Source organism: Kribbella hippodromi (assembly GCF_039531045.1).
Taxonomy (GTDB): Bacteria; Actinomycetota; Actinomycetes; order Propionibacteriales; family Kribbellaceae; genus Kribbella; species Kribbella hippodromi.
Window position 1 is genome coordinate 283,596 of record NZ_BAAAPH010000007.1, and the last position, 48,380, is coordinate 331,975.

51 protein-coding genes, 1 tRNA gene and 2 pseudogenes (1 of these 54 only partly in view) are annotated in these 48,380 nt (G+C 67.8%); 26 read left to right on the forward strand and 28 right to left on the reverse strand.

The features are described 5' to 3' along the window. On the reverse strand, window positions 1–383 hold the 5' portion of the coding sequence (locus ABD260_RS13665) for a WhiB family transcriptional regulator (RefSeq protein WP_344233838.1). Its footprint begins 172 nt before the window's first position; only the first 383 of its 555 coding nucleotides appear in the window; its start codon is at window positions 381–383; the stop codon falls past the left edge of the window. 580 nt (window positions 384–963) lie between these two features. Between ABD260_RS13665 and ABD260_RS13670 the strand changes: the two genes are divergently transcribed. Continuing rightward, on the forward strand, window positions 964–1,773 hold the full coding sequence (locus tag ABD260_RS13670) for an HAD family hydrolase (RefSeq protein ID WP_344233839.1): 810 nt from the start codon (window positions 964–966) through the stop codon (window positions 1,771–1,773). Between the two features lie 4 nt (window positions 1,774–1,777). Here the strand turns inward: ABD260_RS13670 and ABD260_RS13675 are convergent, their stop codons facing one another. The 6 genes from ABD260_RS13675 to ABD260_RS13700 all read right to left on the reverse strand — a co-directional run bounded on the left by ABD260_RS13675 (window position 1,778) and on the right by ABD260_RS13700 (window position 7,789). Beyond that, window positions 1,778–2,383, reverse strand: a complete 606-nt coding sequence (locus tag ABD260_RS13675; protein ID WP_344233840.1) for a bacterial proteasome activator family protein — start codon at window positions 2,381–2,383, stop codon at window positions 1,778–1,780. 119 nt (window positions 2,384–2,502) lie between these two features. Next, the gene (locus ABD260_RS13680; protein ID WP_344233841.1) at window positions 2,503–3,033 is read right to left on the reverse strand and encodes a CGNR zinc finger domain-containing protein; all 531 of its coding nucleotides are present in this window, start codon (window positions 3,031–3,033) and stop codon (window positions 2,503–2,505) included. A 169-nt stretch (window positions 3,034–3,202) separates the two neighbouring features. After that, the gene (locus ABD260_RS13685; RefSeq protein ID WP_344233842.1) at window positions 3,203–5,827 is read right to left on the reverse strand and encodes an FtsX-like permease family protein; all 2,625 of its coding nucleotides are present in this window, start codon (window positions 5,825–5,827) and stop codon (window positions 3,203–3,205) included. Next, complete coding sequence (locus ABD260_RS13690) at window positions 5,827–6,549, reverse strand: ABC transporter ATP-binding protein (protein ID WP_344233843.1); 723 nt, start codon at window positions 6,547–6,549, stop codon at window positions 5,827–5,829. The genes ABD260_RS13685 and ABD260_RS13690 overlap by 1 nt, the downstream gene beginning before the upstream one ends. Further along, a complete protein-coding gene (locus ABD260_RS13695) occupies window positions 6,546–7,172 on the reverse strand; it encodes a helix-turn-helix transcriptional regulator (protein WP_344233844.1) in 627 nt (208 codons plus the stop codon). Before ABD260_RS13695 ends, ABD260_RS13690 begins: the two co-directional genes overlap by 4 nt. Window positions 7,173–7,216: 44 nt before the next feature. After that, on the reverse strand, window positions 7,217–7,789 hold the full coding sequence (locus ABD260_RS13700; protein WP_344233845.1) for a TetR/AcrR family transcriptional regulator: 573 nt from the start codon (window positions 7,787–7,789) through the stop codon (window positions 7,217–7,219). A gap of 73 nt (window positions 7,790–7,862) precedes the next feature. Between ABD260_RS13700 and ABD260_RS13705 the strand changes: the two genes are divergently transcribed. After that, complete coding sequence (locus ABD260_RS13705; RefSeq protein ID WP_344233846.1) at window positions 7,863–8,276, forward strand: VOC family protein; 414 nt, start codon at window positions 7,863–7,865, stop codon at window positions 8,274–8,276. Here ABD260_RS13705 and ABD260_RS13710 read toward each other — a convergent pair. The 4 genes from ABD260_RS13710 to ABD260_RS13725 form a co-directional block, all read right to left on the reverse strand. Then, window positions 8,265–9,242 (reverse strand): NAD(P)H-quinone oxidoreductase, encoded by a 978-nt coding sequence (locus ABD260_RS13710; RefSeq protein WP_344233847.1) that lies wholly within the window; start codon window positions 9,240–9,242, stop codon window positions 8,265–8,267. The two genes, ABD260_RS13705 and ABD260_RS13710, sit on opposite strands and share 12 nt — an antisense overlap. A 17-nt stretch (window positions 9,243–9,259) precedes the next feature. Further along, window positions 9,260–10,120 (reverse strand): aminoglycoside phosphotransferase family protein, encoded by an 861-nt coding sequence (locus ABD260_RS13715; protein WP_344233848.1) that lies wholly within the window; start codon window positions 10,118–10,120, stop codon window positions 9,260–9,262. Window positions 10,121–10,150: 30 nt separating this feature from the next. Beyond that, a complete protein-coding gene (gene mobA, locus ABD260_RS13720; protein WP_344233849.1) occupies window positions 10,151–10,702 on the reverse strand; it encodes a molybdenum cofactor guanylyltransferase in 552 nt (183 codons plus the stop codon). A gap of 355 nt (window positions 10,703–11,057) precedes the next feature. Then, window positions 11,058–11,642: a MerR family transcriptional regulator gene (locus ABD260_RS13725; RefSeq protein ID WP_344233850.1), complete on the reverse strand. Its 585-nt coding sequence runs from the start codon at window positions 11,640–11,642 to the stop codon at window positions 11,058–11,060. Between the two features lie 66 nt (window positions 11,643–11,708). On the opposite strand from ABD260_RS13725, the gene ABD260_RS13730 reads away from it, so the two are divergent. From ABD260_RS13730 to ABD260_RS13750, 5 genes are all read left to right on the forward strand, one after another. After that, window positions 11,709–12,500 (forward strand): carbon-nitrogen hydrolase family protein, encoded by a 792-nt coding sequence (locus tag ABD260_RS13730; RefSeq protein ID WP_344233851.1) that lies wholly within the window; start codon window positions 11,709–11,711, stop codon window positions 12,498–12,500. Between the two features lie 56 nt (window positions 12,501–12,556). Further along, window positions 12,557–13,585, forward strand: coding sequence for an Rv2231c family histidinol phosphate aminotransferase CobC (gene cobC / locus ABD260_RS13735; RefSeq protein ID WP_344233852.1), 1,029 nt, complete (start codon window positions 12,557–12,559; stop codon window positions 13,583–13,585). A gap of 249 nt (window positions 13,586–13,834) precedes the next feature. Further along, the gene (locus ABD260_RS13740) at window positions 13,835–14,329 is read left to right on the forward strand and encodes a hypothetical protein (RefSeq protein WP_344233853.1); all 495 of its coding nucleotides are present in this window, start codon (window positions 13,835–13,837) and stop codon (window positions 14,327–14,329) included. 138 nt (window positions 14,330–14,467) lie between these two features. After that, window positions 14,468–15,685, forward strand: coding sequence for a cupin domain-containing protein (locus ABD260_RS13745; protein ID WP_344233854.1), 1,218 nt, complete (start codon window positions 14,468–14,470; stop codon window positions 15,683–15,685). A 119-nt stretch (window positions 15,686–15,804) separates the two neighbouring features. After that, window positions 15,805–16,695, forward strand: a complete 891-nt coding sequence (locus ABD260_RS13750) for a sucrase ferredoxin (protein WP_344233856.1) — start codon at window positions 15,805–15,807, stop codon at window positions 16,693–16,695. 64 nt (window positions 16,696–16,759) lie between these two features. Here the strand turns inward: ABD260_RS13750 and ABD260_RS13755 are convergent, their stop codons facing one another. The 3 genes from ABD260_RS13755 to ABD260_RS13765 form a co-directional block, all read right to left on the reverse strand. Next, complete coding sequence (locus ABD260_RS13755; RefSeq protein ID WP_344233857.1) at window positions 16,760–17,362, reverse strand: gamma carbonic anhydrase family protein; 603 nt, start codon at window positions 17,360–17,362, stop codon at window positions 16,760–16,762. A 270-nt stretch (window positions 17,363–17,632) separates the two neighbouring features. Further along, window positions 17,633–18,850, reverse strand: coding sequence for an MFS transporter (locus tag ABD260_RS13760; RefSeq protein ID WP_344233858.1), 1,218 nt, complete (start codon window positions 18,848–18,850; stop codon window positions 17,633–17,635). Between the two features lie 74 nt (window positions 18,851–18,924). Further along, window positions 18,925–20,163 carry an MFS transporter gene (locus tag ABD260_RS13765; protein WP_344233859.1) on the reverse strand — a complete coding sequence of 413 codons (1,239 nt, stop codon included), beginning with the start codon at window positions 20,161–20,163 and terminating at the stop codon, window positions 18,925–18,927. A 257-nt stretch (window positions 20,164–20,420) separates the two neighbouring features. Between ABD260_RS13765 and ABD260_RS13770 the strand changes: the two genes are divergently transcribed. Continuing rightward, window positions 20,421–20,509: transfer RNA gene (locus ABD260_RS13770), tRNA-Ser, on the forward strand. A 101-nt stretch (window positions 20,510–20,610) separates the two neighbouring features. On the opposite strand, the gene ABD260_RS13775 is transcribed toward ABD260_RS13770, so the two are convergent. Then, on the reverse strand, window positions 20,611–21,471 hold the full coding sequence (locus ABD260_RS13775; RefSeq protein ID WP_344233860.1) for a LysR family transcriptional regulator: 861 nt from the start codon (window positions 21,469–21,471) through the stop codon (window positions 20,611–20,613). A 116-nt stretch (window positions 21,472–21,587) separates the two neighbouring features. Here ABD260_RS13775 and ABD260_RS13780 point away from each other — a divergent pair, with 116 nt between their 5' ends. Beyond that, window positions 21,588–22,160 (forward strand): dihydrofolate reductase family protein, encoded by a 573-nt coding sequence (locus ABD260_RS13780; protein ID WP_344233861.1) that lies wholly within the window; start codon window positions 21,588–21,590, stop codon window positions 22,158–22,160. Between the two features lie 79 nt (window positions 22,161–22,239). Further along, entirely contained in the window at window positions 22,240–22,596 is a 357-nt protein-coding gene (locus ABD260_RS13785) for a YciI family protein (protein ID WP_344233862.1), read from the forward strand. A 46-nt stretch (window positions 22,597–22,642) separates the two neighbouring features. Here the strand turns inward: ABD260_RS13785 and ABD260_RS13790 are convergent, their stop codons facing one another. Further along, on the reverse strand, window positions 22,643–23,380 hold the full coding sequence (locus ABD260_RS13790) for a DinB family protein (RefSeq protein WP_344233863.1): 738 nt from the start codon (window positions 23,378–23,380) through the stop codon (window positions 22,643–22,645). Window positions 23,381–23,579: 199 nt separating this feature from the next. On the opposite strand from ABD260_RS13790, the pseudogene ABD260_RS37570 reads away from it, so the two are divergent. The 4 genes and pseudogenes from ABD260_RS37570 to ABD260_RS13805 form a co-directional block, all read left to right on the forward strand. Then, a pseudogene (locus ABD260_RS37570) lies at window positions 23,580–23,759 on the forward strand (acyltransferase domain-containing protein); the annotation flags it as partial. Window positions 23,760–23,848: 89 nt separating this feature from the next. Beyond that, window positions 23,849–23,932, forward strand: a pseudogene (locus ABD260_RS37575) (hypothetical protein); the annotation flags it as partial. A 51-nt stretch (window positions 23,933–23,983) separates the two neighbouring features. Then, window positions 23,984–24,505 (forward strand): hypothetical protein, encoded by a 522-nt coding sequence (locus tag ABD260_RS13800; RefSeq protein ID WP_344233865.1) that lies wholly within the window; start codon window positions 23,984–23,986, stop codon window positions 24,503–24,505. Further along, on the forward strand, window positions 24,496–25,020 hold the full coding sequence (locus ABD260_RS13805) for an alpha/beta fold hydrolase (RefSeq protein WP_344233866.1): 525 nt from the start codon (window positions 24,496–24,498) through the stop codon (window positions 25,018–25,020). The genes ABD260_RS13800 and ABD260_RS13805 overlap by 10 nt, the downstream gene beginning before the upstream one ends. Here the strand turns inward: ABD260_RS13805 and ABD260_RS13810 are convergent. From ABD260_RS13810 to trpD, 3 genes are read right to left on the reverse strand one after another with little or no spacing between them, the layout of a single operon-like run. Then, entirely contained in the window at window positions 25,005–25,775 is a 771-nt protein-coding gene (locus ABD260_RS13810; RefSeq protein ID WP_344233868.1) for an SgcJ/EcaC family oxidoreductase, read from the reverse strand. The two genes, ABD260_RS13805 and ABD260_RS13810, sit on opposite strands and share 16 nt — an antisense overlap. 55 nt (window positions 25,776–25,830) lie before the next feature. Further along, window positions 25,831–26,754 carry a sigma-70 family RNA polymerase sigma factor gene (locus ABD260_RS13815; protein WP_344233869.1) on the reverse strand — a complete coding sequence of 308 codons (924 nt, stop codon included), beginning with the start codon at window positions 26,752–26,754 and terminating at the stop codon, window positions 25,831–25,833. Next, window positions 26,754–27,794 (reverse strand): anthranilate phosphoribosyltransferase, encoded by a 1,041-nt coding sequence (trpD, locus tag ABD260_RS13820; protein ID WP_344233870.1) that lies wholly within the window; start codon window positions 27,792–27,794, stop codon window positions 26,754–26,756. The genes ABD260_RS13815 and trpD overlap by 1 nt, the downstream gene beginning before the upstream one ends. Before the next feature lie 249 nt (window positions 27,795–28,043). Between trpD and sigJ the strand changes: the two genes are divergently transcribed. Further along, the gene (sigJ, locus tag ABD260_RS13825) at window positions 28,044–28,934 is read left to right on the forward strand and encodes an RNA polymerase sigma factor SigJ (RefSeq protein WP_344233871.1); all 891 of its coding nucleotides are present in this window, start codon (window positions 28,044–28,046) and stop codon (window positions 28,932–28,934) included. Here sigJ and ABD260_RS13830 read toward each other — a convergent pair. Beyond that, on the reverse strand, window positions 28,915–29,658 hold the full coding sequence (locus ABD260_RS13830) for an aminoglycoside phosphotransferase family protein (RefSeq protein WP_344233872.1): 744 nt from the start codon (window positions 29,656–29,658) through the stop codon (window positions 28,915–28,917). The two genes, sigJ and ABD260_RS13830, sit on opposite strands and share 20 nt — an antisense overlap. 86 nt (window positions 29,659–29,744) lie before the next feature. Between ABD260_RS13830 and ABD260_RS13835 the strand changes: the two genes are divergently transcribed. Beyond that, a complete protein-coding gene (locus ABD260_RS13835) occupies window positions 29,745–31,013 on the forward strand; it encodes an FAD-binding oxidoreductase (RefSeq protein ID WP_344233873.1) in 1,269 nt (422 codons plus the stop codon). 90 nt (window positions 31,014–31,103) lie between these two features. Here the strand turns inward: ABD260_RS13835 and ABD260_RS13840 are convergent, their stop codons facing one another. The 4 genes from ABD260_RS13840 to ABD260_RS13855 form a co-directional block, all read right to left on the reverse strand. Further along, window positions 31,104–32,081 (reverse strand): VldE C-terminal domain-containing protein, encoded by a 978-nt coding sequence (locus tag ABD260_RS13840; protein ID WP_344233874.1) that lies wholly within the window; start codon window positions 32,079–32,081, stop codon window positions 31,104–31,106. Window positions 32,082–32,336: 255 nt separating this feature from the next. Further along, window positions 32,337–32,669 (reverse strand): YciI family protein, encoded by a 333-nt coding sequence (locus tag ABD260_RS13845; RefSeq protein WP_344233875.1) that lies wholly within the window; start codon window positions 32,667–32,669, stop codon window positions 32,337–32,339. 108 nt (window positions 32,670–32,777) lie between these two features. Next, on the reverse strand, window positions 32,778–32,933 hold the full coding sequence (locus tag ABD260_RS13850; RefSeq protein WP_344233876.1) for a hypothetical protein: 156 nt from the start codon (window positions 32,931–32,933) through the stop codon (window positions 32,778–32,780). Between the two features lie 12 nt (window positions 32,934–32,945). Continuing rightward, window positions 32,946–34,379: an MFS transporter gene (locus ABD260_RS13855; protein WP_344233877.1), complete on the reverse strand. Its 1,434-nt coding sequence runs from the start codon at window positions 34,377–34,379 to the stop codon at window positions 32,946–32,948. A gap of 181 nt (window positions 34,380–34,560) precedes the next feature. On the opposite strand from ABD260_RS13855, the gene ABD260_RS13860 reads away from it, so the two are divergent. Genes ABD260_RS13860 through ABD260_RS13870 form a run of 3 tightly spaced genes read left to right on the forward strand, consistent with a single transcriptional unit; the run spans window position 34,561 to window position 36,843 of the window. Then, complete coding sequence (locus ABD260_RS13860) at window positions 34,561–34,914, forward strand: YciI family protein (protein ID WP_344233896.1); 354 nt, start codon at window positions 34,561–34,563, stop codon at window positions 34,912–34,914. Next, on the forward strand, window positions 34,911–36,143 hold the full coding sequence (locus ABD260_RS13865) for an RNA polymerase sigma factor (RefSeq protein ID WP_344233878.1): 1,233 nt from the start codon (window positions 34,911–34,913) through the stop codon (window positions 36,141–36,143). The genes ABD260_RS13860 and ABD260_RS13865 overlap by 4 nt, the downstream gene beginning before the upstream one ends. A 37-nt stretch (window positions 36,144–36,180) precedes the next feature. Continuing rightward, window positions 36,181–36,843: a hypothetical protein gene (locus ABD260_RS13870; protein WP_344233879.1), complete on the forward strand. Its 663-nt coding sequence runs from the start codon at window positions 36,181–36,183 to the stop codon at window positions 36,841–36,843. Here ABD260_RS13870 and ABD260_RS13875 read toward each other — a convergent pair. The 3 genes from ABD260_RS13875 to ABD260_RS13885 are packed head-to-tail and all read right to left on the reverse strand — an operon-like array spanning window position 36,840 to window position 39,199. Next, window positions 36,840–37,388 carry a DUF4240 domain-containing protein gene (locus ABD260_RS13875; protein WP_344233880.1) on the reverse strand — a complete coding sequence of 183 codons (549 nt, stop codon included), beginning with the start codon at window positions 37,386–37,388 and terminating at the stop codon, window positions 36,840–36,842. The genes ABD260_RS13870 and ABD260_RS13875 overlap by 4 nt on opposite strands. A 30-nt stretch (window positions 37,389–37,418) precedes the next feature. Next, window positions 37,419–38,363: an aldo/keto reductase gene (locus tag ABD260_RS13880; RefSeq protein ID WP_344233881.1), complete on the reverse strand. Its 945-nt coding sequence runs from the start codon at window positions 38,361–38,363 to the stop codon at window positions 37,419–37,421. 29 nt (window positions 38,364–38,392) lie between these two features. Continuing rightward, the gene (locus ABD260_RS13885; protein WP_344233882.1) at window positions 38,393–39,199 is read right to left on the reverse strand and encodes an alpha/beta fold hydrolase; all 807 of its coding nucleotides are present in this window, start codon (window positions 39,197–39,199) and stop codon (window positions 38,393–38,395) included. 76 nt (window positions 39,200–39,275) lie between these two features. Between ABD260_RS13885 and ABD260_RS13890 the strand changes: the two genes are divergently transcribed. Further along, complete coding sequence (locus tag ABD260_RS13890; RefSeq protein ID WP_344233883.1) at window positions 39,276–39,953, forward strand: TetR/AcrR family transcriptional regulator; 678 nt, start codon at window positions 39,276–39,278, stop codon at window positions 39,951–39,953. Here the strand turns inward: ABD260_RS13890 and ABD260_RS13895 are convergent. Then, the gene (locus ABD260_RS13895) at window positions 39,933–41,003 is read right to left on the reverse strand and encodes a LacI family DNA-binding transcriptional regulator (RefSeq protein ID WP_344233884.1); all 1,071 of its coding nucleotides are present in this window, start codon (window positions 41,001–41,003) and stop codon (window positions 39,933–39,935) included. The two genes, ABD260_RS13890 and ABD260_RS13895, sit on opposite strands and share 21 nt — an antisense overlap. A 222-nt stretch (window positions 41,004–41,225) precedes the next feature. Between ABD260_RS13895 and ABD260_RS13900 the strand changes: the two genes are divergently transcribed. From ABD260_RS13900 to ABD260_RS13925, 6 genes are read left to right on the forward strand one after another with little or no spacing between them, the layout of a single operon-like run. Next, window positions 41,226–41,552: an L-rhamnose mutarotase gene (locus ABD260_RS13900; protein WP_344233885.1), complete on the forward strand. Its 327-nt coding sequence runs from the start codon at window positions 41,226–41,228 to the stop codon at window positions 41,550–41,552. A 3-nt stretch (window positions 41,553–41,555) separates the two neighbouring features. Beyond that, window positions 41,556–42,719: an L-rhamnose isomerase gene (gene rhaI, locus ABD260_RS13905; RefSeq protein ID WP_344233886.1), complete on the forward strand. Its 1,164-nt coding sequence runs from the start codon at window positions 41,556–41,558 to the stop codon at window positions 42,717–42,719. Next, a complete protein-coding gene (locus tag ABD260_RS13910) occupies window positions 42,716–44,755 on the forward strand; it encodes a bifunctional aldolase/short-chain dehydrogenase (RefSeq protein WP_344233887.1) in 2,040 nt (679 codons plus the stop codon). Before rhaI ends, ABD260_RS13910 begins: the two co-directional genes overlap by 4 nt. A gap of 8 nt (window positions 44,756–44,763) precedes the next feature. After that, window positions 44,764–46,224: an L-fucose/L-arabinose isomerase family protein gene (locus tag ABD260_RS13915; protein WP_344233888.1), complete on the forward strand. Its 1,461-nt coding sequence runs from the start codon at window positions 44,764–44,766 to the stop codon at window positions 46,222–46,224. Beyond that, window positions 46,221–47,645 carry a rhamnulokinase gene (locus ABD260_RS13920; protein ID WP_344233889.1) on the forward strand — a complete coding sequence of 475 codons (1,425 nt, stop codon included), beginning with the start codon at window positions 46,221–46,223 and terminating at the stop codon, window positions 47,643–47,645. Before ABD260_RS13915 ends, ABD260_RS13920 begins: the two co-directional genes overlap by 4 nt. Before the next feature lie 5 nt (window positions 47,646–47,650). Continuing rightward, window positions 47,651–48,058, forward strand: coding sequence for a LuxR C-terminal-related transcriptional regulator (locus tag ABD260_RS13925; RefSeq protein WP_344233890.1), 408 nt, complete (start codon window positions 47,651–47,653; stop codon window positions 48,056–48,058). Window positions 48,059–48,380: the final 322 nt, after the last annotated feature.

Below are 48,380 nucleotides of genomic sequence, written 5' to 3' on the forward strand. Positions count from 1 at the left end.
CCCAGCCGCATGGCCAGCGACTCCAGGCTGTCGTTCGGGTACTGGGTGCGCAGCCGCAGGACTTCCTCGTGGCTCACCGGCCGGCGCGTCCCCCGCGCGCCGGCGAGCTGGTCGAAGTCGTCCGCCTGCACCTCGACATCGAGCAGGTTGCGGATCGAACGCCGTTGCGCGGCAGTGGTTCCGGCCACGAAGCCGCTCACGTCGTGCTCGGCGACCGCGCTGTACAGGCAGTCGGTGAACAGCGGGCACGAAGCGCACAGTGCCTTCGCGTCGCGGACCAGCTGCTCGTACCGCTCGCGGGTACGGCGGGTCGCGGACGCCGGCGGCGGCTCCTCCATCAGGCGGTGCTGATAGATGTCCGAACGAGCGATGCAGCCGGTCATGGCCCCCTCCCGGTTGGAAGATGTGTCGACAGCCGCTCGAGAGCTACTGCCCCCCGGCTCCGCTAGATTGGCGCTGTTGACGGTCATCAAGGCTCCCCAAGTATCAAGACCCGAATGAACGAACGGTGAACGACGTTCGTTCGCACGAGTCCGGTAACTGATGGACCCGCGTACTGGTTGCCGGCCCACCATGTCGTCCCGGGCGTCGGGACGCACCGATCCATAAACTCTTGACGCCACTGCTTCGGTTTTGGTTGCAGCCAATTCCGCAACAGTTGTTCGGCGTTTGTGTGTGCTTCCGGAGGTGGGGCGGCATCAGTCGCGCTGATCCAGAACACGCCTACGACGCGGCCGAACAGCCCCCGGTTCCCCACCAGACCTCCGCATGAAATCATGCGTCCCCGCGGCGGTGCAGGGGAACTTGCTGCCTTTGCAGCATCCTGCCGTAACGGTCTGATGACGTTGTCAAAAGCTCAATCAGATAAGTCAAAACCGCCTGAAACCGATGTCCAACAGCTTGCGCGCGGGGTGCTCGGAGGAGTAATGCGGCACCGGCCCGAACGGCGATACGGTTGGCCTCGTGACGGCTTCGTACTACCCCCGCCTGATAGCCACCGATCTCGACGGAACGCTCGTCCGCAGTGACGGAACGGTGTCCGCCCGGACCCGCGCCGCGGTGCTCGCGGCCCAGCGCGCCGGAAGTGTTTTCGTAATGGTCACTGCCCGGCCACCTCGGTGGCTGCACGACCTGTCTTATCTGGTCGGCGACCACGGCGTCGCGATTGTTGCCAACGGCGCCATTCTGTACAACGTGGTGGACCGCACCCCGATCCGGACCCGGCTGATCGATCCGGCCGTGGGGCTCGAGGTCGCGTACGCGATCCGCGCCGAGCTGCCGGACGTACAGTTCGCGATCGAGCGACCGGACCGCTACGGACAGGAACCGGTCTACCTGAACCGCTGGCCGAAACCCGACGACACCTTGATCGCCGCAGTCGACGTCCTGCTGGCGGAGCCGGCCGCGAAGCTGCTGGTGCGGCATCCGAGCCTGCAGTCCGACGAGCTGCTCGCCCGGGTGACACCGTTGGTCGGCCAACGAGTGACGGCCAGCCACAGCGGAGGTCACGGTTTGGTGGAGATCTCCGCGTCCGGGGTCTCGAAGGCGGCGATGCTCGCCGATTTCGCTGCCACCCAAGGGATCTCAGCTGCTGAGACGATCGCCTTCGGTGACTCGATCAACGATCTGCCGATGCTCGCCTGGGCCGGCCGCTCGTACGGGATGGCGAACGCGCACCCCGAAGTTCTCGCCCTGGTTGACGAAACGGCCCCGGCAAACGACGAGGACGGCGTCGCCGCCGTCCTCGAGGAGTTGTTCCAGCCAGTGAAATAAGGGTTTACAGATACATCCCCGCGCTGCCCGGGCCGTCGGTGGTGCCGGCCTGCGGCGCGCCGGGGAAGCCGGGCTGGGCGTCCGGCGGCAGCTGCTGGCCGCCGGGCAATGCACGGCGCATCTGCTCCAGCTGCTGCCGCGCGGCCATCTGCTGCGCGAACAGCGCCGTCTGGATGCCGTGGAACAGACCCTCCAGCCAGCCGACCAGCTGGGCCTGCGCGATGCGCAGCTCGGCGTCGGTCGGCGTGCTGTCGTCGGTGAAGTCGAGGCTGAGCCGCTCGAGCTCTTCGACCAGCTCCGGCGCCAGGCCGCTCTCCAGCTCCTTGATCGACGCCTCGTGGATCGACCGCAGTCGCGCGCGGGACGCCTCGTCGAGGGGCGCGGACTTCACCTCGTCGAGCAACTGGCGAATCATGTTCGCGACCCGCATCACCTTGGCCGGCTGCTCGACCAGCTCGGTCACCGAACGCGGTTCGTCGTCGCGATCGTCGTCCGAGCGCGGCGGGCCCTCGACGGCCATACCGTCCGGCCCGACGATCAGCACCTTGCCGTCCTCGGTCTGCGCCCCCGCCATCGGGACTCCCTGCCCCTCGCCGCTGCTCTCACTCATCCCCCCATCCTAGTTCGCCCCCACTTTGCGAACCCACCGCGTAGAAACTCACCGCGAAAACGCGCGGTGGCTTCTCAAAGTGCGGGTTGCGGCGGGGCAAGCAGCGACGGGCGTGCGGGTCAGGAGGTGCGGGCGCGGTGGCGGCGGACGGCGTCGCGGTTGGCGCAGGCGGGGCTGCAGTAGCGCTGGCGGCCGGTGCGGGAGAGGTCCGCGTACACGGCGCTGCAGCCGTCGGCGGCGCAGCGGCCGAGGCGGGTGATGCCGCGACCGGCCAAGTGCAGTGCGGTACCCGTACTGATCAGCGTCGCGACCAGCCGCCCGACGGACACGTTCTCCGGCCGGTAGTGCATGTGCCAGCCGTCGCCGGCGTGATTGGTGAGCCGCGGATGCTCGGTGTACTTCGCCAGCATCGCGTTCATCAGGTCGACGCGCGTCTGCTCGTCCGGCGCGTCGACCACCCGCAGCCACTCGTCGAGCGCGGTGCGTACGGCGCTGAGGTCCGCCGCGGTCACCCGGTGTTCGCGGACCAGCCGGCTTTCGACGCCGCTCTCCTCGCACCGCTGGGCCAGCTCCTCGGGCGTGTTCGCCGGCCGGGTGACCAGGTTCACCGCGAGCAGCACCGCGTCGGCGCCGTAAGGGTTGAGATGCATAATGCCATTACATCACGATGGATGCATGACAGACATTCACCGCCACCGCTGGACCGTGGAGTCCAGTCATCAGGTCAGCGAAGGGCTGGTCGTGTACCAGCGGTGTGCTTGTGGCAACTGGCGTGTCACAAGCACACCGCCGTACCCGGTGGCCTATCCGGAGGTCGCGCTAGTCGATGCGGCTGACCATCGGTAGCCGGGAGCGCGTGAGCAGCCAGGCGAGCAGTCCCGCGAAGAGCGGTACGACGATGACGATGCCGGCGATCTCCGCCCACGGGATCGTGAAGTGCGGTGAACCGAACGCGGCATGCGCCGTGTAGCCGTACATGGCGCCGACGCCGACCCCCAGTACACAGCCCAGCTGTCCGAGTACCCACGCCTGAGCCGCCGCCAGCGAGCGCCGACGTCGCGGTGGCGCACCGATCGCGGCCAGGGTGGCGAGATCGGCCCGGCCTTCGGCCGCCGACAGTGACACCGAGATCGCGACGCCGAGCAGCGTGACCACGGTGGCCGCGCCGAGAATGCCGATCAGGAACCAGCGGGCGGGACTCTGGTAGCCCTTCTCCACCTGCACCATGTCGTCCCGGCCGAGCAAGCGCGAGACCGCGGCCAGCTCGTCCGCGGACGGTTCGCGGGTCAGCTCGTAGTGGACATCGCCGATGTGGACCGTACCCAGCGCGCGGGCCATTTCCGGCGTGATCAGGGCGAAGTCGCGCAGAAACCCGACCCGTGGCGGGTCGCCGAACGACGCTGCCGGAAGGCTGCCGACAGAACCGGTCTCCATGTCGTCGTTGCGCAGGGCAACCTTCTGCCCGGGCTTCAGCGTGACCTCCGGAACCACCATCCGGCCCGATCGGAGTGCGGCCGCGGCCTGCTTGCCGTACTCGCCGAATCGTGCCACCAACGCCGGATCGACCGTCCGCAAGGGAAAGCCGGTCACCCCGTCCGGATTCTTCGGACCGGCGGCCATCAGGCTCGGGACATAGCCGTAGTCGTTGGCCTTCGCGTTGCGCTGCTGCACGGAACCGAGCTCGTACTGGTGCCGGACCGGCAGCAGGTCCGCGACCTCGGTGGCGAGCTGCGGTGAGTACGGACGACGGCCGTCTTCGACAAAGGAGGAGAAACCCATCACCGCGTCGCCCTGCCGGCCGACCGCGACATATTCGGCGGCGCTGGCCGCGATCGAGTTCGAGGCAGCGAACGCGACCGCCGCGGTACCGGCGACAGCCATCATGATCGCGGCGGTCGCCGGGCCGGTGCGATGCCGGTGCCGGGCCGCGTCACGCATCGCCATCCGGCCGCTGAGCGGCAGCCCGCGGGCCAGGCCGGCCACCTTGGCGACCAGGCTCGGCAGCATCCAGACCAGCGCGATGATGGTCGCGGTGATGCCCAGCAGGACCAAGGCGATCGGCCCGGTGGGCGTGACCGTTGCCTGGTAGCGGCCGTTGACCGTCGCCCTGGCCGTCTCCAGCGCGGACGCGATCATGCCGCTGCCGGCGAACACGCAGATCAGCCCGCCGACCAGCAGAACCACCGTGACGATCCGGATCCGGACCGCCTTCGTGGTCACCGCGAACTGCCCGGCCAGCGCGGTCATCGGTGCCTGCCGCCCGGCGTTGATCGCCGGAATCGCCGCGGCCGCGAGGCCCGCGCCGAGCCCGAGGACGGCGATCGCGATGATCATCGCCCACGGAATCTGCCAGCCGGCGAGGATCGAGTCCGTCATCCGCTCCCAGAGCGGTCTGCCGGCGAAGACAGCGAGGCCCGCAAGCACCAGCCCGCCGAGTACGCCGACCAGGCCCGCGAAGAGGCCTTGCATGGCGACGATCCGGCGTACGTCCCGGGGTGTGCCGCCGGCTGCCATCACCAGGCCGAGCTCCCTGGTCTGGCGCCGCGCACCGACCGCGAACGCGGTGCCGGCGAGCAGCACGATCTCGAGGATGCCGAAGCCGATCACCAGCGCCATCGCGGCGTACGCGCCGGCGTCCCCGGAGGTGCTGTACGTCTGCGGCGGATCGACGATGATTGCCCGCGGCAAGAGATTGAGGCCCTGGTCGTTCAGGGCGTCGCCGAGCCGGGAGGCGTCGACCGAGTCCGGCAGATCGACCAGGTACTGCACGGTGCGGCCGGGCTCCGGCTCCTTCAAGGTGGTGTCCGGGGTCGCGAAGATCGCCCGCATACTCTGCGCGGCCGGCATCCGGGCCAGTCCGACGACGGCGTACTGCTTGCCGGTCGAGCTCACCACGGTGCCGGACGCACCGCGCAGGCCGAGTTTGGACGCCAGCGACGGCGAGATCGCGATCTCTTCGGACGTGGTCGGGAAGCGGCCCTGATCGAGGTGCACGGTGCCGTTCGTCAGCGGATTCGCGCCGTCACCGGTGATCAGCGTGACGGCGGTCTTCACCCCCGCGTTCTGGATCTCGACCGGGCCGGCCTCGGTGAACGCGCGCGCCACCGTGGATCCGGACGGGAGCAGCGTCAGCGGGTCGAAGGTCGCGGGCGTCCGTACCGGCTTCTCGTAGCCCTTCGCGGGCCCTGGTTCGTTGTAGAGGACGGGCGGTCCCTGCCGCGGCATGAGCTTGCCGTACTGGGTGACGTTGAGCTGTGCGTCCGCCCGGCCGATCGTCTGGGTCGCGAACGCCTCGCCCTGTGTGTCACCGGACTTCATGATCACGCCGATCCAGGTCGCCGCCATCACCGGCAGCCCGATCAGCGCCGCCACCAGCAAGGTGCGTCCGAGCGATTTCCGCGTGGTCCGGCGGGCGATCCGCAGCGGCGGACCCCAGTTGCCCATCAGAGCGTCTCCTGCAGCAGCGCGTCGGCCCCGGGCAGCGGTCCGGACTGGCCGACCATGACGCCGTCGCGCAGGTACACGACGCGGTCCGCCCAGGCGGCGTGCCGGGCGTCGTGCGTGACCAGGACGCCGGCGATCCCGTGCTGGTCACAGCGATCGCGGAGCAGTTGGAGTACGGCCTCGCCGGTTTCGGAGTCGAGTGCACCGGTCGGTTCGTCGGCGAGCAGCAGCCGGCGTTCGCCGACGATCGCGCGGGCGATCGCCACTCGTTGCCGCTGGCCACCGGACATGTCGTCCGGGAACCGGTCCGCGAGGTCGTCGATCCCTACCTCCAGCAGGGCGGCGACGGCGAACTTGCGCGCGGTCCGCGTCCGCGTGCCGTCGAGCTCCAGCGGCAAGGCGACGTTCTCCGCGGCGGTCAGCGCCGGGATCAGGTTGAAGTCCTGGAACACGTACCCGATCCGGCGGCGGCGCAGCGCGGCCACGGCATTCCGGTCGAGGGTGGCCAGATCGTTGCCGTCGACAAGTACCTCGCCGCCGGACGGCCGGTCGAGGCCGCCGGCGCAGGTCAGCAGCGTCGACTTGCCGGAGCCGGACGGCCCCATCACGGCGACGAGTTCACCGGAGGCCACGCTCAGATCGACCCCTCGCAACGCGTGTACGGCCTGCTCGCCCGCGCCGTGCGTCCTGGTCAGGGCACGGATGTCCAGAATCGTGCTCATGATCGCGCCTCTTCCTGGTCCGGCACGTCGTACGTCTGCGGCGTCTGCGGCGTCTGCGGCGTCTGCGGCGTCTGCGGTACGGACGGCCGTGGTTTGCGGCGGTGCCGTAACAGCATCGCTTCGCAATGATCCAGCCAGCGGATCTCGGCCTCGGCGCCGAAGATCATCGACTCGATCACCAGCTGCCAGGAGATCTCGCCGTCGGCGCTGTTCCGCTTCAGCCGGGTCAGCTCCTGCAGCGACTGCATGGTCGCCATCCGCTGCCGCTGGACGACCGCGCTCACGTCGACCCCGGGCACGGCGAGCGCCAGGGCGAGTTTGATCGCCAGTTCGTCCCGCGGGCGGGACTCGCGGGTGACCGGCGTCTCGAACCATTTCGCCAGCTCGGTGCGGCCGGCGTCGGTGATCTCGTACATCGATCGGCCGTCGCCCTCGGTCGTCGCGGTCCGGGTTTCGGACGGCTGCACCAGTCCGTCGCGTTCCAGCCGGGTCAGCGTCGTGTAGACCTGCCCGATGTTCAGCGGCCAGGTTGCACCAGTGGCCGCCTCGAACTCACCGCGCAGTTGATAGCCGTACTTCGGCTCGTCCTGGAGCAGCGCCAGCAATCCATGCTTGATCGACATAGATACCGAGTATGCATACTCGGTATTCTCCCGTCAATCCTCGGTCAGTCCTCCCGGACCAGCCGGCGGACCAGCCGGGCGGTGATCGTGTCGACGTCGTACGGCCTGCCGGTACCGGGCGTGAGTTGATCGAGGACGAGCCCGTCGATGGCGAAATGCAGCAACCGGATCTCCTCGGCGCCGCCCGGGAGGCCGGCGTTGGCGTTGTAGGCGACGTCCAGGTCGAAGCCCTGCCGGAGCGTGCGGGAGAGGATCTCGTGCAGACCGGGGCGCCGGACTGCCTCCAGGCGCAGCTCGAGCAGCGCGAGGGAAAGTTCGGGGCGGTTGAGTAGCCGCTCGACGATGTAGCGGACGTAATCGATCATCAGCTCGATCCCTGGCTCGCGCTTGGCCAGCGGCTCGATCACTGCCTCGTCCGGCGCGAGACGCTCGAAGATGCGCTCACCCAGTGCGCCGAGGAGGGCGTCGCGGGTCTTGAAGTAGTTGGAGGCCGTACCGGCCGGGAGTCCGGCGGCGGCATCGACGGCGCGATGCGTCAGGCCGCGGGCGCCCGCCTCCGCAAGGACGGTGAGACCGGCGTCGGCGAGCTGCGTACGGCGTTCCGGGTTCCGGGGCATGTTGACAGGCTAGCAGAGCATGCACTACAACTGTCGTACACAACAACAACAGCTGTAGTAGTCAGGAGAATGTATGCAACCCGCGGTATTCGGCGCGACCATCGTCACCGATCGGCCTGCGGAGGTCGCCGCCTTCTACACGCAGTACCTGGACCTGCAGGTCGGGATCGACCTCGGCTGGTTCATCACGGTCCGGCGCGGTACGGCCGACTGGGAGCTCGCGGTGTGCGAGCGCGGTCATCCGACCGTCCCCGCGGCGGTGTCGGCGCTGACCGAGAGCACGAACGTCTTCGGCTTCGTCGTCGAGGACGTGGACAAGATCGCCGACGCATTGCGTGCCGGCGGCGTACAGCTGGAGAGCGACCCGGTCACCGAACCGTTCGGGCAGCGGCACTTCTTCGTCCGCGACCCGGCTGGGACCTGGCTCGACGTGATCCAGCTGGTCGAGCCGGACCCGGAATGGGTGGCGGCGAATCTACAGAGTTAGCAGGACCTTGCCCAGCTGGGTGGACTGTTCGAGGGTCTCGTGCGCCGCCGCCACCTCGGCGAGTGGGAAGGTCGAGTGCACGATCGGGCGGACCTTCTTCGCCTCGACCAGCGGCCAGACGTGGCCGACGACCTCGGCGATGATCCGGCCCTTGTCCTCGACCGAGCGGAACCGCAGACCGGTCGCGATCACCGAACCACGACGGCTGAGCAGCCGGCCGAGATCCAGCTCGCCCTTCGCCCCGCCCTGCATCCCGATCACGACCAGGCGGCCGTCGTACGCCAGCGACTTCACGTTGTCGGGGAGGTACTTGGCGCCGATGATGTCCAGGATCACGTCCGCGCCCGCGCCATGCGTCGCCTCGTTCACCACGGACGCCCACTCCGCGTCCTTGTAGTTGATCGCGACATCCGCGCCGAGCCGCGTACAGAACTCCATCTTCTCCGCGCTGCCGACGGTCGTCAGGACCCGGGCGCCGTGCGCGACGCCGAGCTGGATCGCCATGGTGCCGATCCCGGACGAGCCGCCGTGGACGAGCAGCGTCTCGCCTTCCTTGAGATGCGCGGACATGAACACGTTCGACCACACGGTCGCGACCACCTCGGGAAGGGCGGCGGCACTGACCAGATCGACACCGTCCGGTACGGGCATCACCTGCGGCGCCGGGACCGCGACCTTCTCGGCGTACCCGCCGCCGGCCAGCAGGGCGCAGCACTCGTCGCCGACCGACCAGCCCTCGACCTCGGCGCCGACGGCGGCGATCCGGCCGGACACCTCGAGGCCGATCGTGCCGGGAGCGCCTGGTGGCGGGGGATAGGAGCCTTGCCGTTGCAGCAGGTCGGCACGGTTCACGCCGGCGGCGACCACGTCGATGATGACCTCGTCGACGGCTGGTTGCGGGTCCGGGATCTCGCCGATCCCGAGCACGTCGATCCCGCCGGCTCCTGCACACACGACAGCTCGCATGCTGCCCAACCTACCCCTCAGCGCGCGACCAGGTCGGACATGTCCTTCGCGATGCTGTCCAGGTGAGTGGTTTCGCCTATCGAGCTGAACCAGTCCCATAGTTCAAGGGAGTGGTAGAGCCGGTACAGGTCGATTCGGTCGGTTGGCGTGGGGCCGTAGCCGTCGGTGAGCCCATCGAGTTTGGCCGGGTTGCCGCGGATCGAGTACTGGATGGTTTTGGCGAGATCGATCAGTGGGTCGGCGGCGATGGCGTTCTCTACGTCGATGAAGCCGGTGACGCGCCAGGTTTGTGGGTCGACGAGGATGTTGCCTTCGTGGAAATCGTTGTGGCACAGGGATGGTGCGGTGTTGTCCGCGAAGATGTGCTGGTGGTCGTCAACGTGTTGTGCGATTTTGATGCTGAGGGTTTTGTCGCCGCCTAGCTGGTCGAACTCGGCTAGTTTCTTGGTGAATTGACGCTGCATGTACTGGGTGTTGGTCGGCAGCGGGTCGAGGATCCGGTCGGTGAGGTAGCCGTACTCGGGTTGTTCGATGGTGTGGATGCGCTGGAGCAGGGCGCCGAGTTGTGCGTACATGGCTCGCCAGTCGGGTGGGTCGAGCTCGGAGAGGGGTACGCCGTCGAGTTTCGTGAGAATGGTGATTCCGTCGGCTACATGTACGACCTTGGGGATTGCTTCTTGTAGGTGATGGGCGAGCAGGTCGTACACATGCACTTCTTTGGACTGTTTCCATCGCCAGTCCGGGGCGTACACCTTGACGATCAGGGGGGCGGCGGAGGTGGTCACTTCGTACACGGAGCTCAGTTGGCCGCCGGTGCGCTCCTTTACCGCGGCGACGTCGAGCCCGGTCACGTCACGTACGAGTTGTGCAACGTCCATGGGTTGAACGTAGGCGGGTCGTCCAGCGATTTACGGTGCGTCGAGGTCTGCCCAGGTGTCGACGTCGTTGCCGGCTTGGGTGGGCGCGGTCCAGGCGAGCTCGAGACCGGCGAGCGTACGCCGCACCGACTTGTCCCGCGGATCACCCACCCGCCGAATCGCTTCGGTGAGCGAGGCCCGCCGATAAGCAGCCGCCAACCACTGCTCCCGCCCACCAGCATCACGCAACCCATAACCATCCACCCGGTCAGCCTGGCTCAGGGCTTCGACGAGTGTGGTCACATCAGTGCGGGTGATCCATGGCAGATCGCAGCTCACGACCACGACCACCGGCGCCACCCCGTACGCCAACCCAGCCGCCAACCCCGCGACCGGCCCACCTGCAGGCGGTTCCTCCACCGTCCACGCAACCTCGCGGTACGTCGTCCGCACCGCCCCCACCACCACCGTCGACACCGCATCAGCCGTCGCCGTCAACACCCGATCCAGCAACGACACCCCCTCCAGCACCACCATCGCCTTGTCCACCCCACCAAACCGCACCGACCCACCCCCGGCCAGCACCACCGCATCAAACTCCACCCCTGCAGTCTGTCACTGGCTTGCCCCCTGAGCTGACGGGTTGCCCCCTGAAAATTCCAGGGCCAACCCGCCATCTCAGGGGACAACCTGCCGTGTGACTGAGTGGCGCGTCGCCCGGCGGTTCTGTCCACGGTTGGCAAGTGCCCTCGGTCGGGGTTGTTGCTGGGGGTGGTGATGTGCGGGTCGACAGGAGGTGTGGGTTGAGTGGTAGTGCACTTGAGCGTGGTGGGGTCGGGGTGTACGGCGTCTCGGAGGTGCACTACCTGTCGAGCTGCCGTTTGTTCGAGACGAGCGCGGCTGATGACCACCACTCCCGGTCGCGCACATCAATCAAACCCCGCAGATGCCCTGGGGGTCAGTCCTTTGGGATCAGGGATTGGCGTACGGCGTGCAGGCGGTCCCGTTCTTTCGGGCTGAGTGCTTCCGTCGCCTGCCGGCGTTGGGACTGCATGGCATCAAGCTCCTCAGCGGTGAGGGACTCGGTCAGCTGTCGTCGTCGTTCGGACATCTCCTGGAACTCCTCGTGGGTCAGCGTGCGGTTCATGGCGTTCGTCACCTCGATCAGTTGAATGAGTGTTTGGGTGGACGGTTCCTGCGCGCGATCCAGCCCGTCCAGGACACCGAGCAGCTGCTGCCTGAGTCGGCCCGCCGCGGCGAGCTGTTCTTCGACAACCTCGAGCTGCGTACGGACGAGCCCCCGCGCATCAGCCAGTTCTCCGTCGAGCACCTGGCCGATCTCCGCGAGCGTCAGCCCGAACCCACGGAGCGCGACAACCCGGTGCAGCCGGCGTACGTCGGCCGCGTCGTACTGCCGATGCCCCGAACCGCTGCGCCCGCTCGGCCGGAGCAGCCCGATGTCGTCGTAGTGGTGCAGCGTCCGGACGCTGACCCCGGTGGCTTCGGCGAGTTCGCCGACCCGCCAGGTCCTGTTGGTGTCCATGCGTTCGACGGTAGGTCCTGACGCCGGGTGAGGCTCAAGCCGCGACTTCTGCGGCACCATGGGGAGATGAGGATCGCCGTGGTGCAGACCGCCAGTAGCTATGACAAGGCCGCCAACCGGGACCTGGTCACCCGCCTGGTCGCCGACGCCGCCAAAGGGCAGCCCGATCTCGTCGTACTCCCCGAGGCGATGATGGCGGATTTCGCCGTCGAAGGTGAGTCGGTGGCGGAGGCGGCGGAGCCGTTGGACGGTGAGTTCGTGGCGACGCTCCGGAAGGCGGCGATCGAGCATGGCGTGGCGATTGTCGCCGGCATGTTCGAGCGCAGTTGCGACGAGCACCGGCCGTACAACACGCTGCTCGCTGTTGGCGCGGACGGCACGCTGCTCGGTGCGTACCGCAAGATCCACCTGTACGACGCGTTCGGTTACAAGGAGTCCGACCAGCTCACACCGGGAGATGTGGCGCCCGTAGTGATCCAGGTAGGTGACCACTCGCTCGGACTGATGACCTGCTACGACCTGCGCTTCCCGGAGCTGTCCCGGGCACTGATCGACGCTGGAGCCGAGGTACTCGTCGTCCCGGCCGCCTGGGTACGTGGACCGCTCAAGGAGCACCACTGGAGCACGCTGCTCACCGCCCGTGCAGTGGAGAACACCTGCTACGTCGCCGCGGCCGCACAGAACGGTAAGAAGTACTGCGGTCTCAGTCAGGTCATCGACCCGCAGGGCATTGCGGTGGCGGCAGCAGGTGAGTCGGACGGACATGCGTACGCGGATGTGTCGGCTGAGCGGTTGGCGGACGTACGCAAGCGCAACCCGTCTCTGCAGAACCGCCGGTACTCCGTCACGCCCCGCTGACCATTACGCGGACCGGCTGGTCCCGAAAGACTCCCTGAGCAGTTAGCCTCCTCAGCGTGGTAGATGGGTTTGATCTGGAGCATCACGGTGACCTCGAGGTCGGCGACGGGCTGATCGACCTCGCGGTCAACGTCCGCGCGGGTACGCCACCCGCGTGGCTGCTCGACGCGATCACAGCGAGCCTGACGGACCTGGCGGCATACCCGCGCCAGGACGCTGCTTTGGCTGCGGTCGCACGGCGGCACGGCGTCGCACCGGAGCGGGTACTGCTGACCGCCGGCGCCGCGGAGGCTTTCGTGCTGATCGCGCGGGCGTTCCGGCCGCGGCATCCGGTCGTGGTGCATCCGCAGTTCACGGAGCCCGAGGCAGCGCTGCGCTCGGCGGGACATCTGGTCGACCGGGTGCTGCTGCGACCGGACAACGGTTTCGTACTGGACCCGGCCGCCGTCCCGTCCGACGCGGACCTGGTGGTGATCGGCAACCCGACCAACCCCACTTCGGTACTGCACCCGGCCGACGTGCTCCGCGAACTCGCTCGCCCGGATCGCATCCTGGTTGTCGACGAGGCGTTCATGGACGCCGTACCGGGTGAACCCGAGTCGCTTGTCGGCGGATCGATTCCCGGGCTGGTCGTCGTCCGCAGCCTGACCAAGACGTGGGGCCTCGCCGGGTTGCGCGTCGGGTACGTGGTCGCGGGCGCGGGTCTGATCGAACAGCTGGCCGCCGTCCAGCCGCACTGGCCGGTGTCCACTCCTGCTCTCGCGGCGGCAATTGCCTGCAGCAACGAGCGTGCGCTCGCGGAATCGGCGCAGGCCGCGCTGGACATCGACCGGCAGCGTGCCCATTTGATTGACAGATTGGGTACGACGGGTGGACTGTCGATGTACGGCGTGCCGCGGGCGCCGTTCGTACTAGTGCATGTCGCCGAGGCGTTACGGTTGCGGGAATCCCTTCGTACTCAGGGGTTTGCGGTGCGGCGGGGTGACACGTTCCCGGGGTTGGGGGCGGAGTGGCTGCGGATCGCCGTGCGTCCGGAAGACGTCACCGATGGGTTCGTGAAGGTGCTGGCGGATCTCGTGCGGTGAGTAATTGCGGTCGTTTCTTCGATGCGGCTGGATTGAGTTGGCGCTGTAACGCTTCGAGGGTTTAGCGAACGTCCACTTTGCGTACTGGATGACCAGGGTGCCTGATGTCTTTGTCCTGGCGTCTAACCGGCATCTTCCTGGCCGTTCGCGAAGGGAGCAGCACCATGGGTTTGAACGATGACGACATGAACACCTCCTCATCAGGTACCGAGGGTCCGGCTGACGGGGGCGCGAATCCTGGCGGGACCGATGGCGGCGCAGACGGCGGCGTGGGTCGCGGCGGCGGTGCTGGTGGCGCTGGTGGTGGCGGCAACACGTCCGGCGGTTACGGCGATCCTTCCGGCTCGGACCAGGGCGCCGACGGCGGTGCGGACGGTGGCGCAGGCGGCGGCTCGCGCGGCGGCGGGAGTGAAGGCCCGGCCGACGGCGGCGCTTCCCAGGGCACTCAGGATGGTGGCGCCGACGGTGGAGCTGGCGGAGGGGGCTCCGGTGAAGGCGGCTATGGCGGTGGCTCGGGCTCGGGCTCGGGCTCGGGTGAGTCCGGCGGTCGCGGCGGTGAAGGGCCGGCTGATGGTGGGGCTTCCCAGGGCACTCAGGATGGTGGCGCCGATGGTGGAGCTGGCGGAGGGGGCTCCGGTGAAGGCGGCTACGGCGGTGGCTCGGGTGGTTCGGGTGAGTCCGGCGGTGGTTCCGGCGGTGGCGGTAACTCCGGAAGCTGGTGAGCAGAGTGCCGGACGAGCCTGAGTCCCGCCGCACCACGACCCCGGCCCTCCGGCACCCCACCACCCCAACCCGAACGCACTTCACCAAACCAAGCGGCTTGAGTCGAGAGGGCCGTGGGCACGTCATCGAACCGAGCGCGGGTGTGGGGTGGGTGGTGTGGTGAAGGATCAGCCGGCGCTTCGGCGGTGTGTGGCTGGGGAGCTGGGAGAGTTCGCGAACAGGTACTGGGGCCGGCGGGCGCTCTTGTCTCGAGCGGCTGGTCTCCCCGCGCCGTACGACGACCTGTTCAGCCTCGACGCGGTAGACGAACTCCTATCACGCCGCGGCCTACGCACGCCCTTTCTGCGCATCGCCAAGAACGGAGCGGTTGTCGGCGACAGTCAGTTCACCGGATCCGCTGGTGTGGGAGCTGAGGTTGCCGACCAGGTCCGCGACGACAAGGTGGCGGCGCTGTTCGCCAGCGGTCACACGGTAGTACTCCAAGCGCTGCACCGGACCTGGCCCGCACTAGTCGACTTCGCCACCCAGCTGTCGACCGACGCGGCGCATCCAGTACAGATCAACGCGTACATCACTCCACCAGAATCACAAGGCTTCGCAGCGCACTACGACGTACACGACGTCTTCGTCCTACAAGTAGCGGGCGAGAAGCACTGGACCGTCCACGAGCCGGTTCACGTCGACCCATTGCGTACCCAGCCGTGGACCGACCACGCGCAAGCAGTCGCGGCGGCAGCGCGTGATCAGCCGCCGGTGGTTGACGACGTACTGCGGCCGGGCGATGCGCTGTACGTACCACGCGGTTTTCTGCACTCAGCCAAAGCACTCGGCGGAGTCAGCGCGCACCTGACCGTTGGGCTGCACACGCTGACCCGGTACCTGCTCGTGCAGGAGCTCGCTGCGCTTGCCGCCAACCAACCTGCACTTCGTACCGCGCTGCCGCTCGGTTTCGACCCGGGTGATCCGGAGCAGCTGGCGCAGGTACTCCCGGAGGTGATCGAGCTGCTCACCCAGGAGATCCAGTCCGCTTCGCCCGATGCGCTGGCCGCACGCCTCCGCGTACGCACCTGGACCGGCAACCGCCCAGCCCCACTCCGCCCGCTGGCACACGCCGCATCGATCGCATCCCTAGCGGTTGGTACGACAGTCCGCCTACGGCCCGGACTCCGCTGGCGGCTGGTCGCGGGCGACCCGTACGTCCTGCAGCTCCCGGACCGCACCATCACGTTCCCGCCGTCAACCGCAGTCGCGCTAGAAGCTCTGACCTCCGGCACCGACTACAAGGTCGGTGACCTGCCCGGGCTGGACGAGGCGGACCAACTAGTCCTGGTACGTCGCCTACTAACCGAAGCAGTCCTTGTAACCACAGACCAATGAGCACTGCAAGGTACTGATGGTCGGTGACCAGGTTGTGAGGTGGCGTGGAGGCTAGCGAAGGGCGGTACCGAGTCGAGACGGGCTGCGCGGCTCGGGCCCTGGTACGACGGGACTCACTGGTGGCGACTGCTCCGCCGGCGCCACGGTGGTTGCTGATCGAGAATCGGGCGGGCTGGCCGCGGCAGGCGCTCTCGTCACTCCAGTCAGCAACTGGGATGGAGCGGGCGCTGGGCGATGAGGTTGGACGCGCCTGCCGGGAGCTCGGCATCCGGCCGGTGCTCATCCGGCGCTACGGACGCTACGCGCGAGCTGACCTTCCACCAGCCGAGCCGGGCGTCCAGGGCCCTGACGAGCAGAGCGGACAGCTGGGGCGGCGGTGGGGGTTGGTGGATTGTCGTGTGGGGCAGCGGGTGGTGCGCTGGGGGCAGCTGGCAGCGGACGAGCAACTGCTGGATGTGCTTGCTGGGCGGGAAGTGGGGACCGTCAGCAGCGAGCCCGTCTATCTCGTGTGTACGCATGGGCGCCACGACGCCTGTTGCGCGGTGTGGGGGCGACCGGTGGCGGCGGCACTTGCCGCCGCGTACCCGGAACGGACTTGGGAATGCAGCCACATCGGGGGTGATCGGTTCGCGGCGAACGTGGTCACGTTGCCGAACGGCCTGTTCTATGGGCAGGTTTCACCCGATCGGGTCGTCGAGCTGGTCGAGCAGGATGCGGCGGGGGTTGTCGTACCTGATCTCCTCCGTGGATCAGGAGTGTTCATCCCGCCCGTACAGGCTGCTCAGCACTTCGCCCGTGCCGCCGGTCATGCACCGTCTGTCGACAATCTCCTTCCGCGTACCGTCGAGGAACTTCCGGGCAACCGTTGGCGAATCCTCCTCGCATCCACCACCGGCCCGATCACGATCGAACTGTCGGCGCACTTCGACACCGTCAACGCCCGGCTGACCTGCGCAGGCTCCTCTCCCACCCAAATCCGCCGCTTCGAACTCCACCACCTGACCAACTGACCAACTGACCAACTGACCAACTGACCAGAAGCATCCCGGCCCACGTCAACGCGCCCAACCCGGCTCAGCTCGGGTCATCCAGCACGCGGTCGTCCTGGTGCGTGCCGTAGAAGCTTGATTGTCGTGCCATCACCTCGCGCTGGGCCGTACCGCGTGGCACGCCGTACACCGTCCCGGGGAAGTCCAGCTCGCGTTGGATCTGCCACAGCTCCTCGTGCCGGTCCGGAGCGAAGAGCCGCGCGGGGTTGCCGACGGCGATCCATCCGATCGGGAGGACCGTGCCTGCTTCCAGGTGCGAGTTGACGTGCAGCACGCTGTTGATCCGGAGCTCGGCGCCTGCGCCGGCGACCGAACCGGGGAACAACGCGGCGCCCGTGGCGATGAAGACTTCGTCCTCGACCGTGGCGCCGTTCACGTGTGCATGGGGACCTACCAGGACCGCGTCGCCGATCAGCGCCGGATGGCCGGATCGCCCGCGTACCAGGGCGTTCTCCATCACCACACTGTTCTCGCCGAGTCTCACCTCGCCGTCCTCCGCGGTCAGCACCGCCCCGTGCAGGACTCTGCTGCCTTCGCCGAGGACGACGGCACCGCAGAGCACGGCGGATGGGGCAACGGACGCGGATTCGGGCACGACCGGCTGGCGGCCGCGGTGTTCCAGCAGCATTGTCGGTGTCCTCTCGTAGCCTGATCACCTCGCTCCAGCTTGTACCCAACGGTGTTTGCGGACTCTCCACGATGCGAACTCTGATAGCGCGAACTCTCCACTGCCCGGGTCCTCACAAACCCGGGCGGCGGTGTCCTCCGGGCCGTCCACATCACAGGTGGGAGGCTCGGTCCGGCGGACCATCCGGGGTGGAGAACCGCGAACTGGGAGCAACATTAGAACAGATGTTCGATCAGGCGCAACGCATCCTGACAGGTCAGGAAAATCGGATCAGATCCGCTCGGTGCTGAACCGCGGCGAGACCCGGGCCAGGACGTAGATCGTCACGCTCGCGACCAGTGCGAGCAGCGCGAGAACGAGCCACGGCAGCTCGTGGTGCACCTCGAAGAGCTGTGCGAAGAACCCCGGCGCCAGCACGCTCGCGAACGTGAACGAGTACTGCCAGTACGACAAGTACTTCCCCCGCCCGACCTCCGGTGCAACAGCGGCTGACAGCGCGTTGTTCGTCGCCGCATGCAGTACGTCGGCGAACGCGTAACACGCAGTCGCCAGCACCAGCGCCGGTACGACCAGCGCCGCGGCGATGTGCAGTTGCAGCGCCATCAGGACCGCCCACGCCGCGTACGTGATGCCCGCGACGACCATGACGTTCGTACGCCGACGCTGTTCGGTGTGCCGTACGACAAGCGTCTGTCCCGTTGCCAGCACCACCGACGTGGCGGCGATCAGTACGCCGACCAACCACTTCGGCACCGTCAACGCTTCGGTCACGTACACCGGTACGCCGACGCCGAGCATCATCGTGCAGAGCGCCAGCAACGTGTTGGCACCGATCAGTGCCAGGAATGGCCTGTCCTTGCGCAGTTGCGGCGCCGCACCGCCGTCCGGCTTGGTCCGCTCGTGGTGCGACGGGTGCAGCCGCAGGAGCAGCAGGCCGGCGAGGTAGAACGTCACCGCGTTTGCGGCCATCGCGACCAGGAACGGCGTATTGCCGCCGACCGCGAGCAGCCAACCCGCAACCAGCGCGCCGATCGCGAAGCCGCCGGCCTGCATCATGCCGCCCAGCCCGAACCACTTGTCTCGATCTCCCTCGTCCGCCACGTCCGCGAGCAAGCTGAAGATCGCCGACCAGAACACCCGCTGCCCAGTGGTCATCACCAGTGAGCACAGGAACAACAGCCAGACCGACCGGCCGAAGAAGAAGCCGGTGAAGGCCAGTCCCTGAGCGAACTGGGCAGCCACGACAAGGCTGCGCGGTCCTACACGGTCGATCACCAGGCCGACAACAGCCGGTGCGGCGACGGAGAACAGCGTGGCGACAGTCAGCACCACACCAGCCGTACCGAGGGGGATGCCGGCGACCTTGGTGAAGTACAGGAGCAGGAGCGGCGCCGCACAGCCGCCGCCGAACGAGTCGATCGCCAGGCCGGCCAGCAGCGGTACTCGGCCGCGTACGTTCGGTAGGCCGAGTGAGGTGGCTGCAGGCATGGCGAAGCGCTCCGAATCGGTGGTTGGGGGCTGGCGAACCCTAGCAAGCGCTCGCCAGACCATTCCATCCGATTTCAGTCCACAGCCGGCTCCGGTCGTACCGAGACGTTCCGGAGCGGCCGCCAGGCGATCACAGTCATCAGCACCATCGCGACGCAGGAGATCGCGAAGGGCGCTGCCAGACCGAAGCGTTGCGCCAGTACGCCACCCAGCGCGGAGCCGATCGCTGCGCCGCCTACTGCGGCCAACAGGTACGTGCTGTTCACCCGACCCATCAGCTGCTCCGGTGTAGCCAGTTGACGCGCTGTGGTCGACACGATGCCCCACACCACAGCGTGCACGCCGAAGATGGCCATAGTCGCTCCGGCGACCCACGGGTTCCGGGTCAGCGCCAGTACGAGGTGGACCGCCGTCTCGATCACCAGACCGGCGCGGAGCAGTGTCAGTGAGCCAACGCGCGGCTCCAGGAAGTGGTAGACCGGCATACCGAGTACGCCGCCGATCGCACCGACTGAGATCAGCAGACCGAACTGTGTGTCGCTCAGCCCGAGCCGCTCACGGGCAAACAGCACCCAGGTCGCGAACGCGGCGCAGAAGGTGATGTTCATGACCAGAATGGACAGAGCGAGCGTACGTACACCTGAATGCTGCCAGAGCCAGCGCACGCCCTCCCGGACCTCGTCCAAGAGCGCAGTACGAGTGGACTGAGCTGGTAGCGGCGGACGTACGGTGACGCGGGCGATGAGCGCAGCAGCGGCCGCAAACGTGATGGCGTCGAACACCAGCGGTACACCGGCACCTGCAGCGAACAGGAGAGCACCTAGCGGCGGTCCACCGAGTTGTTGGAGCACTGTGCTGCTGGCGAAGAGACGAGAGTTCGCCTTGCCGAGGTGAGCTTTCGGTACGGCGCTGACGAGCAATGCGCCCGATGCGTTGTCTGCAAGGGTTTCTGCGGTACCGAGCAAGAACAGCGCGGTGTAGACAGCCCAGAGCGGTGCGGTGCCGACTAGTACGGCGACACCAAGTGCAACCAGTACACCAGCACGAAAGAGGTCAGCGGCAACGATCATCAGCCGCCGGTCGAGGCGGTCGACCAGTGCGCCGCTGAACAGGGCGAACAGCAACCAGGGCAGCTGCTGCACGAACGCCGCCGCGCCGACCGCAGCCGGCGCAGTGGTGATGGAGGCGACCAGCAACGGGCCTGCGGCGAGCAGGGCGCCGTCGCCGAGGTTGGAAATGATCGCGGCCGGCCAGATCTTCCGAAAGTCCGATCCAAGCTCGACCGGAAACACGAGCGCGCCAAGAGAAGGCATGAGTGGAGCTCCTGAGGGCATGACGAGCCAATGGGACACCGGCATACGCCGGTTGGGCCCGGTCAGCTGCCTGTCAGCCCGCTGACCGGACGGTGTGTGCCATGACCTCGAAAGACCGAGACATCGCTCCCACCTCCGTCCGTACCCCGCGGCGGCTCGTCCGCCGTCTTGCGAAGACCATACCGGCTTTCAAGACCGGCGCACTGACCTCCCATCGACAGCCCTGCGCTATTCTCGACCCTCGGCGACAACCGCCGGGAGGGTTCGCATAGTGGCCGAGTGCGCTGGTCTTGAAAACCGGTATGGCGGGTGACCGTCATCGTGGGTTCGAATCCCACACCCTCCGCTCGCACCGTCGACGGACATCTGTGTGGGTGCCTACTGACTCCGAGTGGAAGTTCTTCAGCAGAGTTGTTGGCCGCTTCTGAACCTCGAGCGACAGGGGGATCAGGTGGTGGCGTGGGTTAGGAAGGCGCTGGCTAGTGGCGGGATGGCGTCGGTGCGCCAAGTGAGGGCGTAGTCGAAGCGGGCGGTGGCTTCCAGGGGTACGCAGGTTAGGCCGGGGCGGGGGTACAGGCGGCTGGTTTGGTCGCCTACTACGGCGACGCCGTGGCCGGAGGCGACGTAGGCCAGGACTTCCTGGAAGCCGGCGAGCCTGGTGGTTCGTGCGGATGACGCCGTTGCCGGTAGGTGGTGGCCGATCCAGTACTGGGGGAGGTTCTGGGCGAAGAGGAACGGCTCGTCGCCGAGGTCGGCGGGGGTGATCGAGGTGAGGCGGGCGAGCCGGTGGGTGGTTGGAACTGCCAGTAGGGCGGCCTCGGACAGCAGGGTGGGGCCGGTGGTCAGGTCTGGTTCGGCGACGGGGAGCGGGAGTACGCATAAGTCGACCTCGGCGCGGCGCAGTGGTCCGTACAGGTCGGCCAGGGTGGTTTCCTGGATGCTCACGGAGATGTCGGGGGTCTGGGCGCGGAAGCTGTCGACCAGGGCTAGTAGTGGGCTGGTCACGGCGGCGGACATGTAGCCCAGTCGTAGGTTTCCGCTCAGTCCGTGGGCGGTGGAGACGGCTCGGGCGATCGCGGCCTGGACCTGCGCGTACGCCGGCTCCAAGTCTGCATGGAACTGTCTGCCCAGCGGGGTCAGGTCGACGCGTCGGGTGGTTCTGGTGAACAGTGGAGCGCCGACTCGGCGTTCTACCCGCTTGAGGGACTGGCTGACCGCGGCTGGTGTCAGCCGGAGGCGCTCGGCGGTGCGGGCGAAGTGCAACTCCTCCGCCAGTGCGAGGAACACCTCGATGTCCTGTCGCTCCATGGCCACATTATTCAGTTCCGCTGATCAATCGCGCGGATTTGCTCGTTGATCCTCGGTCCGCCGCCAACCAGGATCGTTCGGGACAAAGCCTTCACAAAGAACACCTTGGAGAATTGATGACCTCGCTTCCGGATACTGAGCCGCAGACTGCTGCTGGGAAGGTGCTCTGGCACTTCTCGATGTCGTTGGACGGGTTTGTTGCCGGTCCTGACCACGGGATGGGCTGGCTGGCCGGGGTGACCGCCTCGCGGCCGGGCCTGATCCAGGAGTACGTGGAGACAACCGGTGCTGTTCTCGGCGGACGCGACGGGTTTGACGCCTACCCTGACGCCGGCACGACGTACGGGGGTGCTTGGGAGGGGTCGGTGTTCGTGCTCACCCATCATCCGGAGGACGCTCCGCCGAGCGCGAACACCACGTTCCTGAACTGCGATGTGGCCGAGGCGGTCCGGATCGGGCTGGAGGCGGCCGGGGGCAAGAACCTCGAGATTCTCTCCGCCTCGATCGGCCGGCAGTTGCTCGAGCGCGGGCTGATCGACGAGATCGACCTGCACATCGCGCCGGTTCTGCTTGGCGACGGGGTGCGCTTGTTCGACAACCCGGGTGGGTCGCCGATCCGGCTCGAGTTGCTCAACGGCGAGGACCCCTCGGTCGAGATCAACGTCCGCTACCGTCCAGTACGAACCTGACCTGTCGGATTCGGGTTCGGCTGTTCGTTGCAGGGGTGAGTGGCGGCCGAAGGTGGCTGCCGGGACTAGGAGCGGCGTGATGGCGCAGTACTTGATTTCGTTCGACCGGGGCGCGATGGACCACATCCCCGCGGCCGACCTGCCCGCGGTGGGGCGGGCGGCGCACGCGGTGATTCGGGAAGCCGAGGCCGCCGGGGTGTTCGTCTTCGCAGGCGGGTTCAGCGACGACGACGCTGAGGTCGAGCCGGCCGTGGTGGCGGTCGACGGGCTGGTGACGGACGGCCCGTACCCGGAGAGCAAGGAACTGATCGGCGGCGTGACGATTGTCGACGTGCCGACCCGGGAAGAGGCCCTGAAGTGGGCAGCGAAGGTCGCGGCCGCCTGCCAGTGCGCGCAGGACGTCCGCAAGTTCATGCGCGACCCAGAGCTGATCTGACCGCTGTCGCCGCGGGGCCGGCTCGAGGCCCCGCGGCGCACTGTGCTCAGGTCGGCAGGGTGTCCAGGTCGCGGGAGATGAAGCGGTAGTGCTCCCACTCCTCGCCGAGGATCACGTGCAGGCAGGCGCGGACGGTCATGGTGTTGTCCGGGGACCACGGGTTCTTCCGTGGTTCGTCGAGCAGCTCCGAGGTGACGGCCGCGAGGTAGTCGCGCACCATGCCGACCCGGTCGGCGCGAGCTTCCAGCACTTCCGCGTACGTCGGGGGCTCCGCGGCGAAGACGGACTGGTCCAAGCTGGAGCTGTCGTGGGGCAGCCCGAACCGGTGGAACGGCTGCTCGACCTGCAGAATCGCACGGCCCAGCCAGACGTCCGTGGCGTGCACCAGATGCCGCTGCGTCTGGGCGAACGACCACTCGCCTCCCACCGACGCGTCGACCGTGCCCTCCGGCATGGCAGCGACCCGATCGGCCAGCGCGGTCCAGGTACGCTCGACCGCGGCCCAGGCTGCGCGCAGACCGTCCGGCTCCGGCGCGAACCGGTCCGCCCGGCCTGGGAACCGCCGGTTGAGCTCGGCGTCGACATACGGCGCTACCTCGATCCCGTTGACCTTCAGACTGCCGCCGACCTCACCCAGCCAGGGTGAATCGATGTCGCCCGCCTGGATGTCGACGCCGCGCATCACCACGCCGGACAGATCGCACTCGAGGAACCGCGCGCCGTGCAGGTTCACCTCGAAGAACTCCGCGCCCTTCAGATCGTCGGACCGACCGAACTTCGCCATCACGCACTCCTTGTTGTCGAGATCGGAACGAGCCTAGGGGTGACCTCCGACACAAACGGTGTGCGCGCGGGCGGCGGCCCGTGATGGGGTCGAGGGAACGCGGCGGAAGGAGCTGAGGGTGGATGTGCTGAGGGTGGATGCAAGGAGCGCGGCCGAGCGGCTGGGCTTCCCGGAGCGGGACCGGAACCGGCTGCAGGAGGTGGATCACGAGCTGCGGTTGCCGGACAACGCGGAGGAACTCCTGGCGTACTGCGGCGTGCAAGCGGCGGACCGTCAACAGATGCTCGCGGCCCGTCCCGACCCGGAACGGGATCCGGACTGGTGGGCGATCACCTCCGCACTGGCCGGCGAGCTCGCGCGGGACCTGGGACAGGCACTCCACCGTCCGGGTTCGCGTCCTGGCCTGCGGTGCCGTCGGATGCACCAGCTGTCGGACTGTTCGCCGGCGCGTGGGCGCTGTTGGCCAATGTGCCCCGTCTACTCGAACTACATGCGCAGCGGGGCGTACCGGAGCCAGTCACCGTGGCCACAGTCGCCGCACTGGGCCAACAGCTGGAAACGCACCGACGGATCCATGGCCGTGCTGGAACCGGCCTGTTGACGATGTGGACCGCACCGCTGCGGTTCCGTGGTGCCGAGTACGAGATCGGGCGCCACGGATACACGCGTACGCAGCTGGGGCTGGGCGATGAGGTGTCAGGGCACGTGTTGTCGATGCACATCCCACCGAGCGGCGCCCTCGACGTACACGCCTCGGAGCAGTCGGTTGCCGCAGCTGTCGAGTCGTTTGGCCGCTGGTTCCCAGAGGAGCCGCTGTCCGGTTTCGTCTGCCACTCCTGGCTGCTGGACCCACAGCTGGCCGAGTACTTGCGTCCGGACTCCAACATCATCCGCTTCCAGCAGCGCTTTGAGCTGCTACCGCTGTTGCCGCCAGAGGACCCGGCTGACGGCGACCGCGACCTGCTGCGCCTCGGTCTGCAGCTGCCGGTGCCTGCGGATGCGCTGACTGACGAGGGACTTGCCCGGATTCCCCAGGACACCACGCTGCAACGTGCCTTCGTCACCCACCTCCGTGCTGGACGGCACTGGCACCACCGGTCAGGCATGCTGAAGCAATGGAGATGACGATCCCAGTCGGACCGGACGAGGTATGGGCCGACCACCAGGCAGGCGGCGGCGTACCGGTCGTCCTGCTGGACTCGGACTCCAGCAGCTGGGAATCAGTACTGCCCGGACTCACCGGCCGACGGGTGCTCCGGTACGACGTACGCGGCTGTGGTCGCTCGCCGCGGCCGACTGCCGACTTCACCCTGCTAGGCGATCTGGAAGTTGTGCTTGACCAGCTGGACCTACAACGCGTTGTCCTGGTCGGTTACTCGATGGGAGGCAGTACGGCACTCGCGTACGCACTTGAGCACCCAGACCGGGTACGCGGCATCGTCCTGCTCTCTCCTACTCCAGCCGAAGCAGAGCAGGACGAAGACACCTATCTACAGCCTGATCCAGCTGCCTACGACCGGCTGCACGAGCTACAGGTCCCGGCGGCTGTGCTGATCGGGGATCAGCTCGCCAGCCTGCGGGAACCGCAGCTGGTGGTCGACGCAATCGTTCGTCTGGCTGGTGACTACGAGGCTGGGTAGGACAGGTGCTGGTGGATCAGCTCCCAGCTGCTGCCGGTGTTCCGGAAGACGCGGGTCGCTCGGGACGTGGTTTCGGTGCCATCGGCTGTGACGTGGTCGATCGACCAGGCGACGGCCAGGTTGCCGGCTGAGACGACGGTTGGGTCGGGGATGCTGAAGCTGATCGAGTCAGGGCTGGACGCCAGACCGGCAGCGCAAACCTCGCGGACCGCTGCCTTGCCCTCGTAGTTGCCGTCGATCTCGTACGAGACGACGTCGTCCGCGATCGGCTCCATCAGTGCGTCCAGGTCACCGGCGGCGGTGTCCGTACCCCAGCGGTCCAGCACTGCGCCGATCTCGGACGCCACCACCGGAGCAGGTACATCGTCGTGCGGGAACGAGTGGTGCTCGTGCGTGATGGTCCAGCGCCCGTCCAGCTTCTTCAGGCCGATGGTGAGCCGCAATCGCAGCTCCGGCTTCACCTTGAACTCGTCCGGCGTCCCACAGCGCAACAGCGCGAAGGCGAACGCCACATCCGTTCCCGCCGTCACGTCCAGCGACACCAGTTCGAACGACGCACCGGACCTCTGCCACTCGAAGAACCCGGGCCACGTCTCGGTGTACGCATCCATCCCCCGCACGCCCTCGTACGGCGGTGGCACGTCGAACATCACCAGGTCAGGCGAATGCTCAGCCAGTACTGCCGCCAGATCGCCCGCGTGCACGGCGGCCGCCCAGTGCTCGATCAGGGTACGGATCTGCTGCTCGTCAGTCATGTCTCTCCTCGGGAATGCAGTGATTCACCCCTACAACCCAGGCCGGCGCGCAAACTCATCGCGGCAGCTCGGACGGCAGCCCGAACACCGTGAAATCAGCCTCCAGGTACGACACCACCTCGATGATGTCCGTCCCGCGCAGCACGACCACATCGAGACCACCTGGTACGTAGCGGTCGCCCTGCAACAGGTACGTACCGAACGCGAGCTGACCGTTCACCCGCGCCGGAAGGAACCGCCACTCACTGCGGAGCGGTCCGTCGAGCAGGAACGTACGGATCGCGGGCCGCCCCACGAACCAGTCCGGCAACGGCGGCATCGAGTACTTCGCATCCGCCGCCAGCATCGCCACGATCGCATCCACGTCACGCGCTTCCCAGGCGGCCACGTACCGTCGTACCAGGTCCCGCTCGCCTGCCTCGCCCAATGCGCGCAGTGTGGCCTGCTGACTGGGTACCGAGCTCACCACCGAGCGCGCACGCTGAAGTGCACTGTTGACCGCGGCAACGGTCGTCTCCAGCAGCTCAGCCACCTCCCGGGCACTAAAGGCCAGTACGTCGCGCAGCAGCAGTACTGCACGTTGCAGCGCGGACAGGTGCTGCAGTGACGCGACGAAAGCGAGCTCTACGGACTCCAGCGCCAGTAGTTGCGCCTCGGGAGTCAGCGCGGTGGTCCAGCTCAACCTGCTCTCTGGGTACGGCTCCAGTGCCTCCGTACTGCGTCGGCCGCGCCGTTCGAGCAGGGTGAGACAACGGTTCGTGGCGATCTTGTAGAGCCATGGGCGGATTGAGCCGCGGTCCTGATACCCACTCAGTCCGCTCCAGGCGCGTACGAGCGTCTCCTGGACGGCATCGTCCGCGTCGGCATCCGAACCGAGCATCCGATAGCAGTGCGCATGCAGCTCACCACGCCACGGATCGACCAGCTGTCCGAAGGCGTGCTCGTCGCCGGCTCGCGCGGCATCCAGGAGCTCATGCATCACCGAAACGCTAGCGAGTGACTGGCCCAGCGATCCAGTACCTTCGCCGCTTGCCCACTGTCCACAGCCTCCTGACAGCGTGCGAAACAGTCCGCTAGCTGGTCCAGACCCTGCTCCAACGACAGTGTGGTCAGTGCAGCCGCAGCATTGAGCAGTACGACGTCCCGTACCGGACCGCGCTCTCCGTCAACCAGTCCGCGCAGCAGGCGAGCGTTGTACGCCGCGTCACCGCCCCGCAGCTCAGCCAACGATGCCGGGCGCAACCCCAGTGAACGCGGGTCGAACACCACCTGCGACGCCGATCCCGCATGCACAATCCACAACCGTGAGTACGTCGTAGTGGTCAGCTTGTCGAGGCCATCGTCGCCGCGGGCAACCAGTGCCGAAGTGCCTTGCTTGGCAAGCGCTCCGGCCAGTACTGGCAGCATCTGTGCGTTGGCGACGCCGACAAGCTGGTGCTGCGGTTCGGCCGGGTTGAGCAGGGGTGCGAGCACGTTGAAGGCAGTCGGGACGGCCAGCTCACGGCGTACGACTGCAACGTGCCGCAGCGCCGGGTTGAAGCGTGGAGCGAACAGATAGGCCAGCCCGACCTCTTCAGCCAGCTGTGCGGCCTCCACAGCAGACAGGTCGAGTGGAATACCGAGGTGGTCGACCAAGTCGGCAGAGCCGGCGGCGGACGAGGATGCGGCTCGGCCACCGTGTTTCACCACAGTGGCGCCGGCAGCAGCTGCCACTACGGCAGCCATCGTGGAGATGTTCGCTGCACCGGTCCGGTCGCCGCCCGTACCCACGATGTCCACGAAAGGCCGGTGAATCCGCACCGGTGTCGCGTGCGACCGCAGGGCCGCGGCGAGGCCGTAGAGCTCGTCGGGGGTCTCGCCCTTGGCCCGGAGGGCGATCAGGAACCCGGAGATCTGCGCCGGTGAGGCCTCACCGAGCACCAGCTGGTCCATCGCCCAGCCGGCGTCCGCCACCGACAGGTCGGCGCCGGTCAGGAGTGCGGAGATCAGGCCGGACCAGGTCCGGAGTGTTGCTGCCATCGACTGTCCTCGGGGTGCAGGGTCGCCCACGAGCAGACATGACAACGGCCGTCTCGCAGGAGACGGCCGGGTGGGTACGCGCGGATTCAGGCCGTCTGGTCGACGGCCCACCACATACCAGCGCGCTGAATCACCCTGTGATCCTACCCCCAGCGCGGAGAACCGGTCCGGGTTTGTCACATCATGGTGGAGCGATCCGTCAGGGCTTACTGAGGACAGTGTTGGGACAGGACAGGGGAGAGGGCATCAGTGGACGACCACGAGCAGCTGGCGCGACAGTTCGAGCAGAATCGCGGGCATCTGCGCGCGGTCGCGTACCGGATGCTTGGTTCACTCGCGGAGGCCGAGGACGCCGTACAGGAGGCGTGGCTTCGGTTGAGCCGGACTGACGTGAGCGACGTGGGAAACCTGGCCGGCTGGCTCACCACGGTGGTTTCGCGGGTGTGCCTGGACATGCTGCGCAGTCGCAAGTCGCGGCGTGAGGATTCGCTGGACACGTACGTACCGGACCCGATCGTCGGGCGGATGGACGGTGAGCTGGGGCCGGAGGGTGAGGCTCTGCAGGCGGATGCGATCGGGCTGGCGCTGCTGGTCGTACTGGAGACGCTGTCGCCCGCGGAGCGGCTGGCCTTCGTACTGCATGACATGTTCGGGGTGGGGTTCGACGAGATCGCCACAATCGTGGACAAGTCGCCTGCCGCGACGCGTCAGCTGGCCAGTCGGGCGCGGCGGCGGGTACAGGGTGCGCCGGCGAGTGACGGGGATCTGAATCGTCAGCGTGCGGTGGTGGAGGCGTTCCTGGCTGCGTCGCGTGGTGGTGACTTCGATGCGCTGCTGGAGTTGCTCGACCCGGAGGTGCTGCTGCGTGCGGATGCTGGTGTGGCAACCGCGGAGTTCGCTGGTCCTGCTGTGTCGAAGCTGGTTCGTGGTGCGAAGGCTGTTGTCGAGCAGGCGATGTTGTTCAGCCGGATGGTGTCGTACAACGAGGTTGCGCTGGTCAACGGCACTCCTGGCGTCATCACCGTCGTCAACGGGCGCCTGATGGGTGTCATGGCGGTGACCTGCGCCGATGGCCGGATCACGGAGATCGACATCCTGGCCGACGTGGACCGCCTGGAGCTCATCCCGCTACCAGCCTGACCACCCGCTCCGCTTGCGCTTCCGCAGTGCCTGGTGGGTTGCGGTCTTCACTTGGACCGCCTGGTCCGATCAGAGTCAGCCAGAACCCAGCCCACAGACAACGTGCTGCCTGGAAGCGCTCCGGCTCCACCGCGAACCGGCGAACGAGCAGTTGCCAGTCGGTCGCCCGCCCCGACAGATGCTCAACCAGATTCGCCAGCTCGACGGTGCGATCCCCCAGCCCGGCATCCTCGAAGTCGATGATGCGAACGCGCGTCCCGTCCCACAGGTAGTTACTGAGGTTCGGGTCGCCATGGGCCACTACGGGCGTTCGCACCACAGTCAGGTCAGGTAGCTCACGCTGGAGCCAAGCCCGAGCGGCCTGACCGATCCGCGTGGGGTGATCGCGTAGTGCGGTCAGGCCGGAGTGGGTGCGGTCGATCAGTGCTGACAGGTCAATCGGCTCAAGGCTCACGGGTGGTACCGACCAGAGCGTGTCGAGAGCGTCACCTAGTGCGCTTAGCGCAGCAGGGGTGAGTGAACCGCTCAGCGGCGTGCCGGGGAGGAGAGTCATCCTCAGCCAGGGCGTGGGGGTGGTGGATGACGACAGTGGGGCGGGTACTAGGTGCGGCGCTGCCTGGCTGAGGTGGGTTAGGGCGGCTAGCTCGCGGGCTGGTTCGTTGCGGGGCCAGCTGGTGTAGCGCTTGGTCACGGCGGTTCCGGTGCGCTCTACCGAGTGGGTCATTGGAAAAGTTTGGCGTGGGTGTCAATTACCGCTGTCTCTCTTCGACGTACATGCAGAAGCAGCTACGCGAGGGAGTGGGAAAACGGATGTCGACGCAAGCTATTGCAGTAGGTGGTACTGACCTGGTGGCCGGCTTGCTGGGTGCTGGGTTCAACGGGGCGGTACGGCTGCCTGGAGAGCCGGAGTACGACGAGCAGCGCCGCTCCGTCATCCCGTCCGTGGATTCGCGGCCGCTGGTGGTCGCCGAGGCGTACAGCCGCTCCGACCTACAGGCGGCAGTACGAGCCGCTCGTCACCACGGTGTGCCGCTGGCGGTCCAGGCGACGGGTCATGGCACCCGCGTACCGGCCGACGGTGGGATCTTGCTGAAGACCACGCCGATGACGACGGTACTGATCGACCCGGAGCGGCGGATCGCCAAGGTCGCACCGGGTGCGCGCTGGGGAGCAGTGCTGGATGCGGCACGACAGTTCGGCCTGGCGCCGCTGTCCGGTTCGCACCGCGACGTGGGCGTCACCGGGTACACGCTGGGCGGTGGTGTCGGTTGGCTGGCCCGCAAGTACGGTTTCGCGGCCGACAGCGTGATCCGCGCCGAAGTAGTCACCGCGGACGGCCATGTGGTCACGGCGAGCGCCGAGCAGCACCCGGATCTGTTCTGGGCGATCCGCGGCGGTACGGGCAACTTCGGCATTGTCACGTCACTGGAGTTCCGCCTGTACCCAGTACGCGAGGTCCACGCGGGCATCGTCTACTACGGCATCGACCGCGCCGCCGCGATCCTGCGCCGGTACCGCGAATGGACCGCCACGATCCCGAACGACCTCAGTACGGCCGTCGTGCTGACCCGGGTCCCCGGTACGGAGCAGCGCGCCGTCGCGATCAAGGTCATGTACGCCGGCGCCGCCGAGATCGCGGAGCACCTGCTCAAACCGCTCTTCGAGGTCGCCGGTCCGCGCTTGGCCGGCGAGCTGAAGACGATCGAGTACGCCGACGCGGCGATGGGCGGTACGCCCGCGCGGCACCTGGACTTCCTCGACACCCTGACCGACGAGGTGATCGACATCGTCGCCGAACTCGAGGACGCGATGGTCGAGGTCAGGCACTGGGGTGGCGCGATGGCTCACCCCGGGCCGGGCGCCGGCCCGGTCGGGCATCGCTCCGCCGCGTACTCACTGATCATCGACCGCGAAGTCGGCGAGCTGCCGGACTCGGGCCGGACGTTCGTGAACTTCCTCGGCGACCCGAGCCGCGCGGGCAGCTCGTACGCCGCCGCCGATCTGGACCGGCTGCGGAGGGTGAAGCGGGCGTACGACCCGGCGAACTTCTTCCACCTCAACGCCAACATCCGGCCCTGAACGCAACGATCCGGTCCCCCAGGAGGGTGGGGGACCGGATCGTTACGACTGCCGTTCGAACCGGCAGCCGGGGCAGGCTCGGACCAGTTCTCAGACTGTGCCGGAGTTGCCGTAGACCGTCACGTGCACGTGGTCGAAATGGTTGGCGGTGGCGCCGCCGCGGTCCGGCATCGCGCGCCAGCCTTCGCTGCTGCGCTGAACCGTCCAGATGTGCTGCTGCCAGATCAGCTGGCTGACGCCGAGCTTCTTGTAGTTGGCCTTCAGCCAGTCCGCGACCGCCTGGCCCTCGGAACCGCTGACCATGATGTCGAGCGCATGGCCGGTGGAGTGCTCCGAGCCGCTGTCACCGGACCGCAACCCGCCGTACGAGGTGATGTCGGGGAACTTCGCGCAGATCGCCCGGTGCACCCGGATCGCGTCCTGGGTGATGCCGTTCTCGACCGCGGAGCCGGACGAACAGGCCGCCTGGGAGATCGCGCCCGTGACCGCCGCGACCGGCTTGGTGGCGGACAGGTACTGCGCCTTCACCCAGCGGGACTTGCCGTCGCTGACCACCTCGGCCCAGACGCCGTCCAGCTTGCCGGTGACCGAGACCTTGGTGCCCTTGGGCAGCACGTCCAGCAGCAGGCCGGTGATCGGCAGGGACCACAGGTTCACATCGGTGGTGGTGTACTTCGTGCCGCTGATCTTCGGCGCGGCCTGCGCGGCCAGGTCCTCGGCGGCGCGGGTCTTCGGCGCGGTCGGCTTCGGGATCGGCGCCTGCTTCTTCAGGTGCTTCGCGGTCGGGCTCGGCTTCGGCTTCGGGGCCGCCGTCGGCGTCGGCGCGGTGGTCGGGTTGATCGGCGGGCGGAGCGCGTCCCGGCTGACGACGGCGTCGCGCGAGAGCTGCAGGGACGAGCTGGCGACCGGCGTGTCGAGGGTGACCGGGGAGCTGCTGGGAAGGGCGGAAGCCGAACCGGTGGCGACCAGTGCCACCGCGGCGCCGGGGATCGCCACCTTCGCGAGACCGGGCGAGATCACCTTCGGGCGCAACTGACGGTGCCGCGCCTGTCTATGTCGTCCTGCCACTGGGAACCCAATCTGCCGAGACCAAAACGTTATCGACCGGAGGAGTCAAGCACACATCGCCCCGCCGGTTCGAATCGCCCCGCAGACTTAACGCATTACGAACATCCACAGGCTCGGCACGGCCGTGATCTGCCCGCTATCCGGAAGTAACCGCCCCGAGATCAAACGCTTGGTCGTGATCAAGGCGCCCGTCCCGGCCGGATTGGGTACCGGATTGGGTAACAGCCGGGCCGGTTTGGGTAACGGCCGGGCCGGTCAGATCACGGCGCCGCGGAGTTCTACGCGGTCGCCGATCGCGGCCGAGACCCGGCCGGCGATCGCCTGGGCGCGCTCGTCGTCGGCGTCGACCATGAAGTACCCGGCGAGTTGCTCCTTCGCCTCACCGAACGGCCCGTCGGTGACGACCTGCTGACCGTCGCGGATCTGCACGATCCGCCCTTCGGCCGGCGGCCGCAGCCCCTCGGAGCTGATCAGCTCACCGGACTCGGCCAGCTCCCGTTCGAGCTGCTGCAGCCGGCCGAGCCCCTGCTCGTCGGCCTCGGTCCAGGCCCGGTCGAGGCCGCGGAAGATCATCACCACGTACTTCATCACCGCACCGCTTTCATGGCCGCACCGTCGTCATGGCTTCACCGTAGCGACGCGGACGGACAGAACCCCGCGGACCGGTCCGCGGGGTTCTGATTTGCCTGGTCCGGATCAGTACCAGTGCCGTCGGCCGCCAACCGCGCGACCGGCCGCTCCGAGCACCCAAAGGACTGCTCCGATCAGGACCAGGATGACGCCGATCGTCCACAGGAACGAGATGTGCAGCACGAACCCGATGATCAGCAGGATTACTCCCAAGATCAGCATATGAAGCCTCCTTCAACCGGATCGCCTGACGGAGAAGGCGACCACCTCACGCCTCCGGTTCCCACGGCTGCCGTCCTGAACCTCCAACAGGCGTTTGACCAGCAAACTTCCGGCGAGTCCGACTACCAGGAAGAGCCAGACGGTCGCAAAAGCGATCCGGTACCCGTGGGTCAGTGCGGCCGGCGTAGTCCCGGTGGTACTGGCTGTAGCGACCGCGGACACGACGGCGACTCCTACCGCGCCACCGATCTGGAAGCTGGCGTTCTGCAGCCCGGACGCGACTCCGGCGTCCTCGCCGCGGACATCGCTGAGGGCGGCGATCGAGCCGGCCACCGACCCGGCACCCAGTCCGATGCCGAAGATGGTCAGGCCCCAGAAGGCCAGCTCGAAGTACCCGGAGGACGTGGTGAGCTGGGTCATCAGAGTCGTACCAGCGCCGGCGACGAGTAGCGACACGAACGCAACCCAGCGCGGTCCGACCCGGGTGACCAGGTGCTGGCCGATCATCGATCCGACTACAGCGGCCGCAGCGAGTACAGCTGACATGAGCCCGTACCGGATGGCAGATGCACCCAGTGCGAGCTGGGCGTACTGCGTGTACACGAAGTTCAGTCCGAAGGCAGCCAACCCCCAGGCGATGGTGATGAGGTTGCCACCGACCAGTGCACGTGAGCGGAAGATCCGGAGCGGTACGAGCGGCGCGGCGGATCGCTTCTCCACCAGAACGAACAGCCCGAACAGGAGCATCGACGCCAGCACCAGCAGTACGGTCTGGATCGTTGATGACTCCGGCGCCTCGATGACCGCGTACACAAGCACGATGAGCGCTGCTGTGACTGTAACTGCGCCAGCTAGGTCGAACCCGCGTCGTCCGGGGCCGCGGCTGTCCTGGAGTAGTACGGGAGCCAGTACGAGGACCAGTACGCACACCGGCACGTTGATGAAGAAGATCCACTGCCAGCCGAGTCCATCGGTCACCGGACCGCCGATGAGCGAACCAGCTGTGCCGCCGACTCCGCTGGTGGCGCCCCAGATCCCCAGGGCCTTGTTACGGTCCGGACCAGACGGGAACGTCGTCATCACGATCGACAACGCACTGGGCGCCAGTACGGCTGCCGCCGCGCCCTGGAGCGCCCTGGCCAGTACGAGCGCGTCACCACTCCAGGCGAACCCACAGAGCAGAGAGAACGCCGCGAACAGGACCAGTCCGGCAATGAACACCCGCCGACGTCCCAGTAGGTCGGAGATGCGCCCGCCGAGGAGCAGCAGGCCACCGAACATCAGCGCGTACCCGCTCGGCACCCACTGCACCCCACCGGTCGTGAAGGTCAGCTCGCGCTCGATGGACGGTACGGCGACCAGCACGATGGACGCGTCCAGGATGATCATGAACCCGGTCAGACAGAGCAACGCCAGCGCGAACCAGCGCTTCGATTCCGAAACCATCAGCCAACTCCAGTACGGCGCGGACGCCCCGGCTGAGCGTCACTCGACCGGTACGTCGGTACCGGACCGCACTGCTTCGACATTCCCGGACTGTCGAACTGCCACGGGTCTGTTTCGACGTAGCTGTTAACTGGAGGTCACAACGGCCTCCGCTGGGGACAGGATGGTGTCTGTGAAATACATGCTGCTGATCTACAGCAACCCGGAGAGCTGGGCGAGCCTGTCGGCCGAGCAACGCGAGGGGCTGAGCCGTGCGCACCAGTCGCTCGGGCAGGAGCTGATCGAGAAGGGCCAGTACGTGAGTGGAGCCGGACTGGCTGACCCGATCACCACGCGGACGGTGCAGGTGCACGACGAGACCATGAGCGTCACCGACGGCCCGTACGCCGAGGCGAAGGAACACCTGGCCGGGTTCTACCTGGTCGAGTGCGACGACATCGACCAGGCGATCGAGTACGCGGCGCGGATGCCGGACGCCGAGTACGTGGCGGTGGAGGTACGGCCGGTGATGGACATGTCCGGGCTGGAAATGTGAGCAACTTCGAGCTGCTGCTGCGGGAGCAGGCGCCGCAGGTACTCAGCGCGCTGGTCCGGCACTACGGGCACTTCGACCTGGCCGAGGAAGCGGTCCAGGAGGCACTGCTGGCGGCTTCGCAGCAGTGGCCGGCGGAGGGTGTGCCGGACAACCCGCGCGGCTGGCTGATCCGGGTCGGGTCGCGGCGGCTCACCGACCTGCTCCGGAGCGAGTCGGCGCGGCGGCGCCGCGAGGAGAACGCGGCGCAGCTGGCCGCACCGGAGGAGTTCGTCACCGCCGGGCCGGAGATCGACGATCTGGCCGGCCGGGACGACACGCTGACACTGCTGTTCCTCTGCTGCCATCCGGCACTCTCCCCGGCGTCGCAGATCGCGCTGACGCTGCGGGCGGTCGGCGGTCTCACCACCGCCCAGATCGCGGCCGCGTTCCTGGTGCCGGAGGCAACGATGGCGCAGCGGATCAGCCGCGCCAAGCGGAGCATCAAGCAGGCCGGCAGTACGTTCGAGCTGCCGCCGGAGACCGAGCGGGACGTACGGATGGGTGCCGTACTGCACGTCCTCTACCTGATCTTCAACGAGGGCTACACAGCATCGTCCGGTACGTCGCTGCACAGTGCGGAGCTCACCACGGAGGCGATCCGCCTCGTACGCGGCGTACGCAAGCTGCTGCCGGATGACGGTGAAGTAGCAGGGCTCTTGGCGCTGATGCTGCTCACCGATGCGCGGCGCCCGGCGCGTACTGGTGCCGACGGTGCACTGATCCCACTGGCCGAGCAGGACCGGTCGAAGTGGAACAGGGAGGCCATTGCCGAAGGCGATGCCCTGGTGTCGGATGCACTCGCGCGCACGCAGCTGGGGCCGTACCAGGTGCAGGCGGCGATCGCGGCAGTGCATGACACGGCCGAGCGAGCTGACGACACGGACTGGCGACAGATCGTGGCGCTGTACGACGTACTGGAGCATCTGGTCGACAACCCCATGGTGAAGCTCAACCATGCGGTAGCGGTTGCGATGGCAGATGGGCCGAAGGAGGGGCTCGCTGTACTGGAGCCACTTGAGTCGGACGACCGGTTGACCAGTAACCACCGATTGGACGCTGTCCGGGCGCATCTGCTCGAGATGTCCGGTGACCTCGCTGGTGCCCGCGAGAGCTACCTACTGGCATCCCGGCGGACGACTAGTGTGCCGGAGCGGAACTACTTGCAGTCGAAGGCAGACAGACTGACCTGAGGTCGCGGTGGACCGCTGAATGTGTCAGGTTGGACATGTGGACCTGACCAGGGCATCGCTGCTCCGAGAGATGTTGACCGGCACCGAGCTGGGCAGCCGGACCACGGAGTTCGGCTACTCGCTGCGGCGGTTCACGACCAGACGCAGCGGGCTGATGCTGTTCGGGCCCGTCGACGACGAGCCGTGGCACCTGACCGCCCACCTGGACGACGAGCTGCACCGGGCCGGCATCGAGGACATGCGGCCGTCGCTAGTGCGCTGGGCGCCGCCCCCGGACGCACCACCGCACCTCGCGATCGGGCTGGACCGGCTGCGCGACTCGGGCCGTGGTGAGTCGCTGCTGGTGGTCGCCGAGGACAACCCGGCGCCTACGTTGCTGGAGCGGATCAGTGATGTACGGCGGCGTGGGACGACGATCTTCAGCATTGGCAATGGTGACTCGGAGTTGACGTCGCTCAGTCATGAGGCACTCGTACCTGAGCTGCTGGTGCCGGATGGGTTCGGGTGGACGAGCAGGCGGATCGAGTACGACCATGACGAGCCGCGGTCCGCGCTGACCGAGGTGGAGACGCAGACCGAGGGTTTCGAGATGACCCAGCACCTGGTCAGCCTGGCCGCCGCGGACGAGGAAGCCGGCCGCGCCGGCTGGCGCCGCCGCCTCCGCACCGCCATCGAACGCCTCAGCGGCGAACCCGGCTAAGGCAGGTAGAGGCCCGCCAGCCGGGGCAGATGTGTCTGCAGGTCGTCCGCGTCGTCGAAGTCGATCTCCGCGCCCGCCGGCACATCCGGTGTGTCCGGTGCCTCCGCGTCGACCGCCTTCCAGTACGCCGCCGCGTCCCCCGTCACGTTCTTGTACGCGTGACTCCCGACGTGCAGCACACCTTCCCCGTCGAACCCCTCGAACCCTTCCGGCCGGTCCTCGTCGACCACGTCGGCGAGCGAGTCCGGATCGGCCAGCGCGGCCTCCCAGACCTCGCGCCCCTGTGCCACCAGCCACCCCCGGAACGAGTCGAACCCGTCCTCGGTCGCGCCGGAGTTCACCAGGTACGCGGCCGCCCACAGATCCCACCGGTACGACTCGACCTGCAACCGCGCCAGCTCGACCCCGAACGCCACGATCTCCTCGGTCCGCGCCGCCGCCAGCACCTTGATCAACCCGTCGGCGACCCCATCCGGATCAGCCACGGTGTCATCCACCGAGGCCCGCGCACCCTCGACCAGACCCCAGAACCTGTCCCTGTCCACCCCCAAACCATCTCACCGAGCAGGAGTCCATCACCAGACTTCGTCGAGCTGCTGGTGTTGTTCTGGGGTTAGTTCGAGGCGGGTGCCGGTCAGGGCGGTGGTGAGGTAGGCGGGGGTGCTGATGCCGACGATGGGGGTGATGGGTGGGGTGCCGCCGGTTAGCCAGGCCAGGACCAGTTCGGAGCGGGTGACGTTGAGGGTGGCGGCCAGGGTGGTGAGGACCTCCAGGCGGCGGGTGGTGCCGGGGTGGTCGAAGGCTGGGTCGATCGGGCGGTCGGCGCGGTTCTCGTAGCCGCCGGCCATCAGCGGGCTGTACGCGAACAGCTGCTGCTCCGGATTGGTCTCGGCGTAGTCCAGGACCTCGTCGGTGATCCAGCCGAAGCGGTGGTCGTGGACGTGGCCGCGGACCATCGGACGCGGTTGCAGGTACGAGTAGCGGAGCTGCAGCGCGGTCGGACCGGTGACACCGAGCTCGGCGGCGATGCCCCGCATCCGCTCGGCGCGCCACAGCGGGAAGTTCGACAGGCCGATCCGGCCGATGGTTCCGGCGGCGGCGTGCTTGCCGAAGGCGGTCGCGGTCTCTTCCTGCGGAGTGGATCGGTCGTCGCGGTGCGCCCAGTACAGGTCGATGTGGTCGACGCCGAGGCGGCGCAACGAGGTCTCGAGCGCACTGTCGATCGCCTTCGCGCTCAGGCCTTCCGCGTGCTCCGGGTAGCTGCCCGGCCAGAGCGGTTCGCAGCCGACCTTGGTGGCCAGCTTCACCCGGTCGCGGACGCCGGGGCGCTGCGCGAACCAGCGCCCCAGCAGCTCCTCACTCTGACCACCATGACCACTCGGGTCCTGCCAGAACGCGTAGCAGTTCGCGGTGTCGATCCATTCACCACCGGCGTCCACGTACGCGTCCAGCAGCCGGAACGAGGTCTCTTCGTCGATCCGGGTTCCGTACTCCATCGCGCCCAGCGCAAGATTCAGCATGCGCCAGATCAAACAACCTGGAGCGCGCTCTAGGTCAAGTCGGCCGCGAAAGCACGCAGTACAGGCGCGAACGTGCCCGGCTCGGTGCTGTGGTTCTCACCGGGAATCGCCTTCAGTGTCGCGGTCGGAAGATGCGCGGCCACGGCGGCGGCACCGGCGGCCAGCACCGGCCACGTCTGGTCGCCGTGCAGGACGAGGACCGGCACCTTCACCGCGGCCCAGCGGTCGGCGGGCAGCGGGTTGCCGGACATCGTGGTGCCCATGAGCCGGCCGTCGTACGAGATCGTGTGCGCGACCTCTTCGGTCGGGGCCCAGTGCGGCATCTGCTTCATCCCCGCGACCGCCTCCGCGGGCATGCCGATGGCGGCGGTCATGAACAGTTCCACCGCCTTGTCCCGGCGCCCTTCGGCAATGAAGCGCTCGAGCTGCTCGACGTAGTCCGCGGGCAGCGGCGGCCGGCTGTCGTCGACGACCACCGGCGGCTCGAACAGCACCAGTCCGGCGATCGGCAGGCCCGCGGCCGCGGCGTCCAGGGCAAGCAGGCAGCCGGACGACTCGCCGACCAGGATGGCCGGTTGGCCGGCGTCTTCGATCAGGGCGGCCAGGTCCTCGATTTCACGCTCGATCGCGTACGGCGTGGTGTCCGTGCTTTCGCCACGCCCGCGCCGGTCGTACACGGTGGTCCGGAAGCCGTCGCTCAGCAGCTTGCCGATCTCGGCGTTCAGCGGGTTCACGGCCCGGTGTGCGGTGGCGCCGTCGATCAGGATCAGCGGCCGCCCGGTGCCGTACGCGTCGAAGGCGATCGTGGTGCCGTCGGCCGATGTCACGGTGCTCATGGGTGCATTCTCCTCGTCTGCGGAAACTAGACCGTACAGTACCCGTCGCAGAACTGGACTGTCTAGTATGATTTCGGTGAACCCCACGCCCAAGGAGGACGCCGTGCAGGATGTCGAGACCGAGGGCCGGACGCCGCGCAAACGCCGCGCGATCCTGGCCGCCGCCACCGAAGTCTTCCTCCAGCACGGCTACCTCGGCGCCAGCATGGACGAGGTCGCGGCCAAGGCCGGCGTCTCCAAACAGACCGTCTACAAGCAGTTCGAGAACAAGGAACGGCTGTTCGCCGAGATCGTTGGCGGCACCAGCGATCAACTGATGGACGGGCTCCAGCAGGCGTACGACGACACCCTCGACGGTGCGGTGGATGCCCGTGAAGCCCTGCGGGCGCTGGCGTACCGGCTGCTGCAGAGCCTCACCGCCGACAACGTGCTGCAGCTCCGGCGCCTGGTGATCGCGGAGGCGGACCGGTTCCCGGAAGTGTGCGGCGCCTGGTTCACCAACGGTTTCGAGCAATCACTCGATGCGCTCGGCAAGGCGCTGACCCGGCTCACCGAGCGCGGTCTGCTCCGGCAGCTCGACGACCCGACGCTCGCCGCGTACCAGTTCGCCGGCCTGGTGATGTACAAGCCGATGAACCGTGCGATGTTCGCGGGCACCCGCCAGCGCCCGAAGCCCGGCGAGCTGGAAACGCTGGCCGACCAAGCGGCCAACGTCTTCCTCGCCGCGTACGGTTCAGAGCGTCCCGCGAGTTGACGTCCGGACCACCAGCTCGGGTGTGAAGGTGACGCGCTGGTGTTCGTGGTCCGGGTTCGACGACTCGTCGAGCAGCAATTCGGCGGCGGTCCGGCCGAGTAGCTGACGCGGCTGGCGTACGGAGGTCAGCGGTACCGCGGCCGCCTCCGCGAACTCGATGTCGTCGTACCCGACGATCGCGAGGTCCTCCGGAACGCGCAGCCCGAGACTCACGCACTGCTGCAGCAATCCCAACGCCAGCAGGTCGTTCGCGCAGAACGCGGCGGTCGGCCGCCGATCCGCGGGCAGCCCGGCAAGTCGTTGCCCTGCGCCCCTACCTTCGGCGACGGTGAGGGCGCCGGTGGTCAGCTCGATCAGATCGGTCGCGGGCCGCCCGGCCGTACGGAGTGCCCGGCGCGCGCCGTCGCGCCGGTCGACGACCTGGCCGAGCGTACTCGGGCCGCCGACGTACGCGATCCGTTCATGCCCTAGTTCGAGCAGATGCGAAATCGCCAGCTCGCCACCGAGTACGTCGTTCACCGCGACCGAGCAGTGCTCCGACTCGTCCAGCGCCCGGTCGACGACCACGATCGGCGTACCGCGGGAAGGCAGCTTGCGCAGCCGGGACGAGTTCTGGTCGATCGGTGTGATCAGGACACCCTGGACGCGCTGCTGTTCGAGCAGATCCAGGTACGCCGCTTCGCGGTCCGCGTCCTCACTGCTGTTGCACAGGAACACCGACAGCCCGGCCGCCTGCGCCGCCTCCTCGACGCCTTTGGCGACGTCGGTGAAGAACGGGTTGCCGGCGTCGAGCATCAGGTACGCGAGGATGCGGCTGGAGCCGGCCCGGAGTTGCCGGGCGGACTCGTTCCGGACGAAACCGAGGGAGGCCATCGCGGCCTCGACCTTCGCCCGGGTCAGCGGACTGACCACCTCGGGCCGGTTCAGTACGTTCGACACGGTGCCGAGCGAGACGCCGGCCGCGGCGGCCACTGCCTTCACCCCGGCCGCGTGCGGTTTCGGCGCCCGGCGCCGGCGGATCCGCTCGGGCCGGGTCTCGGCGTCGTCCATCCGTCCGCACCTCCTCCGCACTTGAAACGTGTTAGCGGCCGAAGAATACCCGCTGGACCCGGATTTTCCGCCGCGCCGGTCCGGGATCGGCCGCGAAAGCCGGGCAGGCTCTTGACGGGCCGCCGGTCCCGCGCTTAGCTTTCTGGGACGCTCTTGAAACCTTTCAGCACCCACTCAGCACCCCGTCAGCGCCGCAACCGCCCGAGGTCCCAAGGTGACGCCGTGAATCGTTATTGCTTCTGTCTGCAGGTCCGGACCGATCGGATGGCCGAGTACGTCGACCGGCACCGGGAGGTCTGGCCGGACATGCAGGCCGCGCTGCGCGACTCCGGCTGGCACAACTACTCGCTGTTCCTCCGCGACGACGGCCTGCTGATCGGGTACGTCGAAGCGGACGACCTGGACGCTGCGCAGAAGGCGATGGCCGAGACCGAGGTCAACGCCCGCTGGCAGGCACAGATGGCGGAGTTCTTCACAGGGATCGACGGCCGCCCGCCGGACGAGTCGTTCCTGCTCCTGCTCGAAATCTTCCACCTAGCAGAGGACTGAACCATGCCGACCGATGCCGTCAAGGCCGCCCTGGGCCGTCAGGAGATCGAGCTGCCCTCATGGGCGTTCGGGAACTCCGGCACCCGGTTCAAGGTGTTCTCCCAGCCCGGTGTACCGCGGTCGCCGGAGGAGAAGATCGCGGACGCGGCCGTCGTGCACAAGTACACCGGGGTGGCGCCGAAGGTCGCACTGCACATCCCGTGGGACAAGGTGGATGACTACGCGGCGCTCTCCGCGTACGCCAAGGAGCAGGGTGTTCGCCTCGGCGCGATCAACAGCAACGTGTTCCAGGACGACGACTACAAGCTCGGCAGCGTCACGAACCCGGACCCGGCGATCCGCCGGAAGGCAACCGACCATCTGCTCGAATGCGTCGACATCATGGACGCGACCGGCTCCCGCGACCTGAAGCTGTGGTTCTCCGACGGCACCAACTACCCCGGCCAGGACGACATCCAGGACCGCCAGGACCGGCTTGCGCAAGCGTTGCAGGAGGTGTACGACCGGCTCGGTGACGACCAGCGGATGCTCCTCGAGTACAAGCTGTTCGAGCCGGCCTTCTACACCACCGACGTGCCGGACTGGGGTACGTCGTACGCGCACTGTCTCGAACTGGGGCCGAAGGCAACGGTCTGTATCGACACCGGGCACCACGCGCCGGGGACGAACATCGAGTTCATCGTCGCGTTCCTGCTCCGGGCCAAGAAGCTCGGCGCGTTCGACTTCAACAGCCGGTTCTACGCCGACGACGACCTGATGGTGGGTGCGGCCGACCCGTTCCAGCTGTTCCGGATCATGAACGAGATCGTCCGCGGCGACGCGCTCGACCCCGACCGCGGGATCGCGTTCATGCTCGACCAGTGCCACAACATCGAGGAGAAGATCCCCGCGATCATCCGCTCGGTGATGAACGTCCAGGAGGCCACCGCGAAGGCGTTGCTGGTCGACCGGGAGGCCTTGCGGACGGCGCAGCGGAACGGCGATGTACTGGGCGCGAACGCGGCGCTGATGGACGCGTACAACACCGATGTCCGGCCGCTGCTGGCCGAACTGCGCGAAGAGCAGGGCCTGGACGCCGATCCGATCGCCGCGTACAAGCGCAGCGGCTACTTCGAGCAAATCACCAAGGACCGCAAAGACGGTCAGCAGGCCGGATGGGGAGCATGAGAGTGAGTGACACCGCGGCCGAGCTTGTTGCGCGCAGCAACCGGCTGGGCGCCGATCCGCGCAACACCAACTATGCGGGCGGAAACACGTCGGCGAAGGGCACGGCGACCGATCCGGTCACGCAGAATCCTGTGGAGCTGTTGTGGGTCAAGGGCTCCGGCGGCGACCTCGGTACGCTGACCGGCAAGGGCCTGGCCGTACTACGGCTCGACCGGCTGCACTCCTTGGTCGACGTGTACCCCGGTGTCGACCGTGAAGACGAGATGGTGGCCGCCTTCGACTACTGCCTGCACGGCAAGGGTGGTGCGGCGCCGTCGATCGACACCGCGATGCACGGCCTGGTCGACGCGCCGCATGTCGACCACCTGCACCCGGACTCCGGCATCGCGCTGGCGACCGCGGCCGACGGCGAGAAGCTGACCGCCGAGTGCTTCGGCGACCGAGTGGTATGGGTGCCGTGGCGGCGGCCCGGTTTCCAGCTCGGCTTGGACATCGCGGCGGTCAAGCGGGACAACCCGCAGGCGATCGGCTGCATCCTCGGCGGCCACGGCATCACCGCGTGGGGCGACACGTCCGAGGAGTGCGAGGTCAACTCGCTCGACATCATCCGTACCGCCGAGCGCTTCCTGGCCGACCGTGGCATTGCGGAGCCGTTCGGTGCGGTGGTGGCAGGCTTCGAGGCGCTGCCGGTGGACGAACGCCGCGCGAAGGCCGCCGCGCTCGCGCCGATCATCCGCGGGCTCGCGTCGACCGACAAGCCACAGGTCGGTCACTTCACCGACTCCGAGGTCGTGCTGGAGTTCACCGCTCGCGAGAAGCTGGCCGAGCTGGCCGCGCTTGGTACGTCGTGTCCCGATCATTTCCTCCGCACCAAGGTGCGTCCGCTCGTACTCGATCTGCCTGCGTCGGCGTCGGTGGAGGATGCGACCGCACGGTTGCGTGAGTTGCACGGGCAGTACCGCGAGGAGTACGCGGCGTACTACAACCGGCACGCGGACGCGGACAGTCCGGCGATGCGGGGCGCGGACCCGGCGATCGTGCTGGTGCCGGGCGTGGGCATGTTCAGCTTCGGCAAGGACAAGCAGACCGCACGGGTCGCGGGCGAGTTCTATGTGAACGCGATCAACGTGATGCGGGGCGCCGAGGCGGTGTCGACGTACGCGCCGATCGACGAGCGGGAGAAGTTCCGGATCGAGTACTGGGCGCTCGAAGAGGCCAAGCTGCAGCGGATGCCGAAGCCGAAGCCGCTGGCGACGCGGGTCGCGTTCGTCACCGGCGGCGGCTCGGGGATCGGCAAGGCGATCGCGCGGCGGCTCGCGGCCGAGGGCGCTTGCGTAATCGTCGCCGACCTGGATCTGGCCGCGGCCGAAGCAGTCGCGAAGGAGATCGGGTCGACCGACGTGGCCGTTGCGGTCGGCGCCGACGTGTCGTCCGCCGAGGCGGTCGAGGCAGCGCTGCGGGAGGCCGTACTGGCGTTCGGCGGGGTGGATCTGATCGTCAACAACGCCGGCCTGTCGATCTCGAAGTCGTTGCTGGACACGACCGAGCGCGACTGGGACCTGCAGCACGACGTGATGGCGAAGGGTTCGTTCCTGGTCTCGCGGGCTGCCGCGAAGGTGCTGATCGACCAGGGCATCGGCGGCGACATCGTCTACATCTCCAGCAAGAACGCGGTCTTCGCCGGCCCGAACAACGTCGCGTACGGCGCCGCGAAGGCGGACCAGGCGCATCAGGTCCGGCTGCTCGCGGCCGAGCTCGGCGAGTACGGGATCCGGGTCAACGGCGTGAACCCCGACGGCGTGGTGCGTGGTTCCGGGATCTTCGCGGGCGGCTGGGGTGCCAAGCGCGCCGCCGTGTACGGCGTACCGGAAGCGGAGCTGGGCGCGTACTACGCGCAGCGGACGCTCTTGAAGCGCGAAGTACTGCCGGAGAACGTCGCGGCAGCGGTGTTCGCGCTGACGGGTGGCGATCTCACCCACACCACCGGTCTGCACGTGCCTGTCGACGCCGGCGTGGCTGCCGCCTTCCTGCGGTAGGAGCTGCGATGTGGAGCGCTGAACCGAGCCGCTCGGTGGACGGGCACGGCGCCCTGCCCTGGGTCGAGCCGCGGAAGACGCGGATCGGCCTGGTAGCCGGTGGACTCGGTGCGTACTGGCCGCAGTTCCCGGAGCTGCTTCCGCAGTTGCAGGCGTCCGCCCGGCGGGTATCCGAGCGGTTCGCGGCGCTCGACTGCGAAGTGGTGGACGTGGGGTTCATCTCCGATGCGCAGGAGGGTGCCGCGGCTGCGGAGAAGTTGCGGGTGGCTGATTGCGACCTGATCGTGGGATTCCTGACCACGTACATGACGGCGTCGATGCTGGTTCCGGTGGCTCAGCGCAGCGGGGCGCCGGTGCTGCTGCTGAACCTGCAGCCGACCGAGGCGATGGATCACTCGACGTTCGACACCGGCGCTTGGCTGGCGTACTGCGGCGCGTGTCCGCTGCCCGAGATGGCGAACGCGTTCGAGCGCTGCGGGATCGACTTCCGGTCCGTCTCCGGGTACTTGGAGGACGAGCGAGCTTGGACCCGGATCGACCGCTGGATCCGGGCTGCCTGCGTACGGGCGGCGCTGCGCCACGGGCGGCACGGTCTGCTCGGGCATCTGTACCCGGGCATGATGGACGTGGTCACCGATCCGACTTTGGTGTCCGCTCAACTGGGCGGTCATGTGGAGATCCTCGAGATCGATGATCTGCGCGTCCGGGTCGAGCAGGTCACCGACGCCGAGACCGAAACGCGGATGAAGCTGGCGCGGGAGATCTTCACGCTGGACGATTCGGTCAAGGACGAGGACTTCCGGTGGGGCGCTACGGTCTCGGTCGCGCTGGATCGGCTGGTCGAGGACTTTTCCCTTGATTCATTGGCCTACTACCATCGTGGTCTTGATGGTGAAACCCACGAACGAGTAGCGGCCGGGATGATCCTCGGCGCATCGTTGCTGACGGCAAGGGGTGTCCCGGCGGCGGGTGAGTACGAGCTGCGGACGTCGCTGGCGATGCTGGTGATGGACAAGCTCGGCGCGGGCGGCTCCTTCACCGAACTGCAGGCGCTGAACTTCACGGACAACGTCGTCGAGATGGGGCATGACGGGCCGGCGCACTTGGCGATCTCGGCGCGGAAGCCGTTGCTGCGTGGGCTCGGGGTGTACCACGGTAAACGCGGGTGGGGCGTTTCGGTCGAGTTCGACGTACGGCAGGGTCCGGTCACGTTGTGCGGTTTGGGGCAGCGGCGAGACGGGTCGTTCAAGCTGATCGCATCCGAGGGCACCGTCGTACCGGGGCCGCTGCTGCGGATCGGGAACACGACGTCGCGGGTGGACTTCGGGTGCGATCCGGGTGAGTGGACGGACGCCTGGTCGGCCTCCGGCGTCGCGCATCACTGGGCGCTCGGTACGGGGCACCGCGCCGCCGATCTGGCCGCAGTGGCCGAGCTGCTGAAGCTGGAGCTGACGGTGGTCGCGCCGTGAAGCGGGTCGCCGCGGTGGACCTCGGCGCGTCGAGCGGGCGAGTCATGCTCGGCGAAGTCGGGCCGGACGTACTGCGGCTGACCGAGCTGAACCGCTTCTGGAACGGTCCGGTTCGGACCAATGGCACCTTGTACTGGGACGTGCTGCATCTCTATCGCTCCGTACTGGACGGACTGCGCTTGGCGGGTGCTGTCGACAGCATCGGGATCGACTCGTGGGCGGTGGATTACGGACTGCTCGACAAAGCCGGCCGGCTGTTGGGTAATCCCATCCACTATCGCGACGCCCGTACGCGCGGTGTGATGGAGCGGGTGCTGGAGACGATCCCGGCCGGCGAACTGTACGGCGTGACTGGTCTTCAGCAGTTGCCGTTCAACACGATCTATCAACTGGTGGCGGAGGAACTGCCGGCTGAGGCATCCACGTTGCTGATGATCCCGGACCTGCTCGCGTACTGGCTGACCGGGGAGCTCGGGGTGGAGCGGACGAATGCCTCCACCACCCAGTTGTACGACGTGCGGTCCCGGGAATGGAGTGACGAGCTGATCTCTCGCATTGGTGTACCGCGGGCGATCTTCCCTGTGCTGCAGGAACCTGGCTCGATAGTCGGGCGAGTTGTTGCTGATGACAACGGTTTGACTTCTGGCGTTCCGGTGGTTGCCGTTGGCACGCATGACACGGCATCTGCTGTTGTCGCGGTGCCTGCGGCGGGAGAGCGGTTCGCGTACATCTCCTCGGGGACCTGGTCGCTGGTCGGGCTCGAGCTTGATGCACCGGTGCTGACCGAGGAGGCGCGGGCGGCGAACTTCACCAACGAAGGTGGCGTGGACGGGCGGACCCGGTTCCTGCGGAACGTGATGGGGCTGTGGATTCTGCAGGAATGCCAGCGGATCTGGGGCGACGACGATCTCGACGGGCTGTTGCGGGACGCCGCTGGTGCGCCGCCGTTCGCGGTACTGATCGATCCGGACGCACCCGAATTCCTTGCTCCGGGCAACATGCCGGAGCGGATCGACGAGCACTGCCGTACGACCGGGCAAGAACCGCCGCGATCTCGTGCCGCCGTGGTGCGATGCATCCTGGAGAGCCTCGCGCTCGCGTACCGGTGGACGTTGCGGTCGGCGCAGGCGATCGCCGGGCGGGACGTCGACGTACTGCACGTGATCGGTGGTGGTTCGCGGAACGAGCTGCTCTGCCAGCTGACCGCCGACGCCACCGGACTGCCCGTGCTGGCCGGCCCCGTCGAGGCCTCGGCGCTGGGCAACGTCCTGGTACAAGCTCGCGCCCTCGGCGAGCCCCTGCCGGACCTGGACGCGATGCGCGCCCTGGTCCGGTCCACACATCGCCTGCGGCACTACCAACCGCAGGGCAAACCGGCCGACTGGGACGCCGCCGAGTCCCGGATGTTCGGAACTAGGTGACCCAGATGACCGTCCTCCCCCAAGAACTCCGCCCCCACAACACCCACCCCCAGGACACCCGCGTCCACGAAGCCCGGCCGCAGGACGTCCGGTCCCAGGATGCCCGGGTTCAGGACGTCCGGTCCCAGGATGCCCGGGTTCAGGACGTCCGGTCGCAGGACGCTCGGCCGTACGATGTCCGGCCTCAGGAGCTCCGGCCGCAGGCGCGGCGGATGGCGCCGCGCGAGATCAGCCACGACGACCTCCAACTGCTCCGCCTCCTCGCCACCGGTCTCCCGGTCGACGGGGTCGCCCGCCGCCTGGACCTCTCCGAACGCACCGTCCGCCGCCGCACCCGCCTGATCTGCGACCGCCTCGGCTTCAGCACCGCCATCGAAGCCATCGTCTGGGCCGCCCGCCGCGGCCTGGTCTGACCACCCCGCCTAACCCACCCCACCCCCACCCCGAGCCGCCCTGAGCCGCCCCGGCTAACCCGCCCCACCCCCCCATTCCGAGCCGCCCCGCCCGAGCCGTCCCGATCGGCGGCCTGGGTAGGCGCGCAGCCGAGCGTGGCGCACATCGCACTCCCGGCACCCGGCACCCGCGGCCCGCTCCCCGAAGTCCGTGCCATCGATCCTCCCCAAACCGGTTTGGGGAGGGTTCCCATGACGACCGGGGAGGATTAGCTCCCGGATCGGGCGGGCGGATTCACGCGGTGGTTGCAACACCGGGTGGATTTGCTTGGTTGGACAGTAG

What these genes read in the sequence shown, in the direction of transcription:
- ABD260_RS13675 (WP_344233840.1), bottom strand. Translation starts at nt 2,383, where the DNA reads ATGAGTGAGAGCAGCGGCGAGGGGCAGGGAGTCCCGATGGCGGGGGCG.
- ABD260_RS13680 (WP_344233841.1), bottom strand. Translation starts at nt 3,033, where the DNA reads ATGCATCTCAACCCTTACGGCGCCGACGCGGTGCTGCTCGCGGTGAAC.
- ABD260_RS13685 (WP_344233842.1), bottom strand. Translation starts at nt 5,827, where the DNA reads ATGGGCAACTGGGGTCCGCCGCTGCGGATCGCCCGCCGGACCACGCGG.
- ABD260_RS13690 (WP_344233843.1), bottom strand. Translation starts at nt 6,549, where the DNA reads ATGAGCACGATTCTGGACATCCGTGCCCTGACCAGGACGCACGGCGCG.
- ABD260_RS13695 (WP_344233844.1), bottom strand. Translation starts at nt 7,172, where the DNA reads ATGTCGATCAAGCATGGATTGCTGGCGCTGCTCCAGGACGAGCCGAAG.
- ABD260_RS13700 (WP_344233845.1), bottom strand. Translation starts at nt 7,789, where the DNA reads ATGCCCCGGAACCCGGAACGCCGTACGCAGCTCGCCGACGCCGGTCTC.
- ABD260_RS13705 (WP_344233846.1), top strand. Translation starts at nt 7,863, where the DNA reads ATGCAACCCGCGGTATTCGGCGCGACCATCGTCACCGATCGGCCTGCG.
- ABD260_RS13710 (WP_344233847.1), bottom strand. Translation starts at nt 9,242, where the DNA reads ATGCGAGCTGTCGTGTGTGCAGGAGCCGGCGGGATCGACGTGCTCGGG.
- ABD260_RS13715 (WP_344233848.1), bottom strand. Translation starts at nt 10,120, where the DNA reads ATGGACGTTGCACAACTCGTACGTGACGTGACCGGGCTCGACGTCGCC.
- ABD260_RS13725 (WP_344233850.1), bottom strand. Translation starts at nt 11,642, where the DNA reads ATGGACACCAACAGGACCTGGCGGGTCGGCGAACTCGCCGAAGCCACC.
- ABD260_RS13730 (WP_344233851.1), top strand. Translation starts at nt 11,709, where the DNA reads ATGAGGATCGCCGTGGTGCAGACCGCCAGTAGCTATGACAAGGCCGCC.
- ABD260_RS13740 (WP_344233853.1), top strand. Translation starts at nt 13,835, where the DNA reads ATGGCGGCGCAGACGGCGGCGTGGGTCGCGGCGGCGGTGCTGGTGGCG.
- ABD260_RS13755 (WP_344233857.1), bottom strand. Translation starts at nt 17,362, where the DNA reads ATGCTGCTGGAACACCGCGGCCGCCAGCCGGTCGTGCCCGAATCCGCG.
- ABD260_RS13760 (WP_344233858.1), bottom strand. Translation starts at nt 18,850, where the DNA reads ATGCCTGCAGCCACCTCACTCGGCCTACCGAACGTACGCGGCCGAGTA.
- ABD260_RS13765 (WP_344233859.1), bottom strand. Translation starts at nt 20,163, where the DNA reads ATGCCTTCTCTTGGCGCGCTCGTGTTTCCGGTCGAGCTTGGATCGGAC.
- ABD260_RS13775 (WP_344233860.1), bottom strand. Translation starts at nt 21,471, where the DNA reads ATGGAGCGACAGGACATCGAGGTGTTCCTCGCACTGGCGGAGGAGTTG.
- ABD260_RS13780 (WP_344233861.1), top strand. Translation starts at nt 21,588, where the DNA reads ATGACCTCGCTTCCGGATACTGAGCCGCAGACTGCTGCTGGGAAGGTG.
- ABD260_RS13785 (WP_344233862.1), top strand. Translation starts at nt 22,240, where the DNA reads ATGGCGCAGTACTTGATTTCGTTCGACCGGGGCGCGATGGACCACATC.
- ABD260_RS13790 (WP_344233863.1), bottom strand. Translation starts at nt 23,380, where the DNA reads ATGGCGAAGTTCGGTCGGTCCGACGATCTGAAGGGCGCGGAGTTCTTC.
- ABD260_RS13800 (WP_344233865.1), top strand. Translation starts at nt 23,984, where the DNA reads ATGTGGACCGCACCGCTGCGGTTCCGTGGTGCCGAGTACGAGATCGGG.
- ABD260_RS13805 (WP_344233866.1), top strand. Translation starts at nt 24,496, where the DNA reads ATGGAGATGACGATCCCAGTCGGACCGGACGAGGTATGGGCCGACCAC.
- ABD260_RS13810 (WP_344233868.1), bottom strand. Translation starts at nt 25,775, where the DNA reads ATGACTGACGAGCAGCAGATCCGTACCCTGATCGAGCACTGGGCGGCC.
- ABD260_RS13815 (WP_344233869.1), bottom strand. Translation starts at nt 26,754, where the DNA reads ATGCATGAGCTCCTGGATGCCGCGCGAGCCGGCGACGAGCACGCCTTC.
- trpD (WP_344233870.1), bottom strand. Translation starts at nt 27,794, where the DNA reads ATGGCAGCAACACTCCGGACCTGGTCCGGCCTGATCTCCGCACTCCTG.
- ABD260_RS13830 (WP_344233872.1), bottom strand. Translation starts at nt 29,658, where the DNA reads ATGACCCACTCGGTAGAGCGCACCGGAACCGCCGTGACCAAGCGCTAC.
- ABD260_RS13835 (WP_344233873.1), top strand. Translation starts at nt 29,745, where the DNA reads ATGTCGACGCAAGCTATTGCAGTAGGTGGTACTGACCTGGTGGCCGGC.
- ABD260_RS13845 (WP_344233875.1), bottom strand. Translation starts at nt 32,669, where the DNA reads ATGAAGTACGTGGTGATGATCTTCCGCGGCCTCGACCGGGCCTGGACC.
- ABD260_RS13850 (WP_344233876.1), bottom strand. Translation starts at nt 32,933, where the DNA reads ATGCTGATCTTGGGAGTAATCCTGCTGATCATCGGGTTCGTGCTGCAC.
- ABD260_RS13855 (WP_344233877.1), bottom strand. Translation starts at nt 34,379, where the DNA reads ATGGTTTCGGAATCGAAGCGCTGGTTCGCGCTGGCGTTGCTCTGTCTG.
- ABD260_RS13860 (WP_344233896.1), top strand. Translation starts at nt 34,561, where the DNA reads ATGCTGCTGATCTACAGCAACCCGGAGAGCTGGGCGAGCCTGTCGGCC.
- ABD260_RS13880 (WP_344233881.1), bottom strand. Translation starts at nt 38,363, where the DNA reads ATGCTGAATCTTGCGCTGGGCGCGATGGAGTACGGAACCCGGATCGAC.
- ABD260_RS13885 (WP_344233882.1), bottom strand. Translation starts at nt 39,199, where the DNA reads ATGAGCACCGTGACATCGGCCGACGGCACCACGATCGCCTTCGACGCG.
- ABD260_RS13895 (WP_344233884.1), bottom strand. Translation starts at nt 41,003, where the DNA reads ATGGACGACGCCGAGACCCGGCCCGAGCGGATCCGCCGGCGCCGGGCG.
- rhaI (WP_344233886.1), top strand. Translation starts at nt 41,556, where the DNA reads ATGCCGACCGATGCCGTCAAGGCCGCCCTGGGCCGTCAGGAGATCGAG.
- ABD260_RS13910 (WP_344233887.1), top strand. Translation starts at nt 42,716, where the DNA reads ATGAGAGTGAGTGACACCGCGGCCGAGCTTGTTGCGCGCAGCAACCGG.
- ABD260_RS13915 (WP_344233888.1), top strand. Translation starts at nt 44,764, where the DNA reads ATGTGGAGCGCTGAACCGAGCCGCTCGGTGGACGGGCACGGCGCCCTG.
- ABD260_RS13925 (WP_344233890.1), top strand. Translation starts at nt 47,651, where the DNA reads ATGACCGTCCTCCCCCAAGAACTCCGCCCCCACAACACCCACCCCCAG.